Genomic DNA, 41921 nt, shown 5'->3' with positions numbered 1-41921 from the left:
AGAGACGATGAGGTAGATAGGTCATGGGTGGAAGCACGGCGACGTGTGGAGCTGAATGATACTAATCGGTCGAGGCTTTGATCTAGAAACGGTTTGAACTTGATGAGTCTTCAGTTTTCAGGGAACAATCCCTTGTCTGGTGGCGATAGCGAAGCGGCCACACCCGTTCCCATGCCGAACACGGAAGTTAAGCGCTTCAGCGCCGAAAGTAGTTGGGGGTCTCCCCCTGTGAGGATAGGACGTCGCCAGGCAAACGGTGGTTCTGGAGCATTCGCTCAAGGGCCGCCGCTTTTTTGTATTTTGTATCGTGACTCAAATGAAGGAGAGGAATAACAGATGGCCAAGAAAATCAAAGTATACGTCGAGCCAAACGAGACAGTCGGTGAGTGTTTAGACCGAATCGCTCAAATGGGGTATCGCCCGGTACGAAGGATTGAAAAGCCTGTCTTTGAAAAAACGGGAACCAAAGACGAACCTGTTCATTCTCATCAATCAATCTTATTTGAGTGCGTCGCTCTCAAACCATAATGCCAAACCGTCACGAATGCGTGGCGGTTTTTTTGTTTTTGTAAAAACATCGTAAAGACGAACGATAAATATTCAGACAATTAAATTGTTCGCTGTTTGTTGACATGTTTTCAAAGAACAAGGTACGATAGGCTTGTGAGTTAAGAAAATCAAATATTGCTCCATATAATCGCAAGGAAATGGCTTGCAAGTTTCTACCTGATCACCGATTCTGATCAGACTATGGGGTATAGCCGACATTTTTTTGTCATGGCCTATACCCTAAACTGTTTAATCAGTTTAGGGATTTCTTTATTTAAGGGGGACGTTGATGTGAAGGCAACAGTAGGTGTGATCATGGGAAGTTCTTCTGACTGGGAGACGATGAAGCATGCGTGCGACGCGCTAGAAGAGTTAGACATTCCATACGAAAAACAAGTCGTCTCCGCGCATCGAACGCCGGACTTGATGTTCCAATACGCCGAAGCGGCTCGGGAACGAGGGATACACGTCATCATCGCCGGTGCAGGCGGGGCGGCCCACCTTCCGGGTATGGTAGCAGCGAAGACGACGCTTCCGGTCATCGGAGTCCCGATTCAATCGAAAGCACTGAACGGACTTGATTCGTTACTGTCAATCGTTCAGATGCCAGCAGGTGTTCCTGTCGCAACGGTCGCCATCGGAAAAGCCGGAGCGACAAACGCCGGACTGTTTGCCGCTCAAATTCTCAGTCTTCAATTCCCTGAAGTCATCGATCGTCTAGAAACGTATCGTCAACAAAAACGAGACATGGCGCTGCGCGGAACGGAGGAACTCGTCTAATGAGAATCGGGATATTAGGCGGAGGACAGTTAGGGCGGATGATGTCACTCAGTGCGAGCGCAATGGGTTACGAGACGCTCAGTCTCGACCCGAACCCGACGGCTCCGGCAGCACAAGTCGCACCGAGTATCGTCGCCGGGTTCGACGACATCTCAGCGGCAAAAGAACTAGCAGGCCGTTCGGACATCGTCACGTACGAATTTGAAAATATCGACTCAGCGATGATTGAGGCGATTGCCGATAAATGTCCGCAAGGGATGGACGTGTTAACAGCGACGCAGCATCGTCTGTTCGAAAAACAGATGATCGAGGCGGCCGGATTGCATGTCGCACCTTACGTGCCGGTCCGATCGGTACGGGACGTTTACCGGGCCGAAGATTTGCTAGGACTCCCATTGGTAATCAAAACATGCCGCTTCGGTTATGACGGGAAAGGGCAAACCGTGCTCCGGACATCACAGGACGTACGCGCGTTCATAGAACAGTTCAATGAAGATGAATATGTCGCCGAGGCGTGGTTGCCATTCCGAAAAGAAATCTCGGTCATCGTGACGAGAGGCGCACATGAGACGACAACATTCCCAATCAGTGAAAACATCCATCAAAATAACATCTTACATTTATCGATCGTTCCGGCCCGGCTCGACATGGACATTCTAGAAGATGCGCGCCATTTAGCACTTCAGCTCGCTGACCATGTTGGATTGATCGGTACGCTAGCCGTCGAACTATTCGTGATGGAAGACGGCGAGCTATACGTGAATGAGCTCGCGCCACGTCCTCACAATTCAGGACACTATACGCTTGATGCATGCGAGACGTCACAGTTCGAACAACACATCCGCGCGATTACGGGCATGTCACTCGGACGGACGACACAGTACACACCGGTCGTCATGGTCAATCTGCTCGGCGAACATATGGATAAAGTGAACCCACAAACGTTACCATCGAATGTTAAACTACATCTGTATGGAAAAGAAGAAGCGAAACCCGGACGGAAAATGGGGCACTTGAACGTGCTCGGCAGTACCGTCGAGGACGCGCTTCACACCATCGAACAACTGGCAATTTGGAAGGAGACCGTTTTATGATTTCACGTTACACCCGTCCCGAGATGGCGGCGATTTGGACAGATGAGAACAAGTTTGATGCATGGCTCAAAGTAGAGCTTTATGCTTGCGAGGCGTGGAGCGAACTAGGCGTCATCCCGAAAGAGGACGTCAACGTATTATGGGACAAGGCATCATTCGATGTCGAGCGTATCCTTGAGATCGAGCAGGAGACGCGCCATGACGTCATCGCCTTCACACGGGCCGTCTCAGAGACGCTCGGAGACGAGAAGAAATGGGTCCATTACGGTCTCACGTCGACTGATGTCGTCGATACGGCGCTATCGTACTTGATCAAACAAGCGAATGACATCCTTGAAGCCGATATCGATCGCTTCATCGACATCCTCGCCGAGAAAGCGAAAGCCCACAAATATGACATCATGATGGGTCGTACACACGGAGTCCACGCAGAACCGACGACGTTCGGTTTGAAACTCGCACTTTGGTACGAAGAGATGAAGCGAAACAAGAAACGGTTCATGGCCGCACGCGAGACGATCGAGTTTGGAAAAATGAGCGGCGCCGTCGGGACGTTCGCTAACATCGACCCGTTCATCGAGTCGTACGTGTGTGACAAGTTAGGGATTCAAGCAGCCCCGATCTCGACACAGACGTTACAGCGTGACCGCCACGCCGAGTACATGTCGACACTTGCTTTGATCGCCACATCCATCGAGAAAATGGCGACCGAGATCCGCGGCCTTCAAAAGACAGAGACACGTGAAGTCGAAGAGTTTTTCGCCAAAGGTCAAAAAGGTTCGTCGGCGATGCCGCATAAACGTAACCCGATTGGTTCGGAGAACATGACGGGACTTGCCCGCGTGATTCGCGGTCATATGGTGACGGCATATGAGAACGTCCCGCTTTGGCACGAACGCGATATCTCGCACTCGTCAGCGGAACGGATCATCCTCCCGGACGCGACCGGCCTTCTGAACTACATGCTCAACCGCTTCGGCAACATCGTGAAGAACTTGACGGTGTTCCCGGACAACATGCGCCGCAACATGGACCGGACGTTCGGCATCATCTTCTCGCAACGCATCCTGCTCGCCTTGATCGAGAAAGGCTGGTCACGTGAAGCCGCTTATGACGCGGTCCAACCGAAAGCGATGCAAGCGTGGGAAGAAGAGACAATGTTCCGGACGTTGATCGAGCAAGATGCAGAGATGGGCGCACTCTTCACGAGTGACGAGCTCGATGACTTGTTCGACCCGAGCCATCACGTACGTCGTGTCGATACAATCTTTGAACGCTGTGGTTTGTGATCGTTGAGGGGCGCTATGCCCCTCTCACTTTAAAGGGGGACGATACAGATGGAAGCAATCTACGAAGGTAAGGCGAAAGCGTTATACGAGACAGAAGAACAAGGTGTGCTCCGTGTCTACTATAAAGATGACGCGACGGCATTCAACGGAGAGAAAAAACAATCGATCGCAGGGAAAGGCGTGTTGAACAACGCCATCACGACGCGTTTGTTCGAGCTCATGCACGACAACAAGATTCCGACCCACTTCATCAAGAAACTGTCAGACCGCGAGCAGCTCGTACGCCGCGTCGACATTATCCCGCTTGAAGTCGTCGTACGCAACGTCGCCGCAGGGAGTCTCGCTAAACGGCTCGGCTGGGAAGAAGGGACGCCGCTGTTGTCGCCGATCGTCGAGTTCTACTATAAAGATGACGCACTCGGAGATCCGCTTTTAACAGAGGACCATATCCGTTTACTGCAAGTCGCCACACACAAAGAAGTCGAAACATTGCGACAACTTGGGTTGTGGGTGAATGATGTCTTGCTCGACTTCTTCGACGGACACGGTATCGATTTGATCGACTTTAAACTTGAGTTCGGTAAACTCGATGACACGATCATCCTCGCCGATGAGATTTCGCCCGACACGTGTCGCCTGTGGGATAAAGAGACGAAACAAAAGCTCGACAAAGACGTGTTCCGCAGAGACCTCGGATCACTGACAGAGACGTACGGCCAATTGTTAACACGCATAGGGGGAACTGACCAATGAAAAAAGTGAACGTGTACGTGACATTACGTGAAAGTGTACTTGACCCACAAGGCGTCGCCGTCAAAGGCGGACTCGAGCATCTCGGCTTCGCAGGCGTCGAATCGGTACGAATCGGCAAAGTCATCGAACTTCAAGTCGCAGACGAGACGACCGAGGCGATGGTCCGTGACATGTGCGAGAAATTGCTCGTCAATACGGTCATCGAGAACTATCGGATCGAGATGGGGGTACTCGCATGAGGTTCGCAGTCATCGTCTTCCCGGGATCAAACTGTGACCTCGACATGTATCATGCGGTCAAAGACGTGCTCGGGGAGGAAGCGGAATATGTATTCCACACGGAGACGTCACTTGTCGGTTTTGATGGTGTGCTGTTACCAGGCGGGTTCTCATACGGGGACTACTTGCGTTGCGGCGCGATCGCCCAGTTCTCACCGATCATGAGTGAGGTGAAGCGATTCGCTGAAGAGGGACGTCCGGTACTCGGCGTCTGCAACGGGTTCCAAGTGCTCGTCGAGGCAGGACTCTTACCCGGCGTATTGATGCGCAACCGTGATTTGAAGTTCATGTGCAAGACGGTCGAACTGAAAGTCGAGACGAACGAGACGATGTTTACGAGCGATTATGCGGTGGGCGAGACGATTCGCGTCCCGATCGCACATGGAGAAGGCAACTACTACTGTGACGAAGCAACACTTGAGACACTGCGAACGAATGGCCAGATCGCTTTCACCTACACAGACAACCCGAACGGATCGGTCGCGAACATCGCGGGCATCACGAACGTACAAGGAAACGTGCTCGGCATGATGCCGCACCCGGAACGAGCGGTCGAGGCGATGCTCGGCGGAGAAGACGGCAAACGGTTATTCACTTCGATTGTAAAATGGGGGACACGACATGTTACTTACAACTGAACCGACAGCGACGCACATCCGTGAACAAAGACTGTATGCCACAATGGGGCTCACTGACGACGAATACGCACTCGTCGTCTCGCTCTTAGGCCGTGACCCGAACTACACCGAGATCGGTTTATTCTCGGTCATGTGGTCTGAACACTGTTCGTACAAAAACTCGAAGCCAGTGCTCCGTAAATTCCCAACGACCGGAAAACACGTCCTTCAAGGACCCGGTGAAGGGGCTGGAATCGTCGATATCGGCGATGGTCAGGCGGTCGCCTTCAAAATCGAGAGCCATAACCACCCGTCGGCCATCGAGCCGTATCAAGGTGCGGCGACAGGTGTCGGCGGGATCATCCGCGACATCTTCTCGATGGGCGCACGTCCGGTCGCACTCCTCAACTCGCTCCGCTTCGGAGATTTGAACGAATCACGTGTGAAACATCTCTTCGGCCATGTCGTCTCCGGCATCGCCGGCTACGGCAACTGTGTCGGCATCCCGACGGTCGGCGGAGAAGTCGCGTTCGACCCGGCCTACGCCGGCAACCCGCTCGTCAACGCGATGTGTGTCGGCCTCATCCGCCACGAAGACATTCAAAAAGGGATTGCCGAGGGGGTCGGCAACTCGGTCATGTACGTCGGGGCGACAACGGGACGCGACGGCATTCACGGCGCCACGTTCGCCTCTGAAGAGCTCGGCGAAGACGCCGATGAGAAACGCCCGGCCGTCCAAGTCGGCGACCCGTTCATGGAGAAGTTGTTGATCGAGGCGTGTCTTGAAGTCATCAAACATCCAGCCCTCGTCGGCATTCAAGACATGGGTGCGGCAGGTCTCACGTCGTCTTCGGCCGAGATGGCATCGAAAGCGGGCATGGGTATCGAGATGAACCTCGACCTCGTCCCACAACGTGAGGCCGATATGACGCCTTACGAGATGATGTTGTCCGAGTCACAAGAACGGATGCTCCTCGTCGTCAAGGCAGGACACGAAGACGAGATCGAAGCGATCGTCACGAAGTGGGGACTTCATGCGATCAAAATCGGCGAAGTCATCGAGCAGAAAGTGCTCCGTCTCGTCCATCACGGCGAAGTAGCCGCTGAAGTGCCGGTCGACGCGCTCGCGGAAGATGCGCCAGTTTATCATAAACCGTCAAAAGTTCCAGCATACTACGAGGCGTTCCAAGCGATGGCGCCGGTTCAACCGGTCGTCACAGACGTGCTCGCGACGTGGAAAGACGTCCTCGCGATGCCGACGATCGCTTCGAAACGTTGGGTGTACGAGCAATACGACCATATGGTCCAAACGTCGACCGTCGTCGCACCAGGTAGCGACGCGGCCGTCATCCGAATCCGTGACACGGACAAGTCGCTCGCGATGACGACCGACTGTAACGCGAAGTATGTCTACCTCGACCCGCGCGTCGGCGGTGCCATCGCAGTCGCTGAAGCGGCGCGCAACATCATCGCGAGCGGTGCCGAGCCACTTGCGCTCACCGATTGCCTGAACTTTGGGAGTCCGGACAAACCGGAAGGGTTCTGGCAGCTCGACCAAGCCGTCGAAGGTATGGCCGAGGCGTGTTTAGCACTCGACACACCGGTCATCGGCGGGAACGTCTCGCTTTATAACGAGTCGAACGGAACGGCAATCTACCCGACACCGGTCGTCGGCATGGTCGGTTTGATCACGAAACCGGAACATATCACGACGTCACACGCCAAGACAGCGGGAGATGTCATCTTCCTTCTCGGCGATACGAAGCCTGAATTTGGCGGCAGTGCGCTACAAATGTTGCAAGACGGAAAAGTGAGCGGACAAGCACCGACGCTCGACCTCGAGATCGAGAGCCGTCACCAGCAATCTCTGCTCACGGCAATTCGTCAAGGACTCGTCACGGCAGCTCACGACGTCTCAGAAGGTGGCTTAGCAGCGGCACTTCCTGAGCTCGTGTTCGGTACGGGGCTAGGTGCAGACGTCAGCATCGACACGGATCTCGTGACGACACTGTTCAGCGAGTCACAGTCGCGCTTCCTCGTCACGGTCGCGCCAATTCACGCGGACACGTTCGCCAAATTGACGAACGCCACACGAATCGGTCAAGTGACCGAAGCGGCGCAACTGACTGTCCGCTCGAGCGATCGGTTAATTGAAATGGACGTCACTGAACTTGAACGTGTATGGGAAGGAGCTATTCCATGTTATATGACATCCGAGGCATGAACGAGGAGTGTGGGGTGTTCGGGGTGTTCAATCACCACGAAGCGTCACACCTCGCCTACTACGGACTGCACAGCCTGCAACACCGAGGTCAGGAAGGGACGGGCATCGTCACGGCTGACGGCGAGCGCCTGCACGCGAAACGCGGGCTCGGTCTCGTCGCCGAAGTGTTCGACGAACCGTCGCTCGATGCCCTCACGGGACATCACGCCATCGGTCACGTCCGTTATTCGACCGCGGGCGGCAACACGCTTGAGAACGTCCAACCGCTCCATTTCAAATCGCTCACCGGGGACCTTGCGATGGCGCATAACGGCAACCTCGTCAACGCCAACGAGTTGAAGCATATGCTCGAGGCGGAAGGGGCGATCTTTCAGACGACGTCTGACACGGAAGTCGTCGCCCACTTAATCAAACGGAGCCGCGGCAACTCGTTGAAAGAGCGGATCTCGGACAGCTTGGCGCGTCTCGTCGGCGCGTTCGCGTTTCTTTTCTTGACGGAAGACGCGCTCTACGTCGGCGTCGATGTCCATGGTTTGCGTCCCCTCTCGCTCGGAAAGACTGAAGACGGGGCGTTCGTGTTCGCTTCAGAGACGTGCGCGTTCGACGTCGTGGGGGCGACGTACGTACGTGACGTCGAACCGGGCGAACTGTTGATGATCACGAAAGACGGGATCGTCTCAGAACGTTACAGTGAAGCAGCGGTCCGGGCGATGTGTTCAATGGAATACATCTACTTCTCGCGGCCAGACTCGATCATCGACGGGATCAACGTGCATACGGCCCGTAAGGCGATGGGGAAAAAGATGTTCAACGAGGCACCGGTCGAGGCGGATGTCGTGACCGGTGTCCCGGACTCGAGCATCTCGGCAGCCATCGGGTACGCCGAGGCGAGCGGGATCCCGTACGAGATGGGTCTCATCAAAAACCGTTACGTCGGGCGGACGTTCATCCAGCCGTCACAAGAATTGCGTGAGCGTGGCGTCAAGATGAAGCTGTCGGCGCTACGTGGGGTTGTCAACGGCAAGCGTGTCATCATGGTCGATGATTCGATCGTCCGGGGCACGACGAGCCGTCGCATCGTCAAGTTGCTGCGGGAAGCAGGGGCAACCGAGGTGCATGTGCGCATCACGTCACCACCGATCAAACATCCGTGCTATTACGGTATCGATACATCATCAAAGGACGAGTTGATCGCGGCCATCAAATCGATCGAAGAGATTAAACAAGAGATCGGGGCCGACTCATTAGCGTTCCTCACATTAGACGGTACGGTCGAAGCAATCGGCCGACCGTTCGAAGGAAACTTGCGCGGGCAGTGTGCCGCTTGCTTCACCGGACTTTATCCAACTGAACTGGCGGAACTTGTGACAGAGACAAAAGCTTGAGGGGGACTGACGATGAGTTTAAGATATGAACAAGCGGGTGTGAATTTAGAGGCAGGTTATGAAGCGGTGTCACGCATGAAGCGTCACGTCGCACGGACGATGCGTCCAGAAGTGATGACCGGACTTGGCAGTTTCGGGGCGATGATCGATCTCGGCTCGATGCAATTGAAACATCCGATCCTCGTGAGCGGGACGGACGGGGTCGGCACGAAGCTAAAACTCGCGTTCGCGCTCGACCAACATGATACGATTGGAATCGATTGCGTGGCGATGTGCGTCAACGACTGTCTCGTCCACGGAGCCGAACCGCTCTACTTCTTAGACTATATCGCGACTGGAAAAGCGGAACCGGCGAAGCTCGAACGCATCGTCGCGGGTGTGGCCGAAGGCTGCGTCCAAGCAGGGTGTGCCCTCGTCGGCGGCGAGACGGCCGAGATGCCGGGCATGTATCCGGACGGGGAGTACGATATCGCCGGGTTTGCCGTCGGTGTCGTCGAGAAAGAGTTACTCATCGACGGACGGACGATCGAAACGGGGGACATCGTTCTAGGGTTAGCTTCGTCAGGTGTCCATTCGAACGGTTTCTCGCTCGTCCGTCACATCGTCGAGGCGCAAGGGCTCGAGTACACGGATGAAATCGCGATGCTCGATACGACGCTCGGGAACGCCTTATTGCTACCGACCCGCATCTATTCGGAAGCGGCGAAAGCGGCCATTTCGACCGGACTCGTCCAAGGGATGGCCCACATCACTGGCGGCGGTTTCTATGAGAACGTGCCGCGCATGCTGCCTGAAGGTCTTGGTGTCACGTTTGACGCATCAAGCTGGCCGAGCCTGCCGGTATTCGACTGGCTCGAACAAGTCGGCCACGTGTCGAAGCAAGAGATGTTCAACGTGTTCAATATGGGCATCGGCTTCATGATTACGGTACGTCCCGAAGACGTCGACACGGTACAAGCCGCGCTCGAACGGATCGGCGAGACGTCGCATCGGATCGGCAAAGTCGAAGCGAAACCAGGCGTCCGGATTATGGGGGTCGACCAGTGAAGCGGTTCGCTATCTTCGCCTCTGGATCTGGGAGCAACGCCGAAGCGATTTGGGAAGCGATTGAGCGCGGCGAGCTGAGCGGACAGTGTATGCTCCTCGTCACGGATAAGCCTGAGGCGAAAGTGCTCGAGCGGGCAGACCGTCATCATATCCAGACGTTCTCGTTCGAGCCGAAGGCGTATGCGTCGAAGTCAGAGTTTGAGTGGGAGCTGCTCGTTCTGTTAGAAGCGCTACACGTCGACTATATCGTCTTGGCGGGTTATATGCGTTTAATCGGGGATGTGCTGCTCGCGGCGTATCCGGGTCGGATCATCAATATCCATCCGTCGCTCTTGCCGGCCTTCCCAGGAAAAGATGCAATCGGTCAAGCGCTTGCCGCGAACGTGTCGACGAGCGGTGTCACCGTCCATTACGTCGACGCCGGGATGGACACGGGTCCAATCATCGCGCAACAAGAAGTCGACATCGCGGGATGTGACCGTATCGAGGCGGGCCACCGGATTCAAGCGATCGAACACCAACTCTATCCACGCGTATTACAACAAGTGTTGAACCAACAGGAGGTTTTCAAGTGAGAGCATTACTGAGTGTGTCAGATAAAACAGGTATCGTCGAACTCGCGCGCGTCTTGCACGAAGCGGGCATCGAACTCATCTCGACAGGTGGGACGGAAGCGGCACTCGTCGCGGCCGGACTGCCCGTGAAAAATATTTCGGAAGTGACATCGTTCCCCGAGATGCTCGACGGACGTGTCAAGACGCTGCATCCGCTCGTCCATGGCGGTCTGCTCGGACGCCGTGATTTAGATTCACACGTCGAACAGATGAAACATCACCACATTGAGCCGATCGACTACGTCGTCGTCAACTTGTATCCGTTCAAAGAGACGATCGCAAAAGAGAACGCGACGTATGAAGAGGCGATTGAAAACATCGATATCGGCGGCCCGAGCATGCTCCGTTCAGCCGCGAAAAACCATGCCAGCGTGACGGTCGTCGTCGACCCGGCCGACTACGGCAACGTTGCCGCAGAGATTCAGAATGGCGGTACGTCGTTTGAGACGCGGCAACGACTCGCTTTGAGGGCGTTCCGTCATACGGCGGCGTACGACGCCTTGATTGCCGACTATTTAGGTCAGCAAATCGGCGAAACGTTCCCAGAACAGCTGACGGTCACGTACGAAAAAGTCCAAGACCTTCGTTACGGGGAGAACCCGCACCAACAGGCGGCGTTCTATAAGACTCCGCTCTATGACGGCATGACGCTCGCCAACGCGGTGCAACTCCACGGCAAAGAACTCTCGTACAACAACATCCAAGATACGAACGCGGCGCTCGAGGCGCTCAGCGAGTTGACGGAACCGGCAGCGGTCGTCGTCAAACATATGAATCCATGCGGCGTCGCTGTCGGTCGGACGATCAGCCAAGCCTTCGCTCGCGCCCATGCGGCCGACCCGATCTCGATTTTCGGCGGTATCGTCGCCCTCAATCGTGAAGTCGACCTCGAGACGGCAGAAGCGCTCCGCAACATCTTCTTAGAGATCGTCATTGCCCCATCCTTTAGTGAGGCAGCACTTGACCGATTGAAAGAGAAAAAGAATTTACGTCTATTGACGCTTGAGATGGGGCAGATGACAGGCATGCGTCTGACGGCAGTCGCGGGCGGTCTCCTCGTCCAAGACGGCGACGACATGATACTCGACGATGCTTCGTGCCAAATCGTGACCGACCGTCGTCCGACGGCGGCCGAATGGGAAGACTTGAAGCTCGCGTGGCGTGTCGTCAAACACGTGAAATCAAACGCAATCGTCGTAGCGAAAGACGAGACGACGATCGGCATCGGTGCCGGACAGATGAACCGAGTCGGTGCGGCGAAAATCGCTTTCGAACAGGCAGGGGACCGTGCAGTCGGTGCCGCGCTTGGCAGCGACGCGTTCTTCCCGATGGGCGATACGGTCGAAGCTGCAGCTGCAGCCGGCATTACGGCCATCATCCAGCCAGGTGGTTCGATTCGGGACGACGAGTCGATTGAAGCGGCGAACCGTCACGGCATTACGATGGTGTTCACTTCAGTCCGACATTTCAAACATTGAGAGGAGCAAGAGGATGAACGTACTCGTCATTGGCCGCGGCGGCCGTGAACACGCGCTCGCGTGGAAGTTGAGACAAGACGGGCATGACGTATTCGTCGCCCCGGGTAACTTGAACATGGACGGTGTGACGTGTGTGCCGATTGAAGAGACGGACGTCACCGCACTCGTCCGCTTCGCAGAGACCGAAGACATCGATTGGACGATCGTCGGGCCTGAGTCAGCGCTCATGGCGGGTGTCGTCGATGCGTTCAACGCGAGCGGACGACGCATCTTTGGACCGACGAAAGCAGCGGCGTTGCTAGAAGGTAGCAAAGCGTTCGCTAAAGAAATCATGCGTGAAGCGAACATCCCTACAGCAGATTATGAGACGTTCACGGAAGCGGAAGCGGCGCTCGCTTATATTGAGTCAATCGGGGCACCGCTCGTCGTCAAAGCGGACGGTCTCGCAGCCGGTAAAGGGGTCACGGTCGCCTTATCGCTTGATGAGGCACGTGCGGCGATTCATGATATCTTCACGACCGACAAGTTCGGTGACCAGTCACGCGTCGTCATCGAAGAATTTTTGGACGGGGAAGAGTTTTCACTCATGGCGTTCGTCTCTGGTGAACACGTCATCCCGATGATCACGTCGCAAGACCATAAGCGCGCATTCGACGGGGACAAAGGACCGAACACGGGCGGGATGGGGGCGTATAGCCCGATGCCGCATTTAGAGGAAGCCGTTTACGTTGAGTCGGTGGAACGTGTGCTCGTCCCGCTCGCGCGGGCGATGGTGGAGCGGGGGACACCGTTCGAAGGATTCTTATATGCGGGTCTGATTCTGACGGAAAACGGACCGAAAGTGATCGAGTTCAACGCCCGGTTCGGTGACCCGGAAACGGAAGTCATCCTCCCGAACTTGGCGTCGCCGCTCCTTGACGTCATCGAGGCGGTCGTCGCTAAACGACCGTATGCGATTGAATGGCTTGACGGGTATACGATCGGTGTCGTCGTCGCAGCCGCCGGTTATCCGGAACGAGCGACGACGGGGCAAGTGCTCTCAGATTTTGAGCGCTTACCGAAAGACGTGCTCGTGTTTCATGCGGGGACGACGCGTGACGGTAGTCACATCATCGGGAACGGTGGGCGACTGTTCGTCATCACGTCGACGAAACCGACCTTGCTTGAAGCGAAGACGGCTGTTTACGCGGGACTAGAAATGCTCGATTTACCGCAGACATTCTATCGTCGAGACATCGGCGGACGGGCGCTTGCGCGGATTTTTTAAAGGATGGGTCAACCCATCCTTTTTTTCATGCGAAAAAAAGGGAATACCGGCTTCCTGCTCTACAATGGTGAAGTAGATTGAAGGAAGAAGGTGGTCGACGTGCGCATTCGGACGAAGCTGATGATTGCGGTTGCCGTGAATATACTTGTGTTTGTCAGTGTCATCTTTTTTGTGATTCGTCCCTACTTTATCGAGAAAAGCATGGAGCAAGACCGTCAAACGGTCGAGAGTCAAATTGCGAGTGTGACCGAGACGCTCGCGAATCGAAAAAGTACGCTTGAACGGACGCTCGTCGACTGGGCGGTTTGGAACGACACGTATGCGTTCATTCAAAATCAGAACGATTCTTACATAGCGAGCAATATAAGTGAGGAGTCGCTCGAAAACTTGAGTGTGCAAGCGATTGTGTACTTGAACCGTGAAGGTGAGGTCCACTATTCGACATTCCGTCAAGAAGACGCCCCGTTGTCTAAAGCGGATCGGCAAACGATCATCTCAGATATTACGAATCGGTTGAGCCCGGGCCTAGAAAAACAAGACGGTGTATATGACAGCGACTATGGACCGATCCTATACGCCAGTCACCCGATCTTACGGAGTGACACGAGCGGACCGGTTCAAGGGACGCTCGTCATGCTTGAATTTGTTGACGCGGATTTTTTGGCAGACTTAAGCGCCCAAACGAAAATTCCGCTGACGATGCAGCCTGTCCAACATAGTGAGACGAAGATGACGCTCAAAAATGATGGGACCGAGGTCGTCGTGCCACTCGATACCGTCTTTCAAACGGCAGACTTTGAAGTCGGCTTTATCGTCGAACCGACCCATTACCAGAACACGATCTCGATGCTGAGGCTCGGGATGTTGTCGTTGCTTGCTTTAGCGTTAGGTCTGTTCTTGTCGCTTCTATGGACGATTCATCATGTCGTGATTCGGCGAGTGATGGAAATCGTCGATGAGTTGAAACACATCACGGTCGAGCGCGATAGCCGGCTCCGTCTGCGTCGAGATCAACATAGCCGAGACGAGATCGAACAGATGGCGACGAGCATGAACGAAGTGCTCTCGGCACTCGAAGATACGCGGGCAGAAGTGCTCGATCGCGCGTTTCGCGATGCGTTGACGTTGCTGCCGAACCGGCTCGCCCTCGAAGACTATTTTTCGACCGTGAGGGGGAGCCATGAACGGATCGGTGTGATCGGTTTGGACTTAGACGACTTCCGACGTATCAACGACCAGTTCGGTCACCGTACCGGTGATGCCGTCTTGATTTATATCGCGTCGCGTCTGAATTTCTATAAAGAAGCCGGATTTGCGGCCCGGCTCGGTGCGGATGAGTTCATTTTCTTGCACCCGGATTGGACACTCGAAGAATTGAAGCCGATTGCGCGACGACTGACGAAAGATTTGAAAAACTGGTCCGACGTGAACGGTGTCAAAGGAATGACGGTGACAATCGGTCTCGATGTATTTGCCTGTCGCGAGTCGCATCATACGTACGAAGTCATGATGGGACGTCTCGACGTCGTCATCCATGAGGCCAAACTGTCTGGGAAAAATCGGATCCTGTCGTTCCAAGACATCGAGGATGGAAGTCACTATCTCCAGACGCTCGAGATGGAGCGTGACTTACGCTACGCGCTTGAACATGATGAGTTCGAGCTATACTACCAGCCGATCGTGTCCCCGCGCCCGTTCGCTGTCCGCGGGGTCGAGGCGCTCATTCGCTGGAACCATCCGGGTAAAGGACAAATTTCACCTGGGCTGTTTATCCCGATTGCGGAGCAACTGGGACTCATCTCGGATATCGGGCGCTGGGTACTCAGGCAGTCCATGTTGGAGATGAAAGAGCACGCAGCCCGCCATCACTTGTTCTTGTCGATCAACGTCTCGAAGCGTCAAATTGCGGACGGTTCGTTCCTTCAGGAGTTAGAGGATGTGTTGCACGAAACAGGGTTTGACCCGCTCCTGCTCCATGTCGAGATTACGGAAAGCGAGGTCGGGGGTAACTTGTATGAGCTGCAACAGTTCATCCGTTCGCTCAAAGCGATCGGCGTCAAGATCTCACTCGACGACTTCGGTGTCGGCACATCGTCGCTGTCGTTCTTGCAATCGCTGCAACTCGACATCATCAAGATCGATCAAAACTTCGTCAAAGGGATTCCTGAGAACACGTTCGACCGGGCCCTCCTTGAAGGACTTTACCAGACGTTCCATACGCTCGGGCTCGACATCGTAACCGAAGGGGTCGAACGTCCGGAACAGCTCGCGTTCGTGCTCGAGCATAGCGGTTCATTGATTCAAGGCTACCATTACAGCAAGCCGGTTCCGCTCGCGCAACTGGAGCATTATTTGAAGAAAACGGCAACGATGTACGATTGGTGAAGGCGCCTCTGTGAAGAGGCGTCTTTATTATGTGAATTTCGTGTGAATTCCGTTACAATTGGCAACATAGCTTGCAGGTGTTTCATAGAAAAGGTAAACTTGAAACAAATGAAAGAAAACGCTTACAATATTATTTTTTGATACTATTGAAGCGATTAAGGGAGGACTGGGTTCGATGCCTTTAAAACGATCGGCGCGGGCACCGTGGTCAAAAGCGATGATTCGCTCACAACTTGAAGTCGTGGATCAATTGCGACCACCTTCGCTCGTATTGACAAACGCCACATACTTAAACGTGTACGTGAAACAGTGGAAACAGGCCAACATATGGATTGAAAACGACCGCATCGTTTACGTCGGACCAGACGTGCTGGATTCGGCCGTCGAGACGGTCGACATGACCGGGAAATATATCGTACCAGGTTACATCGAGCCGCACGCGCATCCGTTCCAACTTTATAATCCGGCGACGCTGTCGAAGTATGCAGGCGAGCGGGGTACGACGACGCTCGTGAACGATAACATGCTTCTTTTTTTACAAGACAAGGAGCAAGCGTTTGCGCAACTCGAGGCGATTCAACAGCTCCCGACGAGCACGTATTGGTGGGCTCGGCTCGACACGCAAACCGAGCTCGACCGCGACAGCGTCCTCGTCGACTCGGAGCGCGTCCACGCTTGGTTCAATCATCCTGACGTCGTCATGGCCGGAGAATTGACGGCTTGGCCGCGTACGTTAAAAGGTGACGATGAGATGCTCCAATGGATGCTCGACGCGGAGACGTGCGGTCTCCCGGTCGAAGGACATTTCCCAGGCGCGTCCGCGAAGACGTTGACGAAGATGGCGTTGATGGGTGTTCACAGCGACCATGAGGCGATGACGGCGAACGAGGCGTTATGCCGACTCGAACATGGTTATACGACGACGCTCCGCCATTCGTCGATCCGTCCCGATTTGCCGGGCATGATCCGCGGGTTATTGGACGCAGGTCTCGAAGCGTACGACCACTTGATGGTGACGACGGACGGTTCGACCCCTGGGTTTTATCAAGACGGCCTTCAGGACGCGCTCGTGAAGATTATGATCGAGGCGGGTCTGCCTGCCATCGAGGCGTATCGGATCGTGTCGCTCAACGTGGCGCGGCATTTCGGACTCGATCACGTCCTCGGCTCGATTGCGCCGGGACGGATCGCCCACCTGAACATCCTCGATGCGATCGATGAGCCGCGTCCGTCGGCCGTCATCGCTAAAGGCCAATGGATCTACCGGGACGGGGCCTCGCTCTTCCCGAACGAACTCATCGAGGCGGCGCTCGCGCTCATGCCGGCGACCGACGTCACGATCGACTTGACGCCAAACGATTTATCGTTCAGCATGCCGGTCGGTCTCGATATGGTCAACTCGGTCATCATGAAGCTGTTTAAAATCACACACGACACCGGTCAAGACGAACTGCCGCGCGACTGCGACGAATCGTTCTTGATGCTGTTAGATAAAGAAGGAAAATGGCGGCTCAATACGGTGCTGAAAGGGTTCGCCAACGATTTCGGCGGTCTTGTCAGCTCGTATTCGATCAGCGGCGACTACTTGATCCTCGGGAAGTGTAAACAAGACATGTTGATGGCGTTCGAACGGATGAGAGAGCTCGGCGGCGGGATCGTCCTCGTCGACAGAGGGGAAATCATCGCGGAGATCCCGTTACCGCTTTGCGGGATGACTTCGACAGAGCCGCTCGAACAATTGATTGTCCAAGAACAACGGTTGCGTGCCGAGCTGATTGCCCGCGGCTATCACTTCGAGGACCCGGTCTATACGTTGCTGTTCCTGGCGTCGACCCACTTGCCTTACGTCCGGGCGACACCGCTCGGTATATACGAAGTTATGAAAAAACAAATACTATTTCCGGCGATTTTACGATGAACAGTTGAGTCCGAGCCGGTCGTGCTTTAGAATGATAAAGAAGTACGATGAGAGAGGATGCTTGCGGATGCAACTCGATAAATTACGAGGACGAGAGCTCGATCAGCTTTTTGAAGCGATTTTGAAGCTCGACACACTCGAAGACTGTTATCAACTATTCGAAGATTTAGCGACCGTGAACGAAGTGCAGGCGTTGTCCCAACGGTTAGAAGTGGCGCGCCAAATTCGTGAAGGCAGCACGTATCATAAAATTGAAGAAGCGACAGGTGCTTCGACGGCCACGATTTCCCGCGTCAAGCGTTGCTTGAATTACGGGTCAGGTGGCTATGATCTTGCCCTTGAACGTCTACAACAATCAGAAGGTGACTCGTAAGAGTCATCTTGTTTTTGATGGAGAGGAGGGGCGAGATGCAAGATAAGTTCATGAAGCGAAATTTACAGCTATTTTTCCGGAAATTGACGCCAGTCCAGACGCTCGTTTTAATTTATAGCGCGGCGGTCGTCCTTTCCGTGGTTTTATTGGCTCTGCCGATCGCAAGACAACCTGGTGTCACCATCACGTTCACCGATCTCGTCTTCTTCGCGGTCAGTTGCGTCAGTGTCACCGGACTCACCCCGATCGTCGTGACCGATACGTTCTCGACGTTTGGACTGTTCATCATTTTATTCATCGTTCAAGTGAGTGGGGTCGGTTTGATCAGTCTCCACGTCATCATGTGGATCTTGCTCGGGAAACGGATCGGATTCCGCGAGCGCCAGTTGATTTTGCGCGACCAGAACCAGACGTCGATGTCTGGCATCGTCAAATACATCGCGGAAATCGTCATTACCGTTATCGCGATCGAAGCGGTAGGGGCGATCCTGCTCGGGGTCCATTACTTAAACTACTTTGACACGGCCGGAGAGGCGTTCCTGCAAGGCTTATTCGGTTCGATCAGTGCGACGACGAACGCCGGGTTCGATATTACCGGCAGCTCGCTCGCACCGTTCCGTGAAGACCCGTTCGTCATCTTCACGCAAATCGTGCTCATGACCGGCGGCGCGATCGGCTTCCCAGTGCTCGTCGAGATCCGGACGTACTTGACGAACCGGATCAGTCGCAAGAGTGAGAACTTCCCGCGTCGTTTTTCTTTGTTCACAAAGTTGACGGTATCAACGTTCTTCAGTTTGATCGCCGTAGGTACGGTCGGTCTGTTCTTGTTCGAATACAATAACGCGTTCAAAGATTTACCGCTTTGGCTCGCGCTTTCCGATTCGTTGTTCCAGTCCGTGACGACGCGAAACGGAGGGCTGTCGACGGTTGACGTCAACTTGTTCTCCGAAGGCAGTATGCTGCTCTTATCCATCTTGATGTTCATCGGGGCCTCGCCGTCTTCTGTCGGCGGGGGGATTCGGACGACGACGTTCGCCGTCGCCGTGCTCGGGGTCATCGCGTTCATTCGCGGGGACTCATCGATCAAGGTGTTCGGACGTGAGATCGTGCTCGAAGATATATGGAAAGCGTTCGTGATCATCACGGTATCGCTTGCTGTATTACTGACCGGAGTGTTGATTCTCACATTCTTTGAGGACGCATCGCTCACGCGCATTTTGTTTGAGGCGTGTTCGGCGTTCGGGACGACCGGGCTCTCGGTCGGGCTCTCGTCGGAGTTTAGCAATGTCGGCAAATGGGTGCTCACCATTCTCATGTTCATCGGTCGGATCGGTGTCATCGCCTTCATCTTGCTCTTGCAACGGAGACAGCCGAAGCGAATGTACAACTATCCGAAAGAATCGATTATTTTAGGTTAAGGAGATTGTGACATGAAGGCATTTTGGATCAATTTCGGTTACGTGTTCGCTGTTCCGGTGTTGCCGTTTATCGCTGTTGTGAACGGGACGGCGCTTTGTTCGCCGGATTCACCGCTACTCGATATCCCTGTGCTTGGCTTTTTCTTGGCCAACCCGCTCTGGTTCGTCCCGGTCTATGGTTTGTTCGCGCTCCTCGTCGCCAAATGGTTGACGGAGCGCGAGCGTAGCCGGACCGCACGTACATGACTTGCTTCGGCAAGTCTTTTTTTTGTCCAACAGATGCAACATGTCCTAAAAATCGCTACACTAGAGAAGGTATCGAATGGAGGGAAGATGGATGGATTTTCAGACGTGGCGCCATGTGTTTAAACTGGACCCGAACAAACAGCTCGATGAATCGGCACTTGCCGCGCTCGTCCGTTCAGGTACGGACGCGTTTCTCATCGGTGGTACGGACGGGGTCGATGCGGAGAACACGTTCGCCCTTTACGCACGGCTGCAAGGTTACGGGATTCCGGTCGCGCTCGAGATGAGTCATCCTGAACACGCCATCCGTGGATTCGATCATTACTTTATCCCGACGGTGTTGAACGCCGGCACCGTCGATTGGGTCGTCGGTCATCAAATGCGGGCTTTCGAACGGTACGGCCATCTGTTTGACTCAAACAACGTAACCGGGCAAGGGTATATCGTCTTGAATCCGGAGGCGAAAGTGGCCGCTGTGACCGGGGCGAGAGCAACGTTGACGCTTGAAGAAGTCGTCGCCTACGCGGAAACAGGTCATCACCTGTTCCGTCTCCCGTCGCTTTATCTCGAATATAGCGGCACGCTCGGTTCACCTGACGTCGTCAAAGAAGTGAAGCTGGCTTTACCCGATGCCCACGTGTTTTATGGGGGCGGCATCGACGGGAGCGACACGGCCCGGATGATGGCCGAATACGCCGACACGATCGTCGTCGGCAATATCATTTACGACAATCTCGAAGGGGCGCTTGCGACTGTGCAAGTAGTCCGTTAAAATAAGAACAAATGTTTGGAAATAAGGAAGGATACCCCCTATGTATAACTTAAGCGAAGAATTAGTCAAAGGCATGAACCCGCCACAAGCAGAAGCGGTCAAATATACAGACGGTCCGCTCTTGATCATGGCTGGTGCCGGATCAGGTAAGACACGTGTGTTGACGCATCGCGTCGCCTATTTGATGGCGTCGAAACAGATCGCGCCATGGAATATTCTCGCGATCACGTTCACGAACAAAGCAGCCCGTGAGATGAAAGACCGGATTGCCCGTCTCGTCGGCGGCGTGGCAGACGACATTTGGATTTCGACGTTCCACTCGATGTGTGTGCGCATCTTGCGCCGCGACATCGACCGGATCCGTTACGACCGTAACTTCTCGATTTTGGATTCGTCCGATCAGCTCACGGCGATCAAGCAAGTGCTCAAAGAGTTGAACCTCGATCCGAAGAAGTACGAGCCCCGGACGTTACTCGGCATGATCTCGAACCATAAAAATGAACTGCGCACAGCGAAAGACGCGGCCGGACTCGTCGGCAACAATCCGTACGAAAAAGTCATCTCGGACGTCTACACGGCGTATGAGAAGAAGCTGAAACACAACAACGTCCTCGACTTCGATGACCTCATCATGAAAGCGATCCAGTTATTCGAAGAAGCCCCGGACGTGCTCGCGTTCTATCAGAAGAAGTTCCAATACATCCACGTCGATGAGTATCAAGATACGAACCGGGCCCAGTATACGCTCGTCAAGATGCTCGCGGCCGCTCACGAGAACCTATGTGTCGTCGGTGACTCGGACCAGTCGATCTATCGCTGGCGCGGGGCCGACATCGCCAACATTTTGACGTTCGAGAAAGACTATCCGAGCGCGCACGTCATCTTGCTCGAACAGAACTATCGGTCGACGAAACGGATTCTAGAAGCGGCGAACGGGGTCATTAAAAACAACTCGAGCCGTAAAGACAAAAACTTATGGACCGATAACGACGAGGGAGAGAAACTGCTCATCCACGTCGCCTCGGACGACCGGGACGAAGCGTTCTTCATCATCAACGAGATGAAAGAACTGCGTCAAGAAGGCATCGAATACGGCCAGATGGCCGTCTTATATCGGACGAACGCTCAGTCGCGTGGTCTCGAGGAAACGTTGCTCAAGTCGAACATCCCATACAAGATGGTCGGTGGCACGAAGTTCTATGAGCGTAAAGAAATTAAAGACATTCTGTCGTACTTGCGCTTGATCGCCAATCCGGACGAGGACCTCTCGTTCGTCCGCGTCGTCAACGAACCGAAACGCGGCATCGGCGCGGCGACGGTCGATAAGCTCGGCGACTTCGCCGGTATGCAAGGCGTCTCGCTCATGGAAGCGATTCGCGACATCGAACTGTCGGGCATCGCGCCGCGAGCGGCGACGAAGCTGACCGAGTTCCGCCAGCTCATGATCGACCTTCGGCAAATGGCAGACTATTTGTCGATCTCTGAACTGATTGAAGAAGTGCTGAAGAAGTCAGGCTATGAAGAGATGCTTAAAATCGAGAAGACGCTCGAAGCCGAGAGCCGCCTCGAGAACTTACAAGAATTTCTCTCGGTCGCTCAAAACTTTGAGAAGGAGAGCGAAGAGCAGACGCTCGTCGCCTTCTTGACCGATTTGACGCTCGTCTCAGACCTTGACTCGCTTGAAGAGGTCGATGAGTTGCATCAAGTGACGCTCATGACACTTCACTCGGCGAAAGGGCTCGAGTTCCCGGTCGTCTTCTTGATCGGGATGGAAGAAGGGTTGTTCCCGCACAGCCGTTCGTTGAATGACCCGGAAGAGATGGAAGAAGAACGCCGTCTCGCCTACGTCGGCATCACCCGTGCCGAGAAGCGCCTGTATTTGACACGGGCCCAGTCGCGCATGTTGTACGGACGCTTCCAAAACAATCCGGAATCCCGTTTCTTGCACGAGTTGCCGGAAACGCTGCTCGAACGTTCCGGCAAAGCGAAGAAAGCGATGCCGTGGAATCCGGTCGAATCACCTGGGAAGTTGCCAGTCAACGGGTTCAGCTCGAAACCGAAACCAAAAGTCGCCCAATCGTCCGGTGCCGAGTCGATGAGCTGGCAAGTCGGGGATAAAGCGAATCATAAAAAATGGGGACAAGGGACGGTCGTTCAGACACGCGGCGAGGGCGATCAGCTCGAACTTGATATCGCCTTCCCGCAAGTCGGCATTAAGCGCCTGCTTGCCAAATTTGCCCCGATCGAAAAAGCGTGAGGTGATCGTATGGAGATGACAGAACACGTCGAAACGTTACGACAAAAGTTGAACCAATACGGCTATGAATATTATGTGCTTGACCGGCCGAGCGTCCCGGACGCCGAGTACGACCGGCTCATGAACGAGTTGATTCAAATCGAGACGGACTATCCGGAGCTTAGGAGCCCGGATTCGCCGACGCAACGCGTCGGCGGCGCCCCGCTCGATGCGTTCGTGAAAGTGACGCACGATACCCCGATGCTCTCGCTCGGCAACGTGTTCTCGAAAGACGATTTGATCGAGTGGGTCGAGCGGATTGAAAAAGATCTTGGCTATGCCCCGTTGTTCGTCGCCGAGCTGAAGTTCGACGGTCTTGCCGTCTCGCTCAAATACGAAGACGGTCGCCTCAAGCGCGGGGCGACGCGTGGAGACGGGACGACTGGTGAAGACATCACGCAAAACTTGAAGACGATTCGCACGATCCCGCTCCGTCTGAATGAGGATGTGACGTTCGAAGTGCGCGGCGAGGCGTATATGCCGAAACGTTCGTTCGAACATTTGAACGACGAGCGGGAACGCCTTGGGGAGCCGTTGTTCGCCAATCCGCGTAATGCGGCCGCGGGGTCGCTGCGTCAGCTCGATTCGAAGATCGCGTCGTCACGAAATCTCGCCTTCTTCGCGTATGGGCTCGTCTCAAACGATGAGCTCGTCGCGTCACATGATGAGTCGCTCGAATACTTGAAGCGTCTCGGGATCGCCGTGAGCGGGGAATATACGACATGTCGGACAGCGGACGAGCTGTGGGACTATATCGAGATGTACGTGACGAAACGTTCAGAACTTCCGTATGAGATTGACGGGATCGTCATCAAAGTCGCGGCTTACGAAGAACAAGAACAGCTCGGTTTTACGGCCAAGAGTCCGCGCTGGGCCGTCGCCTATAAATTCCCGGCCGAAGAAGTCGTCACGACGATCGAAGACGTCGATTTCAGTGTCGGACGGACGGGGAAAGTGACGCCGCGGGCCCGGTTCGCGCCGGTCGCGGTCGCGGGATCGACCGTGACGTACGCGACACTCCATAACGAAGACTTCATCAAAGAGAAAGACCTTCGGATCAACGACCGGGTCGTCATTAAAAAGGCCGGGGACGTCATTCCGGCCGTCGTGTCCGCACTCGTCAGCGAACGGACCGGGAACGAGGCAGAAATCGTTTTCCCGACCCGGTGCCCGGCTTGTGAGTCCGAACTCGTCCGCTTAGACGGTGAGGCGGATCATCGCTGCGTCAACCCGGAATGTCCGGCCCAACTGCTCGAAGGGCTGATTCATTTCGTGTCGCGACCAGCGATGAATATCGACGGTCTCGGTGAAAAAGTCATCACCCAGCTTCATGAGGCTGGCCTCGTCCATAACGTCGCCGATTTGTACGTCCTCGAGCGAGAAGCACTCCTTGATTTAGAACGGATGGGTGAGACGTCAGTGACGAACTTGCTTGCCGCAATCGAACAATCGAAACAGAATTCGCTTGAACGGGTGTTGTTCGCCCTCGGGATTCGTCTCGTCGGTCAGAAAGCGGCCTCACTCATCGCGGAGCGGTTCGAGACGATGGACGCGATTATGGACGCCTCGGTTGAAGCGTTGATCGGGATTGACGGGATCGGGACGAAGATGGCGGAATCGATCGTTCTTTACTTCGAGAAGCCTGAGGCGCGTGAACTCGTCCGTGAACTCGATACGGCCGGTGTCAACTTGACGTTCAAAGGAGTGAAGCGGTCCGTCGCCGCCGACGCCCCGCTCGCTGGTAAGACGGTCGTCTTGACCGGGAAGTTGTATGAGATGACACGCGGTGAGGCGGGAAAACGATTAGAACTCCTCGGCGCGAGCGTGACCGGAAGTGTCAGTAAGAACACCGATCTCCTCGTCGCTGGCGAGAAGGCAGGTTCAAAACTGTCGAAAGCCGAAGCGCTCGGTGTCGAAGTATGGGATGAATCGAAACTGCTCGCCTTTTTAGCGGAACACGTCTGAACGGAAGACCCTCAAAGAAGCGAGGGTCTTTTTTCATTGACCTGATTTATAAAAATCTCAGTATATGGACGGATTCACTAAAGTGGTGGACGGGTAATGAATAGTAACAACAAAATTGTAAAATTTTTCTGCAACCGAGGTACTCTTGACACCACGACTCGTGCACACTCACCCTCTATCTCCCCTCCGTGCCAGAGCGCTGTCGTCGGGACATTTTGTCACTGATGGACATACATCTTAGAGGAGGGGACCACCATGCGTAGCGCCACCAAACGGTTCACGGCATTCATCACGTTATTCGTTTTACTCATCGGCATGTGGGCACCAAACGTTCTTTATGCAAGCGACACGACGGAAACGAGCACGCTGTACGTCCAAGTCGATCTCACCGCTGAAGAGCAAGCGATACTAGACGAAGCTAGTCTTGTCTATGCCGATATTACGTATTATGGGGTTCGCGAGACCGCGGACGTCTGGCGTTTTATCGTGGACGTTCAAGCAGTCGAGACGTCCTTGATTGATCAAGTCACGTTATATAACGAGGAAGGCGTGCCGTACTCGTTTACGCCAGCAGCGATTACAGCTGAGCTACCGATTGAAGAGCTACCGATTGAAGAGCCAGCGCTCGAGGTGACAGAATCTGGTGTCACCGACGAGAGCAGTGAACCAGTGAGCGAAGTGGCAGAACCTGATGTCACAGACGAGAGCAGTGAACCAATGAGCGAAGTGGCAGAACCGGCAACCGAAGCACCGATGATCGAAGAAGTCGCGGCGACGACGGTCGAACCAGCGGTCGCAATCGGACTTGAAGTCGGCAAAGAGGCGAACATCGACCAAGCCGTCGTCGGAGGGAGCATCCCTTATACGTTCGTCATCGAGAACACGGGCGATGCGACGTTGACGATCACGTCGATTGAAGACGAGTTTTTCAGCGGTGGGATTCAAGACGATGCCGTCACTGCTTTCAACGAGGAAGTACGCAGCAAGTTGACGGCGCTCATCGGTGACGATGGTCTCGCTTCCGGCGAACGCGTCGAAACGACTGTAATTCTCGATGTGCCGAGCGACTACGACCAAGTGATGCATCCTGAAGTTGGGAACATCTTCCGTGTCGCTGCGACTGATGAATCGGGTCGTGTCGTTAACGCCGAAAGTCAGCAAATCGTTTTGCTCAACCGGCTCGATTTCACGGTCACGAAAGTCGCAAACCCGCAAACGGTTCATCCGGGCGAGACGATCCTCTATACGTATACGCTCACGAATACGTCGAACGTCACCCTTTACTTCGTCGACGTGGTGGAAGAGTGGACGAGCGGCGCTTTGACGGTGAAAGAACAACGCGAGACGACAGAGGTGCTCCGCGACGGGATGCGAGCGCTCGCTGAAGTCGAGAACGGATTGATTCCGGGCGAGGAAGTCGTGCTCGAACTAGAAAAAGTGTTGCTGCCGTCATACGATGTTCGAGCCGGGGGGATTTTGACGAACCGGGTCACGTTCACGTTTGAAGTCAACGAGGCAGCTCGCGTCTCTCGGTCGGCGGAAACGACAGTCCACGTCAAACAAGCGATCCCGGAACGGGAAGACGAGGAAGCATACGTACCAGAACCGACCACGCCCGTGTCACCTGAGCAAGGCACATTGCCAATGACCGGCACGACCGAGACGTGGGCTACTGTGATTGGCCTCGTCTTGATCGTACTCGGCCTATTGTTCTTCACACACCGGCGCCGGCCGTCTTCAAAAACTTGATCATACGTCCTTCGATGAAAGTCGAGGGACGTATTTTTGTGATTCTCGACTGATTCCGCTTCGACACTTTTTTCAACAGACGATTTTGTTATAATGGACGAAGTGTATAACGAATTGATTCGTCAAAGGAGTTTGGACATAGATGAAATGGAAACAAATAATAATCCCCGCCCTCGCCGCGACGGTATTTCTCGGTGGGTGTTCAATGAAAATTCCGATGGGGGAAGAAGAAGTGACGCCGACCGGGAACGAGACGACGTCAGAAGGTGTCACACAAGCGATTGAAGCGCGTGACTCGTATTACCAGATGGTGATTCCGTTCAAGCCGGCAGCAGCGCGCGGGCTCGCCCAACGCCAAGTCAGCTCATCGCTCGAACTAGAAGAAGTCGAGCTTGGTCTCATGCGCCATTCGACCGGCGCGTTCGCCCCTGAACAATACGTTTATCAAGAAGGGCAATTATTGAAGGCTGAAGACGTCTCTCGTCTGCTCGGACGAAAAGATAAAACGTCTGAAGGCCTGACACCGCTCAACCCGGCCTATGCGAACGGGACGGCAGAAGTGGCAGAGGACAAGTTCGTTGAAGAAAACAAGAAGTCGCCGCTCTATTTGGCGTCGCTCATCGAACAAAACTATATGACAAAGACGGATAGCGGATATCAACTCGATGGCGTCTCATTCGCCCTCATTTTGAACCGTGAGTACGTCTTTCAGGCCCCGAACTTCGGTCCGACCTATACGGAAAAGTTAGATGCGAAAAAAGTCATCGCAGAAGGGGAACGGATGGCAAATGAACTCGTCGCACAACTGCGGAAGCGTGAAGACTTTAAGGGTCTTGACATTAACGTTGCCCTATACATGAAGTCGGCGCAAGGGTCACCGACACCGGGCAATTATGTCAAGTCAGCGTTCGTCGGGGAAGGTGCGGAAGTAGCCGCGTCTGATTGGAAAGCAATCGACGAGAAGTACTACTACTTCCCATCGAATACGGCGACGACCGAAGTGCGTGATGACGCACAGAAGTTCACGTTGTTTAGCGACCGAATCGCTGATGTCTTCCCTGACTTCAGCGGTATGATCGGTAAAGGATTCTATCAGAACGGTGACTTGTCACGCATCGAGATCGACATCCCGATTCAATTCTACAGCCGGGCCGAACTCGTCGGTTTCACGCAACACGTCGTCGGTTTGCTTGAGAACCGTTGGGAATACAATCGGAACGTCCCGGTGCGTATCAATGTCACCTCACTCGGTGGCACACAAGAAGTGACGATCGTGTTCGAAGAAGGCATGGATACACCGAAAGTTTACTTTTAACAGAAGAGGTGCTTCGTAATGAAACGAAGCGCCTCTTTTTTTCGTATGTATTGTAACGAGGAAAATCTTTGACCTTCTTTGACCAAATCGGTAGAATAGACTTAACAGAAACGGGAAAGAATAAGGTGAGGTGAATCGAGATGACGAAAAACTACTATGACGTGCTTGGCGTGTCGAAACAGGCATCCGACCAAGACATTAAGCGAGCTTATCGAAAACTAGCGAAACAATATCATCCGGATGTGAATAAAGAGCCGGGGGCACAAGATCAGTTCAAAGCAATCCAAGAAGCGTTCGATGTGTTGAGCGACCCTGACAAGAAAGCGAATTATGACCGTTACGGCAGTCCGGAAGGCCCGACGTTCGGTCAAGGGACGTATGACGGTGACGGATACGGGGAAGGTTCGGCGCAATTTGAAGACTTGTTCCGTCAGTTCGGTGGCGGATCACGCACGACGTCGCGGACGTTCGGATTCGACGACATGTTCGGAAGTTTCTTCAACCAAGCGGTAGAAGAAGATTTAGATGAGACGGTCCGGGTCAACGTGCCGCTCAGTCAGTTGACGAGTGATTCGAAAGTGAGTTTGCGCCTGCAAACGGGTACGGTCAACGTGAAGATTCCGCAAGGCGCCCATGAGGGCCAAAAACTTCGACTGAAAGGCAAGAGTAGCAAAGTCGGTCAATCAGGCGACCGGGGCGATGTGTACGTCGAACTCCATTTCACCGATGACGAGACGTATCGACGAGAAGGAGCGAACGTCATCACCGTCAAACGGTTGCGGCCACTCGCTTTCCTAGACGGTACCGAAGTCGTCGTGGCCACGCTCGACGGCGGCCGCGTCAAGCTGAAAGTCAAACCGGGCTCACGTCCGGGCCAACGGATGCGGATTCCGGGCCGCGGTTTCATGACGGCTTCAAAAGTCCGGTCCGACTTGTTCATCCAACTCGAGGTCGACTTGCCGCTCGACGCCGCCCACCGGTCTGTTTATGAACAACTAGAACGCTGAGCATAAGGAGGAAACAACATGGATTTCAATCGATTTACAGATAAAGCGCATGAAGGAATCGTCAGTTCGCAAGCACTTGCTAAACAGTATCATCATAGCGAGATGAATGAATGGCACGTCCTCGCCTCGATGATTTCGCAAGCTGATGGCATCATTCCACTGTTGTTGCAAAAGATGGAGTTGAACGTCGCGGAGATCGAGGCAGAGGTCGCGATGGCACTCAAGAACGCACCGAAACTTCAAAACCCGACGACACCGATGATCTCGGCCTCGCTGCTTAACGTGTTGACGACAGCTGAGCGTGAAGCGACCGGTATGAGTGACGAGTACGTCTCGGTCGAACACATCTTGCTCGGCATCCTTCTCAACAAGAGCCAAGCGCAAGCGATGCTCGAGCGCAAAGGCGTGACCGAGGACAAGTTACGCGAGGCGCTCGTCGCCGTGCGCGGCAACCGACGCATCACGTCGAAGTCACCGGAAGCGACGTACGACGTCTTGACGAAGTACGGCCGTGATTTGATTCAAGAAGTGAAGACCGGAAAGATCGACCCGGTCATCGGGCGCGACAGTGAGATTCGCCGCGTCATCCGCATCTTGAGCCGGAAGACGAAAAACAACCCGGTGCTCATTGGGGAGCCAGGGGTCGGGAAGACGGCGATCGTCGAAGGGCTTGCCCAGCGTATCGTCCGCGGTGACGTCCCGGAAAGCTTAAAAGACAAGACGATATTTAGCCTCGACATGAGCTCGCTCGTCGCCGGTGCCAAATATCGCGGTGAGTTCGAGGAACGGTTACAAGCCGTCTTGAACGAAGTAAAAGAGGCGGAAGGGAAGATCATCCTCTTCATCGACGAGTTGCACACAATCGTCGGGGCTGGTAAATCGGAAGGCGCGATGGACGCGGGCAACATGCTCAAACCGATGCTCGCCCGCGGTGAACTTCACTGTATCGGCGCGACGACACTCGATGAGTATCGCCAATACATCGAAAAAGACCCGGCGCTCGAACGGCGCTTCCAGCAAGTGCTCGTCGATGAGCCGGACGTTGAAGACACGGTCTCGATTTTGCGCGGATTGAAAGAACGCTTTGAAATCCATCACGGTGTCCGCATTCATGACAACGCGCTCGTCGCGGCGGCTGTCCTGTCGAACCGCTACATCACCGACCGATTCATGCCGGACAAGGCGATCGACCTTGTCGATGAATCGTGTGCGATGATCCGGACCGAGATGGAATCGATGCCGGCTGAACTCGACGAACTCGTGCGCCGCGTCATGCAACTTGAAATCGAAGAGGCCGCTTTGAAGAAAGAGAGCGACGAGGCCTCGAAAAAACGTCTCGACGTGCTCCAGCAAGAACTCGCCTCGACGCGTGAACAAGCGGATGCACTCCGTCTGCGCTGGGAGAACGAGAAAGAGTCGACACACCGCGTGCAGCACATCCGCGGGGACCTCGAGAAAGTGAAGCTCGAACTGCAAGAAGCCGAGAGCCGCTACGACTTGAACCGGGCTTCCGAGTTGAAGTACGGACGGATTCCAGAGCTCGAACGTGACCTCGCCGAAGCCGAACGTCTCGCCGGCTCAGTGACGCGTGAACTCGTCCGGGAAGAAGTGACGGAAGAAGAAATCGCCGAGGTCGTCTCGAAATGGACGGGCATCCCGGTGACGAAGTTGACAGAAGGTGAGCGCGACAAGTTGCTCAACCTCGAGACGGTGCTGCATCAACGTGTCTTCGGACAAGATGAGGCGATCCGACTCGTCAGCGACGCCGTCATCCGGGCCCGGGCCGGCATTAAAGACCCGAACCGTCCGATTGGATCGTTCCTCTTCCTCGGTCCGACCGGGGTCGGGAAGACCGAACTCGGGAAAGCGCTCGCCGAAGCGATGTTCGATTCTGAAGACCACATCGTCCGTCTCGACATGAGTGAGTACATGGAGAAACATGCCGTATCTCGCCTCGTCGGGGCACCTCCAGGATATGTCGGCTACGAAGAGGGCGGTCAATTGACAGAAGCGGTGCGCCGCAGCCCGTACTCGGTGCTCTTGCTTGACGAAGTCGAGAAAGCGCACGCCGACGTGTTCAACATCTTGCTACAATTGCTCGATGACGGTCGCTTGACCGATTCACACGGTCGCGTCGTCGACTTTAAGAACACGATCGTCATCATGACTTCAAACATCGGGGCCGATATTTTACTCGAGGCCGCGAAAGACGGTGTCATCGATGAAGAGGAAGAACGTCAAGTCATCGAGCGGCTCCGTCGCCACTTCCGGCCGGAGTTCTTGAACCGGGTCGATGAAACGATCTTGTTCCATCCGCTCACGCGCGCCCAAATCGGACAGATTGTCGAGAAAGCGGTCGCTCGGATGGGCAGCCGCTTGACGGCACGCTCGATTCGGATCGAAATCTCGGACGCGGCGAAAGCGTTCATCGCCGACGAAGCGTACGAGCCACAGTTCGGCGCCCGTCCGATCAACCGTTACGTACAACGGACGATCGAGACGAAGCTCGCGCGCAGCATTCTCGCCGGTGACGTCGAGGATGGTCAGACCGTCATGATCGACGTCGAGAACGGAGAATTGACGCTCCGTCCGACGACGGTGGCGTACTAAACAATAAGGAGCACAGGCCGAGGCCTGCGCTCCTTATTTCGCGTGTTCAGGTTGATACGTGCAATACGGTTCCTCTGCCTTATAGTCGCCGGTGACGGCGTAGGCTCGGGCACGCGATCCGCCGCATAAGTAACGGTATTCGCAGTAGCCGCATTTGCCGCCGTGCGTGTCCGGGTCACGCAGCGTCTTGAACACCGGATGTTCCCGATAAATCTCGGCAAGCGGTGTCGTTTTGACGTTGCCGCAGTTGATCGGCAGGAAGCCGGACGGTTGAACATCACCGGTGTGAGAGATGAAGACGAAGCCGTTGCCGTCATTCGTCCCGCGTGGCGCTTTGGCGAGGTCGTCATGTGGATGACCGATCGGCGCGAGTCCTGCGTCTTTCCGTTTTTGATTTTCTTGCCGGGCGACCCGGCGATAGAACTGGGCCTCGGTCGTCGAGATGATGTATGGCACATGTTCTTGCAGCGCGAACGCCCAGCGCAGCACGTCCTCATGTCGTTCCGGCGAGATCGGTTGCAGGAGCGAGCCGCGACCGGTCGGGACGAGGAAGAACAGCGTCCAGACCGAGACGCCGAGCTCACCAACGAGTTTCGCGATCTCTGGCAGTTGGTCGACGTTGTACTCGGTCACGGTCGTATTGATTTGGAACGACATGCCTTCCTCCCGGAAATAGGAGATGCCGCGAATCGTCCGCTCGAAGCTGCCGCGTGTCCCCCGGAAATAATCGTGCGCTTTCGCGTCGGCACCGTCGAGTGAGAACGCCCAGCGTGTCAACCCGGCCGCTTTGGCCCGTCTGACCGCGTCATGAGTCACCCGTGGCGTCGCTGATGGAGTCATTGAGACGCGCATGCCGAGTGACGCCGCGTATTCAGTCAACTCGAACAAGTCTTCACGCATGAGTGGGTCGCCGCCTGTGAAGACGAGAATCGGGTTGTCCATCGCGTAAATGTCACGAATGAGCGCTTTGCCTTGCGCCGTGTCTAATTCATCCGGGTAACGATGGTACTGCGCCTCGGCCCGGCAATGGACGCAAGACAAGGCGCAGGCGCGCGTCACTTCCCAGATGACGATGAACGGGTTCTCGTTGTAATCAATCCGTTTCATGAGCGCACCGCCTGCTTCGCCGTCATCGCCCGCATGACGGCCTGTTTGGCGGAATCGACACAGTCGGGAAGCCCGACCCCGTGTAAGATCGCCCCGCACGCCTCGACGCCATCGAGAGCGGCCAAGGCATGTTCGAACGCGTGCACATGTTGCTTATGACCGACCTCGTATTGTGGCATCGTATCGACGTGGCGCTCGACTTTCGTGAAAAGCGGTGTCCCGACGTGTTGAATTTTGCGGAGCTCGTTTAACGCAAACTCGGCGATTGCTTGATCCGTTGCGGCTAATAAGTCGGGAACGTGATCGGAACCGATATAGACGCGCAAGAGCGCCTTACCTTTCGGTGCCATGTGGGGCCATTTCTTATGCATCCAACTGCAGGCGGTCAACGCATTGGCTTCCGCTTTGGCGATGACGTAACCTGTCCCGTCGAGTGACGCCACATCTTTCTCGTCGAACGCCGCGAGGACGGTGATCGATGAGGTGCGCTTCAATTGAGATAATCGCTCCGCCTCGGGGATTCCGAGGATCGGGCCGAGCGCATTCGGCGAAGTCGCTAAGATGATGCCGTCAAACTGTTCGATCGTGCCGTCCTCGAGTTCGATCTCATGAGGGCGGACCGAGGCGACACGGGTGCCGGTGTAGAGGCGGTCGATCGACGGACGGAGCGCCTCGATGAGGATTCCGAGCCCGTTTTGTAACGATAAAAACTTCCCGGCCTCACGCGGTTTCACTCCGGCTTGTACAGGCGGCGTGAGTGCTTTCATGCCGAGAATCAAGCTGCGTGTTTTTTGTTCAATCGTGATAAACTGAGGGAAAGTAGACTCGATGCTCATATCTTGAAGCGTCCCGTTATAAATGCCTGACAGGAGTGGTTCGATCATCGATTCGACGACTTCAGAGCCGAGCCGGGTCCGGAAAAACGTGTCGAGCGAAATGTCTTCGCCCGCATAGACGCGGGGGAGCACCAAGTCCATCCCGGCCCGAGCCTTTCCACGCCACGTGAACAGGTCGGTCTTCACCATCGGCCAAAATTTCGTGGGGATGCCCATGACAGAACCGTTTGGCATTTGCCGTAACTTGTTGCGAACGTATATGTAAGACGTGCCGGTCTGTGAACGAACGAGCTGTTCATCAAGACCGAGTTCGGTGATGAGCTCGGTCAACGTCGGCTTTCTGGCCATATAACCGTCGGGACCGCATTCGAGTACAAATCCGTCCCGATAAACCGTCTTGATTTTCCCGCCGACCCGATCACTCGATTCATAGAGTGTGACGTGTGCACCGGCCTGTTTCGCATAGTAGGCAGCGGCCATACCCGTGATGCCGCCCCCGATAATCGCAATGTTGTTCAATTGATTCACCCATTTCTATATAGTCTTCGAATTAACCGTACCGAGAATATGGGTGTAGACATAGGATAAGTATCACACGGTTCTAGACGAAATTGTCACGGATGAAAGGGAGGGGCGACTATGGTTTGGTTCGGCATCACAGCTTCGATTGTCGTCGTTGGGATTGTCGCATTCATCGCCGCGATGAACCGACATGGAGAGAAGCTTGCCGGGGATGAGGAAAGTCCGCCGGTCATTTGGGCCGACGAAGACTGGTACAAGCCAGGATCGTCCAAAGATGACGGTCCGCCTGATGGCTAAGCTTGAGAAGATATGATAAGATGAGCCGGTTGTAAACTATCGGATATGAGGTGATTTTGATGAACGTATTAGAACAGCAGTTGGCGCATTTGGTCGACGAGTGTCGTCCGTATACGGCTCAAGGAAAAGTTGCGGATTATATCCCTGAGCTCGCACATGTCAAGGATGACTTGCTCGGCGTGGCGATTTGCCTGCCTGACGGTTCTTACATCCATGCGGGTGATGTCCATCATAAGTTTACGATTCAAAGCGTCTCGAAAGCACTCGCGCTTTGTTACGTATTGATGGAGTTCGGCGAGGACTTCGTGTTCTCGAAAGTCGGGATGGAGCCTACGGGTGATGCGTTCAACTCGATCGCCAAGCTCGAAGAGACCGTGCCATCGAAACCACTCAATCCGATGATTAACGCCGGGGCGCTAGCCGTCACGAGCATGATATTAGGGGATACGGCGGAACTTAAAATTTATCAGTTCCGTCAATTTTTAGCGACGTTACTCGGCGTGCCGGTCGAAGAAGTGACGTACAACGAAAAAGTCGCCCGCTCGGAATACGAGACGACCGACTTGAACCGGGCCTTGCTTTATTTCATGCGCCACCACGGCATCGTGGAAGGCGACGTCGATGAGATCATCGACGTCTATACGAAACAATGTGCCATCGAGATCGACTGTTTTGAGTTGGCCCGCATCGGACGGGTGCTCGCGGGCAACGGGGAAGACCCGGTCACAGGCGAAGAGTTGATTCCGCGCCGGGTCGTCCGCATCGTCAAAGCGATCATGACGACTTGTGGCATGTATGACGCCTCCGGTGAGTTTGCGGTCCGTGTCGGTCTGCCAGGGAAGAGCGGGGTGTCGGGTGCGATTCTCGCGACCGGGAAGCACGAACTCGGACTGAGCGACGTCGGCTTCGGGATTTTCGGTCCCGCGCTCGACTCAAAAGGCAATTCGATTGCTGGTATGAAGCTACTCGAACTACTCGTCGAACGCTACACGTCACGCTAGAGCTTGATGGCGTCGACAGAAGCGTCAAGTTGCTCGTGCAGTGTGTCGATGAGTCGTTCATACGCCGAAACGTATTCGGTCGGCGGTGAAAAATCGGTCCAGCGCAGCAGCAATTGATGACGGTCATTCATCTCACCGAGCTCGGTTTGGAGCCGTTTCAACTTTTGGACCTGGTCTTTCGAGGCCTTTTCTTCGTAGTTTATCAAGTACTCGTGCAAGTAGCGTTCACGCTTCACGGCGAGCCGGACTTTATGGAGTGCCTCGAGCCGGTCATGCTTTGATGTGGCGTGGTGGTGGGACTCGACGCGGCGTTTCCGCTCCGATTTTGCCTTATCGAGAAACGCTGAGGCGTCTTGCTTCTTTAACGAGCGATACAATTGACCGCCGATGAAGCGGCGCACTTGTTGGTCGAGCGACGGCGTCATCTTTTCGGTGACGCGCGAATTTAATAACGTCCGGTCTTTGGCGCGGTTCGCTTCCATGTGATCGGCAAACGCCTGCTCGAGCCCGGTCTCGATTGCGAGACCTTGGAGCAACACGTCCCCGTCACGGACCGCGCCGAGCGCTTCCATCAGCTGTTTCAATTGCCGATACGTGGAAGGTTTCGTTTCGTACAGTTGCATGAACGTCAGCAACTTGCGCAAATGGACCCGGGCCTGATGCACGTCTTCTGTGTTTTGAAAGGTGAGCGCTTCGGTCATATAATGGTTGAACGTATTCCATGTTTCCAATAGTTCGTACTTTAGCTTCTCTGCATTCCGTTGATTCATCCGAATTTGTTCCTTTCTGAAATGAGATGAGGGTTGTCCATGTATCAAACGCATTCACTTAACGAAAAAATAAAATTGTTCTTCACGATTTTCTTTCCAATTTTAGTCACGCAAGTATCATTCTACTTAATCAGCTTCTTCGATACGGTCATGTCAGGCCGAGCCGGAGCCGTCGACTTGGCTGGCGTCGGTGTCGGCTCGAGTCTATGGATGCCGGTCTATACGGGACTGAGCGGGATTCTGCTTGCCGTCGCACCGATTGTCGCTCAGGCGCTCGGAGCCCGTAATATCCAACATATCCAACGGACGTTGTATCAAGGCGTTTACTTAGCGATCGGACTGAGCATCGCGACACTCGTCCTCGGTGCGTTCCTCGTTCCGGCCGCAGTGGACGGGATGGGGCTAAGTGAGGAAGGAAAACGAATCGCCAAAGGTTATTTGCTCGCGCTCGGATTCGGCGTCTTGCCGATGTTCTTGTTCAACGTGCTCCGGACGCTCATGGATTCACTCGGAAAAACCCGAATTTCCATGTTGCTTATACTATTAGGGTTACCCATTAACGTCGGGTTAAACTACATCTTCATTTTCGGGAAGCTCGGACTTCCTGCTTATGGGGGCATCGGGGCCGGCATCGCTTCTGCGATCACGTATTGGCTTCTCTTCTTCATGGCGTTCGCGTTCGTCCGGAGCGGGAAACCGTTCCTTGAGTATCGGTTCCTGCGCGCGCCGGATCGATTGGCATGGCCGCGCCAAAAAGAACTGCTCAAGCTCGGGACGCCGATCGGCCTCGCCATCTTTGCCGAGGTCAGCATCTTCGCGGCCGTGACCTTACTCCTTAGCGAGTACGGGGACAATATCGTCGCCGCCCACCAAGCGGCGATCAACTTTGCCTCGTTCGTCTATATGTTGCCGTTGTCCGCTTCGAGCGCTTTGACGATCGTCGTCGGCTATGAACTCGGTGCGCGCCGACTCCAAGACGCGGTGCGCTATGCCAAGATTGGGATCGTGCTCTGTCTGGCCGTATCGTCATTTTCAGGCGCCTTGTTGTTCTGGCAGAATGAACGCGTCGCCGCCATTTATACGAATGACGCCGCTGTCGTGGAACTTGCGGCCCACTTCATGATCTTTGCGGTCTTCTTCCAATTATCTGACGCCGTCGCCGCCCCGATTCAAGGCATCTTGCGCGGTTTCAAGGACGTCAACGTGACGCTCGTGTTGTCGCTCATCGCCTACTGGGTGATCGGGCTGCCGCTCGGTTTCTTACTCGCGGAACGGTTCGGCTTCGGTCCCGATGGTTATTGGATCGGGCTCATCGTCGGACTTGCCGCCGGGGCAGTGCTCTTGTTCATGCGCCTCGTCCATATCGTCAAACGATACAATGCCAAAGCAGCTGTCGAAGAGACAGCGTGACAAAATAAGGTTGGATGCCGGTTCGCCCGGGTTCAGCCTTTTTTTTGTTTGAGTCGATGGGAAGTCGGGCAAATGACTGATGATTTGATGTTTTTTTAAAATGGATAAATTGGTCTATACAACTATACTGATTTTTGTTATGCTATTGTCGAGAATAGGAGTGAAAGGGTGGATGACTGATGATGGTGATTATTAACGCACACCTCGTTTCTGGACAGGAGACGTGGGAACGCGGTTATGTTCGGATAAACGGGAAAACGATTGAAGCGGTCGGGGCGATGGCTGACTATGAGGCTGGAGATGAGACAGTGATCGATGTCGCAGGAAAACTCGTGACACCGGGCATGATTGATATACATGTCCACGGGGGTTATGACGTCGACACGATGGATGCGGACCGAGACCGGTTACGTTTCCTCAGTCAATCGATGCTCGCCGAAGGAGTGACCTCGTTTTTTGCGACGACGATCACGCAGTCACCGGAAGAAATCACCAAGGCGCTCGAGTCTGTCCGTGACGTCATCGAGTCAAACGAGACGACGGTTGCCGGTATCCATCTAGAAGGACCGTTCGTCAACGTCGAGAACGCGGGGGCTCAACCGGCAGAATATATTATCGATCCTGACGCTGAACAGTTTCGCATCTGGCAAGACGAGGCGGGCGGTCACATCCGACTCGTCACGTACGCACCGGAACGTCCGGGCGCACGAGAGCTTGAGCGAGTAATGATTGAATCGGGTGCCATCGGCTCAGCCGGTCATACGAATGCGACGTTTGCCGAGAACAAAGCGGCTGGCGTGAAGCACGGCACACATTTATACAATCAAATGCGCGGGCTGCACCACCGTGAACCGGGGACGGTCGGTTACTGCCTGCTAGAACGGGACGTCATGGTTGAAATTATTCCGGACGGGATTCACAGCCGTCCCGAGATGGTCGATTTCGCGTATCGCTTGAAAGGCGCGGACGGTCTCGTCGTCATCACGGATGCGATGCGGGCGAAAGGTCTTCCGGACGGGCGTTACGAGCTCGGGGGACAACCGGTCATCGTCGAGGATGGCGCAGCGCGGCTTGAAGCCGGTAACTTGGCTGGAAGTGTGTTGACGATGGACGCGGCGTTCCGCAACATCATCGCCTTCACCGGCTGCACGATTCAAGAAGCAGTGAAGATGACGTCCGCGAACCAAGCCGCGGAGTTCGGCATGAGTAAAAAAGGGTCAATCGCAGCCGGGTTTGACGCTGATCTCGTCATCTGGGACGAGTCATTGACGGTCGAGCAGACAATTCACCAAGGACGCATCGGATTTGAGAAGGAGGACGTGAAATGAACATATTAGTAGCGAAGACACCAGCGGACGCTGAACAGATTGCCTATACGCTCATTAAAGAGCGGTTGGCCGGGAAACGTGAGTTCGTGCTCGGGCTGGCGACGGGGAGCACGCCGGTCGGGATGTATAAGATGTTCAAGCAGGACCAGCTCGATTGCCGCCATGTGACAAGCGTCAATTTGGACGAATATATCGGGCTTGCTCCGAGTCATCCTCAAAGCTACTATCATTTCATGGAAGAACGTCTGTTCAACGATGTTCCGTTCAAAGAAAGCCATCTTCCGCGTGGTGACGCAAAAGATCCTGATGCTGAAGCGGAGCGGTATGAACAGCTCGTCCGATCAATCGGTGTCGATCTTCAACTGCTCGGGATCGGTGAAAACGGGCATATCGCGTTCAATGAACCGGGGACGGCGCTCGATGCGAAGACGCACGTGACAGCGCTCACCGAGTCGACGCGGGAGGCGAATCGCCGCTTCTTCGATGCAAGCGAAGAAGTCCCGACGCACGCGATCACGATGGGACTCGATACGATCATGAACGCGCGCGAGATTGTTCTCGTCGCAACGGGAGACCGAAAAGCGAACGCGGTCCATCACATGATCGAGAGTGTGCCGTCTGTCGATTGGCCCGCGACGATTTTGCAGGCGCATCCGAGTGTCACGATCGTACTTGATACCGAGGCGGCCTCACAGTGCGCGCAAGCTTTACAGGCACGCGGAAGCGAAGCAGCCGCACGGTTCTTCTCGATCCGCTCATAACCGTTCAACCTGGGGACGCACGTCCCCAGGTTTTTTTGGTTGCGATTATGGGAAATTGTATGGAAATGAGTTTGTCATCAAAACGTTTTCGACAAAACTCGAGGATTCCTCTATAATAAGTGAAGCTCGTATCATTCGACCGTGAAGGAGAAAAACATGAACTCAAGAACCCAGGCGCGTAGACGGCGTAAAGGTCCGTCTACGTTTTATAAAGTGTTCAGCTCGCTGATCCTCATTGCCGTCATCGTCGGCTCTAGCATGTATGGGGCGGCTTTTTATAAAGCGCACAACATGTTGTCCGGCACACAAGTGACGCTCGAGGACGACCCGACGATCGAACCGACCCGGTTTGATAAAGAGGACACCGAAAGTTTCCTCGTGCTCGGGACCGACCTCTCCCCGCAAAAGAAAGCGCGAGGGGAGTTCGGTCGCTCTGACGTCATGATTGTCGTCATTTTGAACAAGAAAGACAAGCAGACGACGATGCTCAGCATTCCGCGAGACTCGTACGTCAATATCGATTACACAGGATTCGATATCCCTTACGGTAAGACCGGTCTCGATCAAGACAAAATCACGCACGCCTACTATTTCGGATCGATGGACGAGTCGGATCCGAACAACGGTATGCGCATGTCGACGAATACGGTTGAAGACCTAGTCGGTGTTGAAATCGACCACGTCGTGTCGCTCAACTTCCAAGGATTCGTCGACTTCATCGATGCTGTCGGAGGCGTCGAAATCGACGTTCCGTTCTCGTCTGAACAGAAGAGTTATGACGCATCCCGTGAAGCCGTCCAAGTCGAAGCCGGCCTTCAGCAGTTGTCGGGTGAAGAAGCACTCGCTTATGTCCGAAACCGCTATGACGACCCGCGCGGGGACATCGGGCGCGGCCAACGTCAAATGGAAGTCATCAACGCCGTGCTCGAGCAGTCGCTCGGCACGTCATTGATCAACAACTATGATAAAGTGCTCAAATCGGTCGGTGACAATATGCAGACGACGCTTGGACCGAACGACTATATGCGTTTGATCGAAGACGTCGGTGCCCTTAACAACACGGTTCAATATCAATTGACCGGAGAAGGTGCGCGTGGCAATGACGGCCACTTCTATTACTTCTTGAACGAACCGTTGCTCGACGAGGTCCGGTACCGTGTGCAACAAGCGGATTCCGGCAACGAAGTCGAAGCGATGACGGAGACGGAGCTCGAGTCTTATATGCTCGACCCGTCCGGCATCACATACGAAGCCCAATAAAAAATGGTTTGCCCTCAGCGGGGCAAACCATTTTTTTAGGTGCGTTCCATCGCGACAGTGAACGAATACGCATCGCCGCGGAACAAAGAACGACTGTATTCGAACATGTCGCCGTTCTCGAGATACGTCCGTTGGTCGATCAATAGGACGGGCGCGTTCGGGGAGATGGTCAACAGCTTCGCTTCAACAGGTCCGGCGCTTCGGGCTTCGAGCGTCTGTGTCGCGTTTTTCAAACGCAGTCCGGACTGTTCGGCGAACTCATAAATCGAGCCGACGGCATCTGCCTCGGTCAGTTCGGGCAATAAGGCGACCGGGATATAGGCGGTCTCTAAAGCGAGCACGTCCTCGTCGGCGAGTCGGAGACGCTTCATCTCATAGACCGGCGTACTGGCTGCGACATTCAATTTCTGTGCGATTTTATTCGAGGCCGGAATCGTGTCGAATGACAATAGACGGCTGAACGGGCGCATGCCCCGGTGTTTGATTTCTTCTGAGAAACTCGTCAAACCGGACAACGCCATCGTGATTTTTTTACTGGCGACGAACGTACCACGTCCTTTTTGACGGCTCAAATAACCAGCGTTGACGAGGTTCGTGATCGCCTGGCGCACCGTCATCCGGCTGACGTTATACCGCTCCGAGTATTCCCGTTCGGACGGGATCGATTCGCCGGGTTGGAGCTCGCCAGCGTCTATTTGTTGCTTTAAATAAGCTTCGATTTGATAATAAATAGGTAGCGGGGACTTTTTATCAATCTGTAACATACATATCGCTCCTGACCTAAGGGTAAGTGTTACTTATTATAGACCAAATCAGACTAGTTGTCTGAACATATCATGCAGAAAAGGTGGCGACCAATATGAACTCATGGCAATTTGAAACGACGGTGACAGCGCAGCGGGAAGATGAGCGGGGCACGTGGATCGCGCTTGCAGCAACACATTTTTACGCGGAAGGTGGCGGACAACCGGCCGATACAGGGACGATTGGCGGACAAGCCGTTTTAGATGTGCAACGTGACGACTCGACCGTGTGGCACCTCGTCAACGATCCAATCGACGAAGCAACGGTAGTGATCGGTCAAATCGACGCAGCGACACGTCACGACCACTCGATCCAACATACGGCGCAACACGTGCTGACGGCCTTGCTTGAAGACCGATACGGTATCGAGACGCTCAGTTTTGGGATCAGTGCTGA

At 54.6% G+C, this 41921-nt stretch carries 36 protein-coding genes, 2 rRNA genes and 1 riboswitch (1 of these 39 only partly in view); of the genes, 34 read left to right on the top strand and 4 right to left on the bottom strand.

Annotation, left to right across the window (positions count from 1 at the left end):
- From KNP77_RS06105 to clpB, 27 genes are all read left to right on the top strand, one after another.
- Positions 1-85 (top strand): 23S ribosomal RNA (locus KNP77_RS06105); the annotation flags it as partial.
- Positions 86-135: 50 nt separating this feature from the next.
- Positions 136-251: ribosomal RNA gene (rrf, locus tag KNP77_RS06100) — 5S ribosomal RNA — on the top strand.
- Between the two features lie 85 nt (positions 252-336).
- Positions 337-528: an NETI motif-containing protein gene (locus KNP77_RS06095; protein WP_034809046.1), complete on the top strand. Its 192-nt coding sequence runs from the start codon at positions 337-339 to the stop codon at positions 526-528.
- A gap of 141 nt (positions 529-669) precedes the next feature.
- A riboswitch (purine riboswitch) is annotated at positions 670-771 on the top strand.
- A 69-nt stretch (positions 772-840) separates the two neighbouring features.
- The gene (gene purE, locus KNP77_RS06090) at positions 841-1329 is read left to right on the top strand and encodes a 5-(carboxyamino)imidazole ribonucleotide mutase (RefSeq protein WP_131441206.1); all 489 of its coding nucleotides are present in this window, start codon (positions 841-843) and stop codon (positions 1327-1329) included.
- Positions 1329-2423: a 5-(carboxyamino)imidazole ribonucleotide synthase gene (purK, locus tag KNP77_RS06085; RefSeq protein ID WP_070328799.1), complete on the top strand. Its 1095-nt coding sequence runs from the start codon at positions 1329-1331 to the stop codon at positions 2421-2423. Before purE ends, purK begins: the two co-directional genes overlap by 1 nt.
- On the top strand, positions 2420-3712 hold the full coding sequence (gene purB, locus KNP77_RS06080; RefSeq protein ID WP_131441204.1) for an adenylosuccinate lyase: 1293 nt from the start codon (positions 2420-2422) through the stop codon (positions 3710-3712). The genes purK and purB overlap by 4 nt, the downstream gene beginning before the upstream one ends.
- A gap of 48 nt (positions 3713-3760) precedes the next feature.
- Positions 3761-4465, top strand: coding sequence for a phosphoribosylaminoimidazolesuccinocarboxamide synthase (gene purC / locus KNP77_RS06075; protein WP_131488760.1), 705 nt, complete (start codon positions 3761-3763; stop codon positions 4463-4465).
- Entirely contained in the window at positions 4462-4704 is a 243-nt protein-coding gene (gene purS, locus KNP77_RS06070) for a phosphoribosylformylglycinamidine synthase subunit PurS (RefSeq protein WP_016509255.1), read from the top strand. The genes purC and purS overlap by 4 nt, the downstream gene beginning before the upstream one ends.
- The gene (gene purQ / locus KNP77_RS06065) at positions 4701-5381 is read left to right on the top strand and encodes a phosphoribosylformylglycinamidine synthase subunit PurQ (protein WP_214889228.1); all 681 of its coding nucleotides are present in this window, start codon (positions 4701-4703) and stop codon (positions 5379-5381) included. Before purS ends, purQ begins: the two co-directional genes overlap by 4 nt.
- Complete coding sequence (purL, locus tag KNP77_RS06060) at positions 5365-7584, top strand: phosphoribosylformylglycinamidine synthase subunit PurL (protein WP_214889226.1); 2220 nt, start codon at positions 5365-5367, stop codon at positions 7582-7584. The genes purQ and purL overlap by 17 nt, the downstream gene beginning before the upstream one ends.
- Positions 7560-8969, top strand: coding sequence for an amidophosphoribosyltransferase (gene purF / locus KNP77_RS06055; protein ID WP_131444204.1), 1410 nt, complete (start codon positions 7560-7562; stop codon positions 8967-8969). Before purL ends, purF begins: the two co-directional genes overlap by 25 nt.
- A 12-nt stretch (positions 8970-8981) precedes the next feature.
- The gene (gene purM / locus KNP77_RS06050; protein WP_214889223.1) at positions 8982-10016 is read left to right on the top strand and encodes a phosphoribosylformylglycinamidine cyclo-ligase; all 1035 of its coding nucleotides are present in this window, start codon (positions 8982-8984) and stop codon (positions 10014-10016) included.
- Positions 10013-10591 (top strand): phosphoribosylglycinamide formyltransferase, encoded by a 579-nt coding sequence (purN, locus tag KNP77_RS06045; RefSeq protein ID WP_131490670.1) that lies wholly within the window; start codon positions 10013-10015, stop codon positions 10589-10591. The genes purM and purN overlap by 4 nt, the downstream gene beginning before the upstream one ends.
- Positions 10588-12108, top strand: a complete 1521-nt coding sequence (gene purH, locus KNP77_RS06040; RefSeq protein WP_131465786.1) for a bifunctional phosphoribosylaminoimidazolecarboxamide formyltransferase/IMP cyclohydrolase — start codon at positions 10588-10590, stop codon at positions 12106-12108. The genes purN and purH overlap by 4 nt, the downstream gene beginning before the upstream one ends.
- Before the next feature lie 13 nt (positions 12109-12121).
- Positions 12122-13375: a phosphoribosylamine--glycine ligase gene (purD, locus tag KNP77_RS06035; protein ID WP_214889220.1), complete on the top strand. Its 1254-nt coding sequence runs from the start codon at positions 12122-12124 to the stop codon at positions 13373-13375.
- Positions 13376-13474: 99 nt separating this feature from the next.
- Positions 13475-15760, top strand: coding sequence for a bifunctional diguanylate cyclase/phosphodiesterase (locus tag KNP77_RS06030; protein ID WP_353048809.1), 2286 nt, complete (start codon positions 13475-13477; stop codon positions 15758-15760).
- A gap of 175 nt (positions 15761-15935) precedes the next feature.
- Positions 15936-17678, top strand: coding sequence for an adenine deaminase C-terminal domain-containing protein (locus tag KNP77_RS06025; RefSeq protein WP_214889214.1), 1743 nt, complete (start codon positions 15936-15938; stop codon positions 17676-17678).
- Between the two features lie 67 nt (positions 17679-17745).
- Entirely contained in the window at positions 17746-18051 is a 306-nt protein-coding gene (locus tag KNP77_RS06020) for a YerC/YecD family TrpR-related protein (protein ID WP_016509246.1), read from the top strand.
- 35 nt (positions 18052-18086) lie between these two features.
- Complete coding sequence (locus tag KNP77_RS06015; protein WP_083274110.1) at positions 18087-19469, top strand: TrkH family potassium uptake protein; 1383 nt, start codon at positions 18087-18089, stop codon at positions 19467-19469.
- A gap of 12 nt (positions 19470-19481) precedes the next feature.
- Positions 19482-19715 (top strand): hypothetical protein, encoded by a 234-nt coding sequence (locus tag KNP77_RS06010; protein WP_016509263.1) that lies wholly within the window; start codon positions 19482-19484, stop codon positions 19713-19715.
- A gap of 91 nt (positions 19716-19806) precedes the next feature.
- A complete protein-coding gene (gene pcrB / locus KNP77_RS06005) occupies positions 19807-20487 on the top strand; it encodes a heptaprenylglyceryl phosphate synthase (RefSeq protein WP_131508244.1) in 681 nt (226 codons plus the stop codon).
- Between the two features lie 40 nt (positions 20488-20527).
- Positions 20528-22744 (top strand): DNA helicase PcrA, encoded by a 2217-nt coding sequence (pcrA, locus tag KNP77_RS06000; protein WP_131508242.1) that lies wholly within the window; start codon positions 20528-20530, stop codon positions 22742-22744.
- A gap of 9 nt (positions 22745-22753) precedes the next feature.
- Positions 22754-24748, top strand: a complete 1995-nt coding sequence (gene ligA, locus KNP77_RS05995) for an NAD-dependent DNA ligase LigA (protein ID WP_131505115.1) — start codon at positions 22754-22756, stop codon at positions 24746-24748.
- Between the two features lie 255 nt (positions 24749-25003).
- A complete protein-coding gene (locus KNP77_RS05990) occupies positions 25004-26497 on the top strand; it encodes an LPXTG cell wall anchor domain-containing protein (protein ID WP_214889212.1) in 1494 nt (497 codons plus the stop codon).
- 205 nt (positions 26498-26702) lie between these two features.
- Positions 26703-27812, top strand: coding sequence for a CamS family sex pheromone protein (locus tag KNP77_RS05985; protein WP_236633753.1), 1110 nt, complete (start codon positions 26703-26705; stop codon positions 27810-27812).
- A 140-nt stretch (positions 27813-27952) separates the two neighbouring features.
- Positions 27953-28819 (top strand): DnaJ C-terminal domain-containing protein, encoded by an 867-nt coding sequence (locus tag KNP77_RS05980; RefSeq protein WP_070328816.1) that lies wholly within the window; start codon positions 27953-27955, stop codon positions 28817-28819.
- 18 nt (positions 28820-28837) lie between these two features.
- Entirely contained in the window at positions 28838-31429 is a 2592-nt protein-coding gene (clpB, locus tag KNP77_RS05975) for an ATP-dependent chaperone ClpB (protein ID WP_214889209.1), read from the top strand.
- Between the two features lie 33 nt (positions 31430-31462).
- On the opposite strand, the gene KNP77_RS05970 is transcribed toward clpB, so the two are convergent.
- Both KNP77_RS05970 and hemG read right to left on the bottom strand, forming a co-directional pair.
- On the bottom strand, positions 31463-32536 hold the full coding sequence (locus KNP77_RS05970) for a TIGR04053 family radical SAM/SPASM domain-containing protein (protein ID WP_070328818.1): 1074 nt from the start codon (positions 32534-32536) through the stop codon (positions 31463-31465).
- Complete coding sequence (hemG, locus tag KNP77_RS05965; RefSeq protein WP_214889206.1) at positions 32533-33900, bottom strand: protoporphyrinogen oxidase; 1368 nt, start codon at positions 33898-33900, stop codon at positions 32533-32535. Before hemG ends, KNP77_RS05970 begins: the two co-directional genes overlap by 4 nt.
- A gap of 111 nt (positions 33901-34011) precedes the next feature.
- Here hemG and KNP77_RS05960 point away from each other — a divergent pair, with 111 nt between their 5' ends.
- Together KNP77_RS05960 and glsA are read left to right on the top strand one after the other, a co-directional pair.
- Positions 34012-34191: a hypothetical protein gene (locus KNP77_RS05960; protein ID WP_070328819.1), complete on the top strand. Its 180-nt coding sequence runs from the start codon at positions 34012-34014 to the stop codon at positions 34189-34191.
- Positions 34192-34250: 59 nt separating this feature from the next.
- Positions 34251-35192 carry a glutaminase A gene (glsA, locus tag KNP77_RS05955; protein ID WP_070328820.1) on the top strand — a complete coding sequence of 314 codons (942 nt, stop codon included), beginning with the start codon at positions 34251-34253 and terminating at the stop codon, positions 35190-35192.
- Here the strand turns inward: glsA and KNP77_RS05950 are convergent.
- Complete coding sequence (locus KNP77_RS05950; protein WP_131490662.1) at positions 35189-35962, bottom strand: CHAD domain-containing protein; 774 nt, start codon at positions 35960-35962, stop codon at positions 35189-35191. The genes glsA and KNP77_RS05950 overlap by 4 nt on opposite strands.
- Before the next feature lie 39 nt (positions 35963-36001).
- On the opposite strand from KNP77_RS05950, the gene KNP77_RS05945 reads away from it, so the two are divergent.
- From KNP77_RS05945 to KNP77_RS05930, 4 genes are all read left to right on the top strand, one after another.
- A complete protein-coding gene (locus tag KNP77_RS05945) occupies positions 36002-37372 on the top strand; it encodes an MATE family efflux transporter (RefSeq protein WP_070328822.1) in 1371 nt (456 codons plus the stop codon).
- 179 nt (positions 37373-37551) lie between these two features.
- Positions 37552-38700: an N-acetylglucosamine-6-phosphate deacetylase gene (gene nagA / locus KNP77_RS05940; protein ID WP_131505109.1), complete on the top strand. Its 1149-nt coding sequence runs from the start codon at positions 37552-37554 to the stop codon at positions 38698-38700.
- Complete coding sequence (gene nagB, locus KNP77_RS05935) at positions 38697-39461, top strand: glucosamine-6-phosphate deaminase (RefSeq protein WP_131465764.1); 765 nt, start codon at positions 38697-38699, stop codon at positions 39459-39461. Before nagA ends, nagB begins: the two co-directional genes overlap by 4 nt.
- Positions 39462-39617: 156 nt before the next feature.
- On the top strand, positions 39618-40721 hold the full coding sequence (locus tag KNP77_RS05930; RefSeq protein ID WP_070328825.1) for an LCP family protein: 1104 nt from the start codon (positions 39618-39620) through the stop codon (positions 40719-40721).
- A gap of 35 nt (positions 40722-40756) precedes the next feature.
- Here KNP77_RS05930 and KNP77_RS05925 read toward each other — a convergent pair whose 3' ends face one another.
- Positions 40757-41485 (bottom strand): GntR family transcriptional regulator, encoded by a 729-nt coding sequence (locus KNP77_RS05925; RefSeq protein WP_131456711.1) that lies wholly within the window; start codon positions 41483-41485, stop codon positions 40757-40759.
- Positions 41486-41580: 95 nt separating this feature from the next.
- Here KNP77_RS05925 and KNP77_RS05920 point away from each other — a divergent pair, with 95 nt between their 5' ends.
- Positions 41581-41921, top strand: the 5' portion of a protein-coding gene (locus KNP77_RS05920) for an alanyl-tRNA editing protein (protein ID WP_214889203.1). Its footprint extends 820 nt past the window's final position; only the first 341 of its 1161 coding nucleotides appear in the window; its start codon is at positions 41581-41583; its stop codon lies off the right edge, out of view.

This window comes from Exiguobacterium sp. s142 (assembly GCF_018618455.1).
Taxonomy (GTDB): Bacteria; Bacillota; Bacilli; order Exiguobacteriales; family Exiguobacteriaceae; genus Exiguobacterium; species Exiguobacterium aurantiacum_A.
Note: the sequence above shows the minus strand (reverse complement) of the source record. Positions and strands in the feature narration are given on the sequence as shown.

Excerpts from the sequence above, each read along its gene's own strand:
- KNP77_RS06095 (WP_034809046.1), top strand. The coding sequence starts at position 337 with ATGGCCAAGAAAATCAAAGTATACGTCGAGCCAAACGAGACAGTCGGT.
- purK (WP_070328799.1), top strand. The coding sequence starts at position 1,329 with ATGAGAATCGGGATATTAGGCGGAGGACAGTTAGGGCGGATGATGTCA.
- purB (WP_131441204.1), top strand. The coding sequence starts at position 2,420 with ATGATTTCACGTTACACCCGTCCCGAGATGGCGGCGATTTGGACAGAT.
- purC (WP_131488760.1), top strand. The coding sequence starts at position 3,761 with ATGGAAGCAATCTACGAAGGTAAGGCGAAAGCGTTATACGAGACAGAA.
- purS (WP_016509255.1), top strand. The coding sequence starts at position 4,462 with ATGAAAAAAGTGAACGTGTACGTGACATTACGTGAAAGTGTACTTGAC.
- purQ (WP_214889228.1), top strand. The coding sequence starts at position 4,701 with ATGAGGTTCGCAGTCATCGTCTTCCCGGGATCAAACTGTGACCTCGAC.
- purL (WP_214889226.1), top strand. The coding sequence starts at position 5,365 with ATGTTACTTACAACTGAACCGACAGCGACGCACATCCGTGAACAAAGA.
- purF (WP_131444204.1), top strand. The coding sequence starts at position 7,560 with ATGTTATATGACATCCGAGGCATGAACGAGGAGTGTGGGGTGTTCGGG.
- purM (WP_214889223.1), top strand. The coding sequence starts at position 8,982 with ATGAGTTTAAGATATGAACAAGCGGGTGTGAATTTAGAGGCAGGTTAT.
- purD (WP_214889220.1), top strand. The coding sequence starts at position 12,122 with ATGAACGTACTCGTCATTGGCCGCGGCGGCCGTGAACACGCGCTCGCG.
- KNP77_RS06025 (WP_214889214.1), top strand. The coding sequence starts at position 15,936 with ATGCCTTTAAAACGATCGGCGCGGGCACCGTGGTCAAAAGCGATGATT.
- KNP77_RS06020 (WP_016509246.1), top strand. The coding sequence starts at position 17,746 with ATGCAACTCGATAAATTACGAGGACGAGAGCTCGATCAGCTTTTTGAA.
- KNP77_RS06015 (WP_083274110.1), top strand. The coding sequence starts at position 18,087 with ATGCAAGATAAGTTCATGAAGCGAAATTTACAGCTATTTTTCCGGAAA.
- KNP77_RS06010 (WP_016509263.1), top strand. The coding sequence starts at position 19,482 with ATGAAGGCATTTTGGATCAATTTCGGTTACGTGTTCGCTGTTCCGGTG.
- pcrB (WP_131508244.1), top strand. The coding sequence starts at position 19,807 with ATGGATTTTCAGACGTGGCGCCATGTGTTTAAACTGGACCCGAACAAA.
- pcrA (WP_131508242.1), top strand. The coding sequence starts at position 20,528 with ATGTATAACTTAAGCGAAGAATTAGTCAAAGGCATGAACCCGCCACAA.
- ligA (WP_131505115.1), top strand. The coding sequence starts at position 22,754 with ATGGAGATGACAGAACACGTCGAAACGTTACGACAAAAGTTGAACCAA.
- KNP77_RS05990 (WP_214889212.1), top strand. The coding sequence starts at position 25,004 with ATGCGTAGCGCCACCAAACGGTTCACGGCATTCATCACGTTATTCGTT.
- KNP77_RS05985 (WP_236633753.1), top strand. The coding sequence starts at position 26,703 with ATGAAAATTCCGATGGGGGAAGAAGAAGTGACGCCGACCGGGAACGAG.
- KNP77_RS05980 (WP_070328816.1), top strand. The coding sequence starts at position 27,953 with ATGACGAAAAACTACTATGACGTGCTTGGCGTGTCGAAACAGGCATCC.
- clpB (WP_214889209.1), top strand. The coding sequence starts at position 28,838 with ATGGATTTCAATCGATTTACAGATAAAGCGCATGAAGGAATCGTCAGT.
- KNP77_RS05970 (WP_070328818.1), bottom strand. The coding sequence starts at position 32,536 with ATGAAACGGATTGATTACAACGAGAACCCGTTCATCGTCATCTGGGAA.
- KNP77_RS05960 (WP_070328819.1), top strand. The coding sequence starts at position 34,012 with ATGGTTTGGTTCGGCATCACAGCTTCGATTGTCGTCGTTGGGATTGTC.
- glsA (WP_070328820.1), top strand. The coding sequence starts at position 34,251 with ATGAACGTATTAGAACAGCAGTTGGCGCATTTGGTCGACGAGTGTCGT.
- KNP77_RS05950 (WP_131490662.1), bottom strand. The coding sequence starts at position 35,962 with ATGAATCAACGGAATGCAGAGAAGCTAAAGTACGAACTATTGGAAACA.
- KNP77_RS05945 (WP_070328822.1), top strand. The coding sequence starts at position 36,002 with ATGTATCAAACGCATTCACTTAACGAAAAAATAAAATTGTTCTTCACG.
- nagA (WP_131505109.1), top strand. The coding sequence starts at position 37,552 with ATGATGGTGATTATTAACGCACACCTCGTTTCTGGACAGGAGACGTGG.
- nagB (WP_131465764.1), top strand. The coding sequence starts at position 38,697 with ATGAACATATTAGTAGCGAAGACACCAGCGGACGCTGAACAGATTGCC.
- KNP77_RS05930 (WP_070328825.1), top strand. The coding sequence starts at position 39,618 with ATGAACTCAAGAACCCAGGCGCGTAGACGGCGTAAAGGTCCGTCTACG.
- KNP77_RS05925 (WP_131456711.1), bottom strand. The coding sequence starts at position 41,485 with ATGTTACAGATTGATAAAAAGTCCCCGCTACCTATTTATTATCAAATC.